This window comes from Knoellia sinensis KCTC 19936 (assembly GCF_000768705.1).
GTDB lineage: Bacteria > Actinomycetota > Actinomycetes > Actinomycetales > Dermatophilaceae > Knoellia > Knoellia sinensis.
On record NZ_AVPJ01000008.1, the window covers coordinates 115103 to 157140 of the forward strand.

The 42038-nt window shown below is 68.1% G+C and carries 46 protein-coding genes and 1 tRNA gene (1 of these 47 cut by a window edge); 21 read left to right on the forward strand and 26 right to left on the reverse strand.

The genetic code is table 11. The annotated features are described in order from the left end of the window. The 6 genes from N802_RS11910 to tdh all read right to left on the reverse strand — a co-directional run. Positions 1-1269: the 5' portion of an ATP-binding cassette domain-containing protein gene (locus N802_RS11910; RefSeq protein ID WP_052109870.1), read on the reverse strand. The gene continues 192 nt to the left of window position 1, outside the view; only the first 1269 of its 1461 coding nucleotides appear in the window; it begins with the start codon at positions 1267-1269; the stop codon falls past the left edge of the window. A gap of 169 nt (positions 1270-1438) precedes the next feature. Then, entirely contained in the window at positions 1439-3583 is a 2145-nt protein-coding gene (locus N802_RS11915) for a beta-glucosidase family protein (protein WP_035916469.1), read from the reverse strand. After that, complete coding sequence (locus tag N802_RS19505; protein WP_052109871.1) at positions 3580-3783, reverse strand: hypothetical protein; 204 nt, start codon at positions 3781-3783, stop codon at positions 3580-3582. The genes N802_RS11915 and N802_RS19505 overlap by 4 nt, the downstream gene beginning before the upstream one ends. A gap of 42 nt (positions 3784-3825) precedes the next feature. Continuing rightward, positions 3826-4986: a glycoside-pentoside-hexuronide (GPH):cation symporter gene (locus tag N802_RS11920; RefSeq protein ID WP_052109872.1), complete on the reverse strand. Its 1161-nt coding sequence runs from the start codon at positions 4984-4986 to the stop codon at positions 3826-3828. Beyond that, complete coding sequence (locus N802_RS11925) at positions 4983-5645, reverse strand: cytidylate kinase-like family protein (protein WP_035916470.1); 663 nt, start codon at positions 5643-5645, stop codon at positions 4983-4985. Before N802_RS11925 ends, N802_RS11920 begins: the two co-directional genes overlap by 4 nt. Positions 5646-5793: 148 nt before the next feature. Next, on the reverse strand, positions 5794-6834 hold the full coding sequence (gene tdh, locus N802_RS11930) for an L-threonine 3-dehydrogenase (protein ID WP_035916471.1): 1041 nt from the start codon (positions 6832-6834) through the stop codon (positions 5794-5796). A gap of 114 nt (positions 6835-6948) precedes the next feature. Here tdh and N802_RS11935 point away from each other — a divergent pair, with 114 nt between their 5' ends. After that, positions 6949-7461 (forward strand): SRPBCC domain-containing protein, encoded by a 513-nt coding sequence (locus N802_RS11935; RefSeq protein ID WP_211254398.1) that lies wholly within the window; start codon positions 6949-6951, stop codon positions 7459-7461. Further along, positions 7458-7994, forward strand: coding sequence for a TetR/AcrR family transcriptional regulator (locus tag N802_RS11940; RefSeq protein ID WP_052109873.1), 537 nt, complete (start codon positions 7458-7460; stop codon positions 7992-7994). Before N802_RS11935 ends, N802_RS11940 begins: the two co-directional genes overlap by 4 nt. 96 nt (positions 7995-8090) lie before the next feature. Here the strand turns inward: N802_RS11940 and N802_RS11945 are convergent, their stop codons facing one another. The 7 genes from N802_RS11945 to N802_RS11975 all read right to left on the reverse strand — a co-directional run bounded on the left by N802_RS11945 (position 8091) and on the right by N802_RS11975 (position 12315). Next, positions 8091-8396: a thioredoxin domain-containing protein gene (locus N802_RS11945; protein WP_035916473.1), complete on the reverse strand. Its 306-nt coding sequence runs from the start codon at positions 8394-8396 to the stop codon at positions 8091-8093. Beyond that, the gene (locus tag N802_RS11950; RefSeq protein WP_084072169.1) at positions 8396-9043 is read right to left on the reverse strand and encodes a vitamin K epoxide reductase family protein; all 648 of its coding nucleotides are present in this window, start codon (positions 9041-9043) and stop codon (positions 8396-8398) included. Before N802_RS11950 ends, N802_RS11945 begins: the two co-directional genes overlap by 1 nt. After that, positions 9036-9692, reverse strand: a complete 657-nt coding sequence (locus tag N802_RS11955) for a DsbA family protein (protein WP_035916476.1) — start codon at positions 9690-9692, stop codon at positions 9036-9038. Before N802_RS11955 ends, N802_RS11950 begins: the two co-directional genes overlap by 8 nt. Positions 9693-9789: 97 nt before the next feature. After that, positions 9790-10137: a DUF3703 domain-containing protein gene (locus tag N802_RS11960; protein WP_035916477.1), complete on the reverse strand. Its 348-nt coding sequence runs from the start codon at positions 10135-10137 to the stop codon at positions 9790-9792. After that, positions 10134-10916, reverse strand: coding sequence for a cation diffusion facilitator family transporter (locus N802_RS11965; RefSeq protein ID WP_035916595.1), 783 nt, complete (start codon positions 10914-10916; stop codon positions 10134-10136). The genes N802_RS11960 and N802_RS11965 overlap by 4 nt, the downstream gene beginning before the upstream one ends. A gap of 71 nt (positions 10917-10987) precedes the next feature. After that, positions 10988-11893, reverse strand: a complete 906-nt coding sequence (locus N802_RS11970; RefSeq protein WP_035916479.1) for a cation diffusion facilitator family transporter — start codon at positions 11891-11893, stop codon at positions 10988-10990. Beyond that, positions 11890-12315, reverse strand: a complete 426-nt coding sequence (locus tag N802_RS11975; RefSeq protein ID WP_052109874.1) for an ArsR/SmtB family transcription factor — start codon at positions 12313-12315, stop codon at positions 11890-11892. The genes N802_RS11970 and N802_RS11975 overlap by 4 nt, the downstream gene beginning before the upstream one ends. Positions 12316-12564: 249 nt before the next feature. Between N802_RS11975 and N802_RS11980 the strand changes: the two genes are divergently transcribed. Further along, positions 12565-12906, forward strand: coding sequence for a DUF485 domain-containing protein (locus tag N802_RS11980; protein WP_035916481.1), 342 nt, complete (start codon positions 12565-12567; stop codon positions 12904-12906). A gap of 3 nt (positions 12907-12909) precedes the next feature. Then, on the forward strand, positions 12910-14595 hold the full coding sequence (locus N802_RS11985; RefSeq protein ID WP_035916484.1) for a solute symporter family protein: 1686 nt from the start codon (positions 12910-12912) through the stop codon (positions 14593-14595). Positions 14596-14723: 128 nt separating this feature from the next. On the opposite strand, the gene N802_RS11990 is transcribed toward N802_RS11985, so the two are convergent. Both N802_RS11990 and N802_RS11995 read right to left on the reverse strand, forming a co-directional pair. Further along, complete coding sequence (locus N802_RS11990; protein WP_035916487.1) at positions 14724-15317, reverse strand: mobile mystery protein B; 594 nt, start codon at positions 15315-15317, stop codon at positions 14724-14726. Beyond that, a complete protein-coding gene (locus tag N802_RS11995) occupies positions 15304-15780 on the reverse strand; it encodes a mobile mystery protein A (protein WP_084072170.1) in 477 nt (158 codons plus the stop codon). Before N802_RS11995 ends, N802_RS11990 begins: the two co-directional genes overlap by 14 nt. Positions 15781-15948: 168 nt before the next feature. Here N802_RS11995 and N802_RS12000 point away from each other — a divergent pair, with 168 nt between their 5' ends. The 3 genes from N802_RS12000 to N802_RS12010 all read left to right on the forward strand — a co-directional run bounded on the left by N802_RS12000 (position 15949) and on the right by N802_RS12010 (position 17989). Then, positions 15949-16509 carry a hypothetical protein gene (locus tag N802_RS12000; RefSeq protein WP_156971382.1) on the forward strand — a complete coding sequence of 187 codons (561 nt, stop codon included), beginning with the start codon at positions 15949-15951 and terminating at the stop codon, positions 16507-16509. Positions 16510-16723: 214 nt separating this feature from the next. After that, positions 16724-17326 (forward strand): hypothetical protein, encoded by a 603-nt coding sequence (locus N802_RS12005; protein ID WP_035916490.1) that lies wholly within the window; start codon positions 16724-16726, stop codon positions 17324-17326. A 126-nt stretch (positions 17327-17452) separates the two neighbouring features. Beyond that, positions 17453-17989, forward strand: a complete 537-nt coding sequence (locus N802_RS12010; RefSeq protein ID WP_052109876.1) for an AMIN-like domain-containing (lipo)protein — start codon at positions 17453-17455, stop codon at positions 17987-17989. Positions 17990-18087: 98 nt separating this feature from the next. On the opposite strand, the gene N802_RS12015 is transcribed toward N802_RS12010, so the two are convergent. Next, positions 18088-19005 carry a phenylalanine 4-monooxygenase gene (locus N802_RS12015; RefSeq protein ID WP_035916491.1) on the reverse strand — a complete coding sequence of 306 codons (918 nt, stop codon included), beginning with the start codon at positions 19003-19005 and terminating at the stop codon, positions 18088-18090. Between the two features lie 316 nt (positions 19006-19321). Between N802_RS12015 and N802_RS12020 the strand changes: the two genes are divergently transcribed. After that, positions 19322-19924 carry a DUF6318 family protein gene (locus N802_RS12020; protein ID WP_035916492.1) on the forward strand — a complete coding sequence of 201 codons (603 nt, stop codon included), beginning with the start codon at positions 19322-19324 and terminating at the stop codon, positions 19922-19924. Continuing rightward, the gene (locus N802_RS12025) at positions 19894-20775 is read left to right on the forward strand and encodes a hypothetical protein (protein WP_156971383.1); all 882 of its coding nucleotides are present in this window, start codon (positions 19894-19896) and stop codon (positions 20773-20775) included. The genes N802_RS12020 and N802_RS12025 overlap by 31 nt, the downstream gene beginning before the upstream one ends. 22 nt (positions 20776-20797) lie before the next feature. On the opposite strand, the gene N802_RS20235 is transcribed toward N802_RS12025, so the two are convergent. Beyond that, positions 20798-21655, reverse strand: coding sequence for a hypothetical protein (locus N802_RS20235; protein ID WP_035916496.1), 858 nt, complete (start codon positions 21653-21655; stop codon positions 20798-20800). Positions 21656-21844: 189 nt separating this feature from the next. Between N802_RS20235 and acs the strand changes: the two genes are divergently transcribed. The 5 genes from acs to N802_RS12055 all read left to right on the forward strand — a co-directional run bounded on the left by acs (position 21845) and on the right by N802_RS12055 (position 27994). Further along, on the forward strand, positions 21845-23830 hold the full coding sequence (acs, locus tag N802_RS12035; protein WP_035916498.1) for an acetate--CoA ligase: 1986 nt from the start codon (positions 21845-21847) through the stop codon (positions 23828-23830). A gap of 4 nt (positions 23831-23834) precedes the next feature. Continuing rightward, positions 23835-24437 (forward strand): GNAT family N-acetyltransferase, encoded by a 603-nt coding sequence (locus N802_RS12040; protein ID WP_052109877.1) that lies wholly within the window; start codon positions 23835-23837, stop codon positions 24435-24437. A 123-nt stretch (positions 24438-24560) separates the two neighbouring features. Then, positions 24561-25943, forward strand: coding sequence for an NAD(P)/FAD-dependent oxidoreductase (locus N802_RS12045; RefSeq protein ID WP_035916501.1), 1383 nt, complete (start codon positions 24561-24563; stop codon positions 25941-25943). A gap of 108 nt (positions 25944-26051) precedes the next feature. Next, positions 26052-27404, forward strand: coding sequence for a Na+/H+ antiporter NhaA (nhaA, locus tag N802_RS12050; RefSeq protein ID WP_035916503.1), 1353 nt, complete (start codon positions 26052-26054; stop codon positions 27402-27404). A gap of 203 nt (positions 27405-27607) precedes the next feature. Next, complete coding sequence (locus N802_RS12055) at positions 27608-27994, forward strand: phage holin family protein (RefSeq protein WP_035916504.1); 387 nt, start codon at positions 27608-27610, stop codon at positions 27992-27994. A 130-nt stretch (positions 27995-28124) separates the two neighbouring features. Here the strand turns inward: N802_RS12055 and N802_RS12060 are convergent, their stop codons facing one another. Beyond that, positions 28125-28796, reverse strand: a complete 672-nt coding sequence (locus N802_RS12060; protein ID WP_035916603.1) for an NUDIX hydrolase — start codon at positions 28794-28796, stop codon at positions 28125-28127. Further along, positions 28796-29599, reverse strand: a complete 804-nt coding sequence (gene nth, locus N802_RS12065; protein ID WP_035916506.1) for an endonuclease III — start codon at positions 29597-29599, stop codon at positions 28796-28798. Before nth ends, N802_RS12060 begins: the two co-directional genes overlap by 1 nt. An 85-nt stretch (positions 29600-29684) precedes the next feature. On the opposite strand from nth, the gene N802_RS12070 reads away from it, so the two are divergent. After that, on the forward strand, positions 29685-30362 hold the full coding sequence (locus tag N802_RS12070) for a Crp/Fnr family transcriptional regulator (RefSeq protein ID WP_035916605.1): 678 nt from the start codon (positions 29685-29687) through the stop codon (positions 30360-30362). A 3-nt stretch (positions 30363-30365) separates the two neighbouring features. On the opposite strand, the gene N802_RS12075 is transcribed toward N802_RS12070, so the two are convergent. Continuing rightward, positions 30366-31160 (reverse strand): MBL fold metallo-hydrolase, encoded by a 795-nt coding sequence (locus N802_RS12075; protein ID WP_035916509.1) that lies wholly within the window; start codon positions 31158-31160, stop codon positions 30366-30368. Positions 31161-31340: 180 nt separating this feature from the next. Between N802_RS12075 and N802_RS12080 the strand changes: the two genes are divergently transcribed. Further along, positions 31341-32246 (forward strand): hypothetical protein, encoded by a 906-nt coding sequence (locus N802_RS12080; protein WP_052109878.1) that lies wholly within the window; start codon positions 31341-31343, stop codon positions 32244-32246. A gap of 87 nt (positions 32247-32333) precedes the next feature. On the opposite strand, the gene N802_RS12085 is transcribed toward N802_RS12080, so the two are convergent. The 3 genes from N802_RS12085 to sp36 all read right to left on the reverse strand — a co-directional run bounded on the left by N802_RS12085 (position 32334) and on the right by sp36 (position 33783). After that, positions 32334-33032 (reverse strand): NUDIX hydrolase, encoded by a 699-nt coding sequence (locus N802_RS12085; RefSeq protein ID WP_052109879.1) that lies wholly within the window; start codon positions 33030-33032, stop codon positions 32334-32336. Between the two features lie 115 nt (positions 33033-33147). Next, positions 33148-33621, reverse strand: coding sequence for a RidA family protein (locus N802_RS12090; RefSeq protein ID WP_035916510.1), 474 nt, complete (start codon positions 33619-33621; stop codon positions 33148-33150). 3 nt (positions 33622-33624) lie between these two features. Beyond that, positions 33625-33783, reverse strand: a complete 159-nt coding sequence (sp36, locus tag N802_RS20240; protein ID WP_156971384.1) for a Sp36 family protein — start codon at positions 33781-33783, stop codon at positions 33625-33627. 60 nt (positions 33784-33843) lie between these two features. On the opposite strand from sp36, the gene bagA reads away from it, so the two are divergent. Together bagA and bagB are read left to right on the forward strand one after the other, a co-directional pair. Then, positions 33844-34917 (forward strand): ATPase BagA, encoded by a 1074-nt coding sequence (gene bagA / locus N802_RS12095; RefSeq protein WP_035916512.1) that lies wholly within the window; start codon positions 33844-33846, stop codon positions 34915-34917. Then, positions 34917-36083 (forward strand): ArsA family ATPase, encoded by a 1167-nt coding sequence (gene bagB / locus N802_RS12100; protein WP_052109880.1) that lies wholly within the window; start codon positions 34917-34919, stop codon positions 36081-36083. Before bagA ends, bagB begins: the two co-directional genes overlap by 1 nt. A 177-nt stretch (positions 36084-36260) precedes the next feature. Here the strand turns inward: bagB and N802_RS12105 are convergent, their stop codons facing one another. Further along, on the reverse strand, positions 36261-36584 hold the full coding sequence (locus N802_RS12105) for a WhiB family transcriptional regulator (RefSeq protein ID WP_052109881.1): 324 nt from the start codon (positions 36582-36584) through the stop codon (positions 36261-36263). Positions 36585-36795: 211 nt separating this feature from the next. Between N802_RS12105 and N802_RS12110 the strand changes: the two genes are divergently transcribed. Beyond that, positions 36796-39249: a penicillin-binding protein gene (locus N802_RS12110; protein ID WP_052109882.1), complete on the forward strand. Its 2454-nt coding sequence runs from the start codon at positions 36796-36798 to the stop codon at positions 39247-39249. A 111-nt stretch (positions 39250-39360) separates the two neighbouring features. Here the strand turns inward: N802_RS12110 and N802_RS12115 are convergent, their stop codons facing one another. Continuing rightward, a complete protein-coding gene (locus N802_RS12115) occupies positions 39361-39822 on the reverse strand; it encodes a GatB/YqeY domain-containing protein (RefSeq protein ID WP_035916514.1) in 462 nt (153 codons plus the stop codon). 43 nt (positions 39823-39865) lie between these two features. Between N802_RS12115 and N802_RS12120 the strand changes: the two genes are divergently transcribed. Both N802_RS12120 and N802_RS12125 read left to right on the forward strand, forming a co-directional pair. Next, the gene (locus N802_RS12120) at positions 39866-40804 is read left to right on the forward strand and encodes a metallophosphoesterase (protein WP_035916614.1); all 939 of its coding nucleotides are present in this window, start codon (positions 39866-39868) and stop codon (positions 40802-40804) included. 90 nt (positions 40805-40894) lie between these two features. Further along, positions 40895-40971 (forward strand) — tRNA-Pro (locus N802_RS12125). Between the two features lie 36 nt (positions 40972-41007). Here N802_RS12125 and N802_RS12130 read toward each other — a convergent pair. Beyond that, a partial coding sequence (locus N802_RS12130) for an integrase core domain-containing protein (RefSeq protein ID WP_035916616.1) occupies positions 41008-42038 on the reverse strand: 1031 nt, incomplete at its 5' end.

Genomic DNA, 42038 nt, shown 5'->3' on the forward strand with positions numbered 1-42038 from the left:
GAGGTCGCGGATCAGGCTGTGCACGCGGTCCTTGACGCCGACGTCGACGCCGCGGGTCGGGTGGTTCAGGACAATGACGTCGGCACCGCTGGCGAGGGTCTCGGCGACGGAGACCTTCTGGCGATCACCGCCGGAGAGGCTCTTCATCGGGCCCTGGATGTCCGACGTGGACAGCTCGAGGTGGTGCGCAACGGCAACCGCATGCCGCAGGCGCGCCAGCTCGGTCTCACCCTTGGCGCCACTGGCGAGCAGGTCGGAGATCTTCTCGTCGTCCTGCAACGCGTTGGACGGGAGGTAGCGGATGCGGTCCCCCGCGTCGTGCAGGCTGCCGAGCTGCTCACCGTTGAGGTGCACCGAGCCGCTGGCGGACGGGCGGACGCCGGCAACGGCCTCGATGAGCTCATGGGCACCGGACTCACGAAGTCCGACGACGCCGAGCACCTCGCCCACGCGCAGGTCGACCGCAACGTCCTTCAGGCGCTTGCCGACGCTCAGCCCCTGGACGGCCAGTCGCACGTCGCCGAGAGGACCCTTGTCCCGGGCGGCTGCCGCACCGATGGGGCGCTGGAGCATCGCGTGCGCCAAGCCGTCAACCGTCGCCTCGCGCGCATCCACGACGGACACGATCTGGCCCTGGCGCATCACGGCGACGCGGTCGGAGATCGCGACGACCTCCTCGAGTCGGTGCGCGACATAGAGGACCGCGCAGCCGTGGTCGCGCAGGCGGCGCGCGGCGGCGTGGAGCTGGACGATGTCGATCTCGTGGAGCATCGAGCTCGCCTCGTCGAAGACGACGAGCTGCGCCTCCTCGGCGAGCACGCGCAGGACCTCGACGATGGCCTGCTCGGCCGGGTCGAGGGTGTCGGTGATGGCGTCGAGGTCGACCTCGAACTGGGTGCGAGCCATGACAGCCTTCGCAGGCTCCAGCAGCTCGGCGTGGGGGCGGCCGGCCATGAACGTGTGGCGATACATCGCCTCGGCGACGGTCTGACCGGCGGGCGACTCGAAGTCCTGCTCGATCACGCTGACGCCGGCCGCGCGCGCAGCGTCGACGGACTCGGGACGATAGAACTCGCCGGCAAGGTCGATCCGGCCGAGTTCAGGGCGCAGGATGCCGCTGAGCACCTGGATGAGCGTGGACTTGCCGGACCCGTTCTGCCCGATGAGTCCGACGATCTCTCCACGATGGATGGTCAGGTCCACGCCCTTGAGGACGTGCCGAACGCCGCGGTACTGGTGCACACCAGCCGCCTGGACGAGAACCTCCACTGTCCCTACCTTCACTCATGCCCTGCATTGGCCCGGGCCAGTGTGCCATTCCTCCCCGACATCGACGTCCAGAAAGGAGGCCTCGGAGCCGGTCTCCACCAAAACGAGACTGACCGGACGCCTGACGTGTGACGCGTCGCACACGCCGTCGTGCGGACACGCCGATGCGTCAGCTGCTGGACGCGAGTGTCGCCGTGTGCGGGGTGTCGTCCGCGGACGTACCCACGTGGATCGCGTACTCGCCCGCGACGGTCGCAAACCCGCCGGACGCGTAGTCCCACACCGAGAACGGGTGGTTCGTCGCCTCCGGATCGATCGTGATCGTCGCCGTCGCCGACTCGCCTGGCTCGACGAACACCTTCTGGAACCCCACGAGCCGCTTCGGCGGCTGCCCCTCGGACGGCACACCCACATAGACCTGCACGACCTCCGCGCCGGCCACCGAACCCGTGTTGGTCACCGTCGCCGACACGACCACCGGCGCATTCACCCCGTCCGCCGCCTCCACGACCACGTCATCGACGGAGAACGTCGTGTACGACAACCCGAACCCGAACCCGAACAGCGGCTCGATCCCCTGCCCCTGGAACCAGCGATAGCCCATCTCCAAACCCTCGGAGTAGCGGATCACCGGATAGCCAGCTCCCTCATCGGTGCCGGGATAGCGTTCCGGCTGGCCGGCATACAAAGTGTCGTTCTCCGACCGCGGATAGGTCGTGGGCACCTTGCCGGAGGGATTGACGACGCCGAAGAGGAGGTCGGCGACGACGTGCCCGTCCTCGCTCCCCTGGTTCCAGACCTCGAGGACGGCGGGGGCCGCGTCGATCCACGGCATGAGGACGGGGTTGCCGTCCTTGAGCACGACGACGGTGTTGGGGTTGTTGCCGAGCAGTTCGGCGAGCATGCGGTTCTGGTCGCGCAGCATGTTGGCGTCCTTCTGGTCCGCGCCCTCGGTCGCGATGAGGCCAGCCATGAGCACGACGGCGTCGGCAGCCTTCGCGGCCTCCCTCGCCTCGTCGAGGTTGGAGAGGTCGTCCGCGACAGTCACCTTGGTGACGTCGGCGGACGATCCGAGACCGTCCAACACATCTCGTATGCCGTCCATCGGCTTCACGGTGTAGAGCGGGTCGACCTTGGACGAACCTCCACCACCCAGGCACGCCTCGTCGACGAAGTCCGACTGGCCGATGACGACGATCGAGCCGGTGTTCGGGTCCAACGGCAGGAGGTTGCCGTCGTTCTTGAGGAGCACCGCGAGCTGCGCCCCGATGTCGCGGGAGATGGCCCCGTGGCCCTTCGCATCGATCTCGCCCGGGTCGTAGGGGCGCTCGAACTGGCCGAACCGGAACATCTGCGTGTAGCGGCGGACGAGAGCCCGGTCGACGGTCTGGATCTCGAGGCTCGTGTCCTGAAGAGCGGCCTTGACGTTGTCCTCGTTGAGCCACTTCGCATCCGGCATCTCGTGGTCCATGCCCGCGTTGAGCGACCCGGCGGCGGAACGGCAGGACCAGAAGTCGGACTGCACGTAGCCCTCGAAGCCCCACTCGTCGCGCAGGATGTCGTGGAGCGTGTAGCGGTACTCGGTCGCGTAGACGCCGCGAATTCGGTTGTAGGAGCTCATGAACGCGGCGATGTCGGCGTCCTTGACGAGCATCTCGAACGGCAGCAGATAGAGCTCGCGCATGACGTGCTCGTCGATCTCGACGTTGGCACGGAAGCGTTCGTACTCCTGGTCGTTGAGGACGTAGTGCTTGCCCATGGCGATGATGTCGTGTGCCTGGATCGCCTTGGTGACCTCGACGCCCATGACGCCGGAGAGGTAGGGGTCCTCGGAGAAGTACTCGAAGTTGCGGCCGGCGATCGTGGTCCGGTGGAGGCACACGCCGGGGCCTTCGAGGACGTGCTGTCCAAGGGTGGCGGTCTCGGAGCCGATGATGTCGCCGTACTGCCGCGCGAGGTCCGCGTCGAAGCCGGCCGCGAGCGCGATCGTCATCGGGAGCGAGGTCGCCGGCGGGCTAGGGGTGCCGTCACCCATGCCGACACCGACGGGGCCGTTGGTGATGCGGAAGCGGGGGATGCCGAGCTCGTCGATGGCGGCGACGTGCCGCTCGACCCGGAACTGGTCGGCGAGGTCGTCCAGGCCCTCGCCCGCCTCGGCGACCTGCGCGGAGGCGGCATAGATGTCGATGGTCTCCATCGCGCCGTGGAGTTGGGCGATCTTCTGCTCGAGAGTCATGCCCGCAACCAGCTTCTGGGCGCGCTCCCGTGGGCTGAGCGACTCGTCCTGCCACGGCTGCTGGGTTTCCACGGTCATGCCTCCTGCGTTGGGGATGGGTCCTGTGCTCGGTCTGGATCCTGCGATTCGGGGCCGTCGCCGCCGTCGTTGCCGGCTCGGCGCTCGGCGTTCTCGGCAACGATGCGGCGGAACACCTGCTCGGTGAGTGGGTAGGTGACCATGACGAGGGCGGCACCGATCAGGGCGATCGCGGGGATTCCCCCGGCTGCCGTCCGCACGGCTGCTATCGCGCTGTCTGACTGCGTACTCGCGCCGGAGACCTAGCCACCAACGCCAATCGTGTATGCCGCGGCCGCACCTCCGATGCCCTGTCCCGCCTTGCGCGTGAACGACAGGACGGAGTAGCTCGCGCCCTCGGCGCGCACCCCGCTGTTCCACTCGCCGTAGTCGACGGTGTCCGCCTGGAGCGCGAAGATCAGCGTGTTGAGCATCCCGAGCGGGATGCCGAGGAGCCCGTAGGCGGCGATGCCCAGGACGGGGGTCTCGGAGGGAGCGAGGGCCACACCCACGGCAGCGACGGCTCCGACGACGGCGGCGATGAGGTAGGTCTTCTTCTTCCCGATCGACGCGACCGCCTTGGGGACCAGGACTGCCGCGAGGAGCATGCCGGCGGTCTGGACGATGGTGAGCCAGATGTAGTAACCGGAACTGCCAAGGACGTCGCGGGCGTAGTAGACGGCCACGGTCTGCAGGGTGAACATGCCGGTGAGGAAGATGATGGTCGCCGCACACAGGGTGAGGAGGGGGCGGTTGCGACGCAGCATCTCCGCCGTGTCCTTGGCGGTCACGGTGGCAGCGCGGCGCTGCACGGTCTCGCGCGAGGTGGAGAAGCACCACAGATAGAGCGCGACACCGACGACGGCGAAGATCATCGTCGTGATCGTGAGGGACCGTTGCAGGTCTTCCGATCCGTCGATCTGCGGTGAGACGACGAGGGCGATGACGAGGATCGTCAGGCTCGCGGCTACTGACCGCGACATCGACAGCTTGGCGCGCTCGTCCGAGTCCTGGGTCATCACCGCGGCGAGCGACCCGTAGGGGATGTTGACGAAGCTGTAGACGAGCTGGAACAGGGCATAGCTGGCGTAGGCCCAGACCAGCGTCGCCGTCGCGCCCATCCCGCCCGGGATGCTGAAGAGCGCGACGAAGAGCACCATGAGCGGCACCGAGCCGAAGAGCAGGTAGGGCCGGAACCGTCCCCACTTCGTCGACGTCTTGTCGATGCGCGAGCCGGCGAACAGGTCGGTGACTCCGCCCCAGACCCGGACGACGAGGAACAGGGTGCCGGCAGCGGCCGCGCTGATCCCGGCGACGTCGGTGTAGTAGATGAGCAGGAAGGCCGAGGCCATCGAGAAGGTGAGGTTGTTCGCTGCGTCGCCGCCGGCATACCCGAGGTATTGCCCTCGAGTCAGTTCACTCATCGGTCGCCTCCCGCGTGGTCCTTCAAGCGCGCGCGGGCTGCCTCGACGATGAGCTCGACGCAGAGGTCCAGGTCGAGGGCTGTCGAATCGATCACGAGGTGATAGAACGATGGGTCCTCGCCATCGACCCCATAGACCTTGCTGACGTAGTCGCGCCGGGCCCGGTCTTCGAGCTTCTGCTGCTTCTCGGCCGAGACCGGGTCGATGCCCAGGATGTCCGCCCCCTGTCGTGCCCGCGCGTCGGCGGGTCCGCGGAGGTGGACGTGCAGCGCCCAGGGCACGTCCTGCAGGAGGACCATGCCGCCTCGACCGAGGACGACGCCGCCTGTCTTGCGGGTGCCCGCCACGACCGCCTCGATGTGGCCCCGGACGTCACGCTCCGAAAGATCGAGCCGCTCGAAGGAGCCACCGCCCTCGCCGGTGACCGTGGAAAGACGACTCAGACGGCCCCAGAACGTGGGCTGCCGACTGGCCTCGTCGTCGAGTTCGGCAACGGCCTTCTCCGACAGGCCCGTTCGCGACGCGACGGCCTGGGCGATGCTGCGATCGAAGAAGGGGACGCCCAGCCGCTCAGCGACCGCGGGCCCGACGACGCTGCCACCGGAGCCGAACAGGGCTGCAACGGTGACGATCGGTCGCTGCTGGGGGGCCGCTCCCATGCCTCCGGTCTATCAGGAATCTGGCGGCCCCGCCATCGCTCCGTGCCCCCACGCTCCGCGTCCCCAACTCACCGAATTCCTCGGTTCGGGACGGAGGGCCTGCGTCCCCAACCGAGGAATTCGGTGAGTTCGGGACAGGCAGGTGCGGTCAGCTCCAGTCGAGGACGACCTTGCCGCACTCGCCCGAACGCGCGACCTCGAACGCCTTGGCCCAGTCCTCCGCCGGGAAGCGGTGCGTGATGACCGACTGCACCGCCTTGCGCAGTTCGGGGCTGGTGGCGAGCATCGATCCCATGAGGTACCAGGTCTCGAACATCTCGCGCCCATAGATCCCGCGGATCGTGATCATGTGCGTGATGACGCGGCCCCAGTCGATGGGGTACGGGTCCTTCGGCAGTCCGAGCATCGCGACGCGAGCGCCGTGGTTGAGGTTGGCGAGCATGTCCTCGACGGCCTTCGGGGCGCCGGACATCTCGAGCCCGATGTCGAAGCCCTCGAGCATCCCGAGTTCCTTCTGGGCCCAGGCCAAGTCCTGACCCTGGGTCACGTTGACGCACAGATCGGCACCGGCACCCCGCGCCAGGTCGAGGCGCGAGTCGCTCATGTCCGTGACAGCGATCCGCCGGGCACCCGCGTGACGAGCGATCGCCACGGCCATGACGCCGATCGGTCCGGCGCCCGTGACCACGACGTCCTCACCGACGACAGGCCACTGCAGCGTCGTGTGGGTCGCGTTGCCGAGCGGGTCGAAGATCGCGCCCAGGTCGGGATCGAGATCGGCCGGCTGGACCCACGCGTTCATCGCGGGGATGACGACGTAGTCGGCGAAGGCACCGTCCCGATTGACGCCCACGCCAACCGTCTTGATGCAGAGGTGACGACGCCCGGCCCGACAGTTGCGGCAGTTCCCGCAGATGAGGTGACCCTCGCCGGAGACGCGGTCGCCGACGGTGATGTGGTCGACGAGGGAGCCGATCTCGACGACCTCGCCATAGAACTCATGCCCGATCGTCTGCGGGACGTTGACGACCGACGCGGCCCAGTCGTCCCACTGCTCGAGGTGGAGGTCCGTGCCGCAGAGCCCTGCTCGCAGCACGCGGATCTTGACGTCGGAGTCGCCACACTCGGGCTCCGGAACGTCGATGAGTTCAAGGCCGGGACCAGCGGTGGTCTTCACAAGTGCGCGCACGGCCCCATCATGCCGCGCCCAGACGCCGCGCCCACTCCACCCCTCTTGACGGGCTAACGTTGTTAGCCTTACGGTGGGCTAACAACGTTAGCCACCAAGGACAGGAGACCCGATATGAAGACCATGCTCATCACTCTCGCCGCCACCATCGCCCTCCTCGCCATCGCGGCGATCGCCCTCCACCGCGAGCAGCGCCTCGAGCGCACTGTCGACATCGCCGCCCCACCCGAGAAGGTGTGGGAGGCACTCACGGACTTCACGGCATACGGGGAATGGAATCCGTTCATCCGCGAATTGAGCGGCACCCCGGAAGCCGGCCAGAAGCTCACTGCCAGAATCCACCCGGCGGGCGGCAAGGCCATGACGTTCACGCCGACCGTCCTCGCCGCCGAACCCGGCCGTGAGCTCCGATGGTTGGGGCGCGTCTTCGTCCCGCGCCTGCTGGACGGCGAGCACTCGTTCGTCATCGAGCCGACCGCGACAGGCAGCCGACTCACTCACGCGGAGGAGTTCCGGGGCGTCCTCGTCCCACTCGTCGGCAGTGCCCTCGACGTGGGCGATGACTTCGACGCGATGAACGCGGCGCTCAAGGAGCGGGTCGAGGCCAGCGTTAGCATCGCTCGATGACCCGAGCCGAGGAGTGTCCGGAGGAGTTCGACCCCACGCGCCTCCTCACCCCTCGCGCCCGGGAGGTCCTCGAAGCGGCTCGCACGCTCCTCGAGCGCGACGGCTGGGCCGCCCTCACGATGCGCGCCCTCGCCGACGAGCTCGGCATCGCGGCGCCCTCGCTCTACAAGCACTTCGCGAGCAAGGACGCGCTCAAGTCGCAGCTCGTGGCCGTGGGGCTCAAGGATTTCGGCGAGGCACTGCGGCCGGTGACCAGTGTGGCCGCGCTCGTGCGCCGCTATCGCGAAGTCGCCGGCGCCAACCCTGAGCTGTATCGCCTCGCCACCCACGGCCCCTTGGACCGGGACGCCTTGCCACCGGGGCTGGAGGACTGGTCGGGCAGCCCGTTTTTCGAGGCGACCGGCGAGCCCTATCGCGCCCAGGCTCTCTGGGCCGCTGTCCACGGCATGGTGATCCTCGAGCTCGACGGCCGGTTCCCCACCGGCAGCGCGCCCAAGGCGACCTGGGACGAGCTCGCCAACCACTTCAGCTGAACCACGGCCGGTGGACATGCAGTAGTCCCCTCCCAGCCGGTGCCCCATGCTCGCCCACACCTGATCGGCGCGGCACTGCATGTCCGCCGGGCCGACTCAGTTCCGCAGCACGTCGACCAGCTGATCGACCGTCGGAGCCCCGCTCAGACCACTCGGCGTGGCGTAGACCCGGCACGCCACCGCTGGCGAGGTACCCGGGCGGGCAAAGGGGTCGACACCATCGACGAGGACGGTGGGCGACCCCGTGAAGCCGAGCTGCTCGGCGTCCGCGATCGTCTCCACTTTCTCCTCGACAAGGGAGATGTCGGCGCCGGCCGCGTGAGCCGCTTCGTGCAGGCGGGACCGCACGATTGGCACGTTGGGGCAGTCGTCGATGTACTGAATCGTGACGGAGCGCGCCATCAGATCACCGTGACCCAGTAGTCCCAGAACCGCACGGCGATGAGACCGGCGATGACCGCAAGCCAGAGCACGACGAGGGTCGGGGCATAGGCCGTGAGACCCCGCAGACGTGCAGGGACCGGGAGCTGGCCGGTGCTGACCAGGCGGGCAGTTGTCGCCACGAATGCGGTGATGGCCGCGACCCAGACGACCATGCAATAGGGGCACAGGGCGCCGATGCGATAGAGGCTCTGGAAGACCAGCCAGTGCACGAAGACCACGCCGAACGTCGTGCCGGCCTGAATGCCCCACCAGAACCACCTCGGCAGCGAGACCCGGGTCAGCAGGACGACACCGATGGTCAGCAGAACGGCGAATCCGGCCACCCCGAGGATGGGGTTCGGGAAGCCGAAGGCTGCGGCCTGGTCGGTGTTCATGACCGAACCGCACGAGAGCACCGGGTTGATGCTGCAGGTGGGGACGTACTCGGGGTCCTGGATGAGGGCGATCTTCTCCACGAGCAGGACGAACGCCGCGATCAACCCGACGGCGCCCGCCACGGTCAACGTCCACGCCGTACCTCGGCCGGACGTCAGGAGCGAGGTTGCCGGAGAGGTGTCGGCGGTGGCCTCGACCTTCCCTGCAGCCTCAGTCCGGGTCTCAGCCATTGAGTTCGGCGTCGATCTTGTCGTGGAAGTCCTGAACGGACGTGGGCTCGATCTGTGTGCCGTTGAGGAAGAAGGTGGGCGTGCCGTTCACACCGAGGTCGAGACCATCCTTGCGGTCGCGCTCGACTCGCTCAGTCGTTGCGGGGTCCGCGACGGCCTTGTCGTAGGCAGCCATGTCGAGACCCAGCTCCTGCGCGAAACCGCGGAACACCGATGCCTTCGACTCCTGCTGCTCACCCCAGGACTCCTGCGTCTCGTACATCTTGTTGTACATGTCCTCGAACTTTCCCTGCTGGGCGGCGGCCTCGACGGCGACGGCAGCATTGACCGAGTTCTTGTGGCCGCTGAGGGGGAAGTAGCGGACGACGAAGTCGACCTTGCCGTCGTACTTCTTGCGCAGGTCCTCCACGATCGGGTGGGCCATCTTGCAGGACTCGCACTCGAAGTCGAGGAACTCTACGAAGGTGACCTTGCCCGTCCCTGCCGCGCCCAGACGGTGGCTGTCCTCGCGCACGAGCGCCTGGCTGGACGCACCGGCTGCCGAGCCGGAGGACTCGGGACTCTGCGCACGCTGGCTCAGGATGCCCGCCACGAAGGCGAGCAGCAGGACGACGACGACCGCTGCGGAGGCGATGGCATTGCGTTTCACGGGTTGTACTCCAGTGGGAAAGTGAGATGTGGAAGGGCGTCCAGAGAGGCGAACGGGTCGAGGTGCGGCCAAGTTCCGGACAGGTCTGGGTTCTGGGTCACGTGTCGGCCAGCAGCGCTGCGAGGTCTGACGGCACCGGCATGCGACTCATGAGCGGCACGGTGGCGCGACCCGTGTTGCCCTCGGGATAGCGGCCCAGGGCCGACCCCGGCCCCGCGACGACGAGTCGAAGGACTTGTCCAGCCGCTTCTCGGCGGTCCCGCTCGCGCAGCGCCACGCGCAGCATCACTGCGTGGGCGCGGGTATGGGGCCATGCCCAAGGCTGCGACAGGATGTGCGCCCGCTCGAGGGCGTACCACCGCGCCTCACTCGTTGCGGCTGCCCGGGCTTGGCTCAACTCCGCTTCGAAGGCTTCTCGGACCGTTGACGGCATGGCACGGCTCATCCCCGCTCCTCGTCCCGGACGGGCGGCCTCTGAAGCGTCAGCGCCACGGGCTCGCTCGCTCGCACGTCGGAGCCGGTCGCGCTGGGTGCGCTGGGGGCGCTGGGGGCGCTGGGGGCGCAGCAACCGTCAGAGCACGAAGCGGCTTCGTCGGCGACGGTGCCCGCTTCACCCGGCTGCCCCTCATGGGCGAAGGACAGCGCGGCTGGGGTGCAGCAGTCGTCACCCTGCCAGTTCTCCCAGCCCTCGCGGGCTGCGACGCCAGCGATGACGAGCGCGGCCAGCGGATCGGCCCACGACCACCCGAGCCAGGCGTTGAGGACGAGGCCGACGAGCAACACGGCTGACAGGTAGGTGCACAACAGCGTCTGCGTCCCGTCACCTTCGACGGACCTGGAGCCCAACTCGCGCCCGGTGCGCCGCTGCCACATGCTCAGGAACGGCATGACCGCCAAGGAGGCGAGGGCCAGTCCGATGCCCACGGGGCTTCCGTCCGGCTGGGCGCCCGTGAGGAGGGCGTGACCGGCCTCCACGGTGAGATAGGCGGCCAGGGCAAAGAAGGAGATCGCGATGAGGCGTTGCGCCGTGCGCTCCCGGCTCTCCGGCAGTCGGTGGCGGAACTGCCACAGGATGATCAGACCTGAGGACACCTCGACGATCGAGTCGAGTCCAAACCCCACGAGGGCGGACGAACCCGCGATGTTGCCAGCGGTGATCGCGACGACGGCCTCGACGGTGTTGTAGGCCACGGAGGCTGCGGCCAGAAGCTGCGCCCGCCGCATCAGCGTGGCCCGGCGCTCGGGACTGACGAGCGTGGCCCATGTGGTCGGCCTGGTCGGCGCGGTTTCAGCGGTCACCAGGTGACCTCCTTGCATCCGGTGTGGGTATTGGGTTCGACCTGGAGGGTGGCGTGCTCGACGCCGAAGCGCGATCGCATGACATCTCGGGCCGCGTCGAGGACGGCATGCGCGTCCGCCGACTCCTCGGTCATGAGGTGCGCGGTGGCGACATTCATCCCCGAGGTCAGCGTCCACACGTGCAGGTCGTGGACATCACTGACGCCCGGGACCGAAGCCAGTGCCCCCTCGACCTCATCGGGGACGACACCGCTGGGTGCGTGCTGACCCAACACGGCGAGCACCTCACGACCCAGGAAGACGGCCCGTACAGCGACAAAGAGTGCGATGGCCAGCGCAATTCCGGTGTCCCACAACGCGTTCCCGGTCTGAGCGACCATGACACCGGCGACGATGACGCCCACCGACCCGAGCGTGTCTGCGGCGACTTCGAGATAGGCGCCCTTGACGTTGAGGCTCTCCCCCGCGCCGCCACGCAGCAGGAACAGTGCGATGAGGTTGACGACCAAGCCGACGCCTCCGACGACAAGCATGGTCCCCGACGCGACCTCCGCGCCCTCGCCCATCCGCCCGATCGCCTCCACGACGATGTAGATCGAGACCCCGATCATGAGCAACACGGCCAGCCCGGACGCGAACACCTCCGCCCGATACGAACCGAACGTGCGACGCCCGGTCGTGTCCGGACGTGACGCGATGCTCGTGGCGACCAGCGCCGCCCCGAGTGCCACGACGTCGGCGGCCATGTGCCCCGCGTCAGAGAGCAGCGCCAGCGACCCGGACATCAGTCCGGCGACCAGTTCGACAACGAAGTAGACGGCGACCAGTCCGAATGCGACCTGCAGCCTCCAACGATGGGCTCCCCCGGCGTGGCCGCCACCGTGACTGTGACCGCCGCTCATCGGAGCACCTGCCTCGACGCGGTCCCCGCGACCGAGGCACCGTTGAGCTCGTGGGAGATGTGCTCGCGGGTGAGGTCGAGCAGCATGCGCACGTGCGCATCGGCGAGTCGATAGAAGACCAACCGCCCTTCGCGGCGTCCCGTCACCACTCCCGAGGCGCGGAGCATCCGCAGCGACTGTGACACCGTCGCCTCCAGCGTCCCCGTCGCGGCGGCGAGGTCGCACACGCACAGCTCGCCGGCCTCGAGCAGCGCGAACAGGAGGCGCGAGCGCGTCGGGTCCCCCAACAGCTTGAACATGCTCGCGGCCCGAGTCAGTTCGTCGGCCGGCAGCGTCGCGTCGATCACCATCTGCACCTTGTCCGGGTGGACGCAGTGGACCGAGCAGCCGTCCAGGCCAATGACCGTGTCATCTGATCGCATGCTCAGATGTTAACGGCATGCTTCTCCAGCCCACAACAACCCCCATTCCGTATGCCGTCCGCCCACCCGTTCGTCGCGCCTCACCCGCCGCTCACCGCACCGACCAACGGTGACCCGCGCCACACAACGAAGCCCGCCACCCGCCCGGCGAGAGGCGGTCGCGGAGGGGAGCGGACGGCATACCCAAGGATCGACAGTGGTCCCCGAACCCGGCTGCATTGACCGGGACCGACCACTGGAGGTGCACCCGTGAGCAACGACGCTCGCACCCGAGGCGACGAGGATCCCTACGTCGCCATGCAAGCCACCGACGAGTTCCAGGAACTGCGCCGCAAGTTCCGGGGCTTCGTCTTCCCCATGACGGCGTTCTTCCTCGTCTGGTACTTCGTCTATGTGCTCCTGTCGATCTTCGCGCCCGGGTTCATGGGCACCAAGGTCTTCGGCAACATCACCATCGGCCTGCTCTTCGGGCTCGGCCAGTTCGTGACGACGTTCGCGATCACGTTCATCTATGCCCGCTGGGCCAACCGCGAGCTCGACCCGCTCGCGGACAAGCTCGGATCGCGGCTCGACGGCGTCAAGGAGCACTGACCCATGGCCTTCCTTCCCTCCCTCGCGAGCGTTGTCCCCAGCGCTGTCCCGGGCGCCCTCCCCGCTGAGACCACCAGCGTCGGCTCCCCCGCCCTCAACATCTCGATCTTCGTCGGCTTCGTCCTCGTGACGCTCGTCGTCATCATCAAGGTCGCCTCGGGCAAGAAGAGTGCCGGCGAGTTCTACACCGCGAGCGGTGGCTTCTCAGGCCGCCAGAACGGTGTCGCCATCGCCGGTGACTACCTCTCTGCCGCAAGCTTCCTCGGCATCGCCGGCGCCATCGCCCTGCAGGGCTATGACGGCTTCCTCTATTCGATCGGCTTCCTCGTCGCGTGGCTCGTCGCGCTCCTGCTCGTCGCCGAGCTCATGCGCAACACCGGCCGACTGACCATGGCCGATGTGCTGAGCTATCGCCTCAAGCAGCGCCCGGTGCGCATCGCGACCGCCGTGTCGGTGCTCGCGGTGTCGTTCTTCTACCTGCTCGCGCAGATGGCCGGTGCCGGTGGCCTCGTGTCGCTGCTGCTGGGCGTCTCGGGCGATGCCGCCCAGAACATCGTCATCGCCGTCGTCGGCATCGTGATGATCACGTACGTCCTCATCGGCGGCATGCGCGGCACCACCTGGGTGCAGATCATCAAGGCCGTCCTGCTCATCGCGGCGACCGCGATCATGACCGTCTGGGTCCTCGGCAAGTACGGGTTCAACCTCTCGGGCCTCTTCCAGGGCGCCATCGACAAGAACCCCGCCGTCGGTGAGAAGCTCCTTGAGCCCGGTGTGAAGTACGGCGTCAACATGACGACCAAGATCGACTTCATCTCGCTGTCGCTCGCGCTGGTGTTGGGAACTGCCGGTCTGCCGCACGTGCTCCAGCGCTTCTACACCGTCCCGACGTCGAAGCAGGCGCGCAAGTCGGTCGAGTGGGCCATCTGGCTCATCGGTGGCTTCTACCTGTTGACGCTCGTCGTCGGCTACGGCGCCGGTGCGCTCGTCGGCGCCGAGGAGATCAACGCCGCACCCGGCAAGGCGAACTCGGCCGCGCCGTTGCTCGCCTTCGAGCTCGGCGGCAGCACGTTCCTCGGCATCATCTCGGGCATCGCCTTCGCCACGATCCTCGCGGTGGTCGCCGGCCTGACGATCACGGCGTCGGCGACGTTCGCACACGACATCTACAAGGAGGTCATCAAGAAGGGCGAGTCGACGTCCGACCAGGAGGTCAAGGTCGCCCGCATCGCTGCCCTCGTGATCGGTGCCGTCGCGATCCTCGGTGGCATGTTCGCCAAGAGCCAGAACATCGCCTTCCTCGTGGCGCTCGCGTTCGCGGTGGCGGCGTCGGCGAACCTGCCGACGATCCTCTACTCGCTGTTCTGGAAGCGCTTCAACACCCGCGGCGCACTCTGGTCGATCTATGGCGGTCTCATCTCGACGATCGGCCTGATCATCTTCAGCCCTGTGGTGTCCGGCAAGGCGCCCTTGGTCGAGGGCGGTCCGTCGCCGTCGATGATCACCAACCCGGACATCGACTTCTCGTGGTTCCCGCTCGACAACCCGGGCCTCGTCACAATCCCGCTGGCATTCTTCCTCGGCTGGCTCGGCACGGTGACGAGTTCCGAGTACAACGCGCAGAAGTACGCCGAGATGGAGGTGCGTTCGCTCACCGGTCACGGTGTGGCGAAGGCCCTGGATCACTGATCCCTGGCGTTCTCTCGCCTCGTGTGCCCCAGCGTTCCCTTCCCGGGAGCGTTGGGGCACACGACGTTTCGCGTATGCCGTCCGCCCACCTTCAGTTGCGGCGCGCAGGCCCTGCCGCAGTCCGAGGCCTAGCTGCGCGCGAACTCCACCAACGCGGCGTACTCGCCGCGATCGGCTTGGCGAAGCGCCGCGATGTACGCCTTGCGCACCTCACTGACTGCGGCGAGATCCCGACTGCCCCATGTGAACGGTGGCGCGCCCACGACCCGCAGGAGCAGGTCGGTGAGCAACCTGGCGTGGCGGCCGTTCCCGTTCGCGAAGGGGTGGATCGCGACGAGCTGGTGATGAAACCGCACGGCCGCCGCGTCGATGGTCAGGACGGAGTCCGCGGCGAACCAGAATCTTGCGTCGTCGACAAGATCCCGGACGGCCACCGGAACCGCGGCTGCGTCCACGCCGATGTTGAGCGTGCGTGACCGGTAGGTGCCTGCCCATGTCCACACATCCCCAAGCATGTCTCGGTGCAAATCACGCACAGCTTTGTCATCCAGCAGGGAGTCCAAGCTGTTGCGGCGGCCGTACCACTTGGTCGCCGCAACGAGAATGTTCTCAGCCTCGGCCTCGTTGAGGTCCCCCATCGTGACGATCCATGACTGCTTGAGCTTGTCTCGCTCTTCGCGGGGCAACGGTGTCGCACCCTCAGCCTGGTCATCCCAATCCATGGCGCCAGAGGCCGGGTTGCGTCCGATAGAAGTCGGTCAGAGTCGCGAGCTGCTTCGCAAGCTCGCTGTCCGCGACGGCCTGATCTTCGAGTGCCATGGTGTGCGCCACCTGCTCGACGCGTTCGCGTGCGCGACGTCGGGCTTGGTCAGTGACCATCTCTTCCAGCGGACGACGGGGGACGAGTGCGTACACAACGTCGCACTCGAGGGCGTCTGCGGCGCGAATCAACGTGTCGAGGCGGGCGACGCTGTCACGCTCGGACCTCTCCAAGCGCGTGACGCTGGGCTGCGACACCCCCATTCGCTCTGCCAGCTCCTCGGCAGTCATGCCAAGCGCTTCTCGGATCGCGCGAATCCACCCGCCATGGGGTCGCGCCCCTTGTGCAGGAAGTTGGCGCCACGCCTCGAAGCGGCCCTCGAGGGACGCTCGCGCACGTGTCTGGGTTCGGCGACGATCAACCACCCTTCACCTCCACTGGGGATACGTCTAAACGTATGCCTTGGTGCTCTGTTCATGCATTAGACTACATGACATCCGGCGAGATCCATACGTTCGTACGCATGCCTTTGCGGAGGAACCCGTGCGCTCCGGCGGGGCCATACTGAGATCAACGTGTGAGGGAGGTCAGCAATGCGTCGACTGGTCTCTGCGGGCACTTGCCTGTGGTTCGCCATGACCCTCGGGGCGTGCGCGTCAGGGGCGAACGGCAGCAGTTCGGAGTCCGCGCCTCTGCAGAGCCAGGCAAGCGTCGCTGGGGGAAACCCACAGAACCCCACGGCGAGTCGCTCCGGGCCTCTCCCCGACGACGGCATGGCCTCCTGTGTCGAGGGCTACTCACCCGCGGCTCTCAGCGGGCGGGCGTTCGCCTTCGATGGAGTCGTGGTGGAGATCGGCCCCTCGGTCTCCGATCGAGGCGACTTGGATCTGAACTATCCGGGCGTGACATTCAAGGTCCAGGAATGGTTCTCCGGAGGCCGGGCGGACACCGTCACAGTGGACTTGCCCGTTGCCAACACAGTCGCCTACGGCGAGATCCCGGAGGACGCCTACGGGGTCGGCACACGACTGCTCGTCAGCGGTGAACCGAGATGGGATGGGTCCCCGCTGGACGCACCCATTGCGTGGGCCTGCGGTTTCACTCGCTACTACGACCCAGAAACGGCGGCGGCGTGGCGGGCTGCGCTCCGCTGACCCGGAACCTCGGGCGCCCTGTGCACGTCCTAGGTAGGTGATCTTGGCCCGCCATGCCCGAAGCGCCTTCGCTGTCGCCTTGATGCTGGCCGTCGTCGCGTGCGGCGCAGGAGGCCACGATGCCTCCCCTGGGGCTGCTTCGGCCTCGGGCGCGTCGGCTGGTCAGGCTCTGGTTGGTTGCGGGGGCGAGTCGCCGGGATGGTCGCCCTCGGCAATGGAGCGCGGGATCGAGAGCAGGTTCAGTGAAGACGAACTGAGTGCATCGCTCGAGTCCCTCGTGAAGAGGGCCGGCGTCGACGCACCCACCGCACTCAGAGGCGTCGCCATCGAGACGGCACCATGGATCGTGCTGACGGAGTCCGAGCACGCCGTGACGATCGGAACCGGCACTTGGGGCGCCCAAGGCCCCGGCAAGGACGGCCAAGTCGTCAATCTGGAGAAGGAAGGAGCACGCTGGGCGGCGGTCTCCTGGGGCGACTGTCCGAAACTTCGCCCCTTCGTCACCCACGGAGATGCGTGGGTTGAGCTGAGTGCCCCGGATGACCTCGACCGGTCATCGACCCAGATCGCACTGGGCGTTCACGAAGTCTCATGCAGCAGTGGCAGGGACCCCCGGCCCTTCTTGCGAGACCCGAGGATCATCGAGGATGACCACAGCGTGACCATCTCGTGGACCGTCGAGGAACCCACCGGCGCCAACAACTGTCAAGGAACGATGCCGGTCCCACAGCTGGTCCGTTTGCAGGAGCCCTTGGGTGATCGGGTTCTCCTCGACGGTTCCTATTGGCCAGCGCGCCCCATCGATGGGCCTCGCTGAGTCCGACACCGCCGGCTGCAGAGTGGTGTCTCCGTCACGGCGTGGCACCCAGTCTCCTTGGATGTCAACCGAAGTGGCCGGCATACGCGTCTTCCCGGTATCGCAACACTCACCGAGGAGGACACCATGAACCGCAGGACCATTCGCCGCAGCGCCGCCGCCCTTGCCTTGGGTCTCGTCGCTTCCACCGCACCCGCCGCCGTCGGCGCGTCGAGTGCCTCCGCCGCTCCGTACTGCGGCATCACCTGGGGATCGCTCACCAAGTCGTCGACCACCATGAAGGCCACGACCGTCAGGGGTCTGCGGGCAGGACGTCACGCCTGCTTCGACCGGCTCGTGATCGACCAGCGTGGCCCGGCCACCGGCTACCACGTCCGCTACGTCCCGCAGGTCACGCAGGATGGCTCGGGCAACGTCGTCCCGGTCGCCGGCGGGGCCAAGCTCCAGGTCATCACCCGGGCTGCCCGCTACACGACGCCACCGGCCATGCCGAACGTCAGCGGCTTCAGGACATTCCGCCAGGTGAAGTGGGCCGGCTCGTTCGAGGGTCAGTCGACCGTCGGGCTCGGGGTGCGGGCGCGTCTGCCGTTCCGGGTCTTCACGATCAACGACAGGGCTACCGGCACGAGCCGCCTCGTCATCGACGTCGCCCACCGCTGGTGACCTGACTCGATCAGTCGAGCAACAACCCGTCGAGAGTAGGCAAAGTCCCGCCTCAGCAGGGGCCAGGCGGGACTTTGCCTACTCTCGACTGCTGTGTGTCAGGCGGTGGGGGCCTCGACGAGTCCGCGCTCGACGGCTTCCGCCCTGAGCTTGGCCGCGAGGTCGTCGTCGACCTCGTCGAAGAACGTGCCCACGACGTCCTCGAGCTCGTCGACGCTCTCGGCGCAGAACAGGATCGGCTGGTAGTGCGTGATGTCGTAGTTCAGCGTGCCCATGTCCGCGAGGTCGAGCGCGCGGTGCTCCATGTGCCCGAACTCGTCCATCTCGCCCGTGCTCGACAGGATGCCGGCGCCGTAGGCCTTGACCTCGCCGTGCTCGCGCATCACGCCGAACTCCATCGAGAACCAGAACACGTCGGCGATGAACTTCATCGCCTCGTCGGTCTCGACTCGCAGGGACGCCTTGCCCGCAGCCTCGGTGATTCGCGCGAATCGCGGTGAGGCGAGCTGGTTTCCGTGCCCGATGACCTCGTGGATGATGTCCGGCTCGGGGGTGTAGAGGGGCTCGCTGCCGTGGCGGAGGTATTGCGTCGAGTTGAACGTCTTCGCGCCCAGGTCGCCGTAGAAGTCGCGCAGCGGGACGAGCCCCGGCGCAGCGATGTAGGTCCAGCCGGTGATCGGCTCGAGTCGCTCCGTGACTTCGTGCAGTTGCGGCACGTGCTCGGTCGGGAGGCCCAGCGCATGCTTCGCCACGACGTACTCACTGTGCGCGTACTTCTCGTGCTTCGGCGCGAGCTCGTGGCTCACGGTCCGCCAGATCTCGTGCTCGGCATCGGTGTAGTCGATGACCGGGATCGGCTCGCCGCGTGTCCACGCGAGAGCTGCTCCGGCGATCTCGCCCCGGCGGGCGAGGTAGTGGGCGTCGTTGCGCCCGGGGTGGTTGTCGCTCAGGTGAACCTCGACGGATCCGTCGTCGTGTTGGGTCACCGGCGAGTACAACTGGCCTTCTTCGAACATGGCCCACTTCCTTGTAGGTCGTCGTTGACCTCAGTGCAGCACGATGCTGGGCACAACGGAACCGTTGCACGACACGCTGGGCACAGAGTGCACGTTCGGACCAGTCGCTGGGTCGCGATGCAGTGCACTTTGCCCACTTCGCAGGCGATCACGTGTGGCGCGTCCTTGCGTCCGCAAATCGGGTCGCCATCACGACCAGATCTCCGGACGCCCGTATGCCGTCCGCTCACCCCTGTGGACAACTCCGGTGGCGGTTTCCGCCGGTATACCTAGACTGGCTCGAGTCCTTGACGACACGACCGGGGTGGGAACACACGTGCACAAGACCTGGGGCCGCGCTGCGGTCGCCCTATCCATTGCTGCGCTCGCGCTGAGCGGCTGCGGCGACACCACCGAGCCGACGGGTTCGCCGACGCCGAAGGGGTCGAGTTCTGCGGCGTCGCCGTCGGGGTCGGGCTCTCCGAGTGCGTCGGCGAGTTCGAGCGCTTCACCGACGACGAACGCGAGCGTCCCAGCGGAGGCACGCCAGCGCACCGAAGACGGCGCCATCGCCTTCCTGCACTTCTACTTCGAGCTCTACAACAAGGCGCTCCTCGATCCACCAAATGCACCGAACCTGTTTGCCTACGCGGACAAGGACTGCATCGCCTGCAAGAAGACGCAGGATCTGTTCACGGAGTACGCCGAGGGCGGCTGGTCCGTCAGGGAGTCTGGCGTCAGGATCGAGAATGCAGCCCTTGCGACCGAGGCCACAGCTCCAAAGGTCATCGTCAACTTCACCTTCACAGAAGCCACTCAGCCGCTTTATCAGAACGGCAAGAAGACGACCCATGCGGTCCCCGCGGCGAACACGAAGAAGGGCGCCGCGTTGAAGTGGGTGAACAACGCATGGCAGATGTACGGCGTCGAGAACATGTGATCGTCGCGCTCCTGCTCGCTCTAACAGTGGCGCTCGCGGGTCCGGCGGCCGCAGAGCCGACCCCACCTCCAGGCTCCACCGACGGGAGTTCCACCGGCGACGGCGCGAAGATCACGATCACGCTGGAGGAGATCAAGGAGGCGGCTCGCGAGGCGGCGGCCTCGGTCGGGAAACCTGGCCCGCGCTGGCAATACAGGACGCGCATCAACTGCACGTCCGGCGACGCCGACACTGGCTGCGGCGCAGCCGCGGCTGCCTGCACCAACGGCCAGTTCCAGGCGGTCGTCCTGCGCCGCATGGTCGACCCCGACGGGACACCCGTCCGGGGCGCCCAGGGTCAGTGGACCGCCTGGGGCGTCACCTGTTTCCCGGACCGGCTGCCCGGCAACACCCTCCCGTCAATCGCCCAGATCCGGCAGGCCTTCCGCGAGGTCGAGTTCACCAAGGGTGGACTCAGCATCCAGCCCGTCGGCAATGTCACCCTGGTCAACCTCCCGACGTACTTCGAGGCCACGTGGCCCGAAGCCGGAATCGGACCCGACGAGATCGACGCCTCGGCCCTGCTCGGCTACCGGCTCGAGATCCAGCCGACGCTGCAGTCGCTCACCTACGTGTATGGCGACGGCAACAAGAGTGAGCCCACCACCTCGCTCGGAGGCCCGCACCCGGCCGGCGACATCAGGTGGACCTACAAGCAGCCGGGCCAGATGGCGACCCGCGTCGATACGACGTACGGGGGCAGGTTCCGGCTCGAGGGAGGCCCATGGATGACGATCCCCGACACCGTCACCGTCCAGGGCACACCGGCCACCCTCACCGTTCGCGAAGCCAAGGCCCGCCTCTACGAGTGACCAACCTCCGAGTTTGTGCCAGTCAGGTGGTCTTGGTGCGACGCCGGTTCAGCAGAGTTCGAGCGACAACGAGGGCGAGCGCCAGCACGACCGCGAGCCAGAGCCAGTTGGCATAGGTCGTCGCCGACGCCTGGGCGACCTCGACGCCCTGCTCCCGGATGAGGTCGACCACCCCCCGACCCACGACCTTCGCCCCCTCGGCCGGGTCCGAGCCGGCAAGTCCGGGTCGCAGCTGCGACCAACCGTGATGCAGGCCAACGGAGACCAGCACAGCGAGCAGCCACGTGATCACGACTCGCACGACCGCCCACACCGTCGGCGCCACCCGGTCCTTGCTCGCGACCCAGAACGGCAACGCGACCGCGACGGCCAACAGCGGCCCACGCGACCACGTCGCCGGCGACAGCCCGGCCACTACTGCGAGGAAGGTCGCCACCTCGACCGGTCCCCCGTGAGCCCGAGCGCCGACCCACAACCCGAGCAGCATGCCCAGCCCCGCCAATCCAGCCAGCACAGGACGCTCGCCAGCCAGCAGGTCGGCCGACCCATCAGCGAGCACCCAGGCGGTCACGGTGAGCCCGAACGCGATCCCGAACCGCGGCCACGGCGCCTTCACCAGCGCCGACACGACGGCCGCGGCTGCCAGACACCCCAGGAACACGACGCTTCCCTGCGCAACCACGCCCGAAGCGGAAGGGGCGGTGAGAGGCAGACGCATCCACCCGGCATACCCACCGAATCCGGCGGGCCACCAGAGCAGCGCCGCGAGGATCGCCGCCAAGAACGGCCGCCCGCGTCTCGCAAGCGTCCGCCAGCTGCGATCACTCGTGGCCGACGGGGCAGCGGAAGCCGCCTCGGTCTGTGTCTGCGCAGTGCCCATGGGCGGGAGGTTACTGCGAGTCACCCGGCGAGTGGCCGCGAGAGTGCCGCTCGTCGCACCGCCCACCGCATTCGGCCCGCCTCCCGGCGACGAGGAACGGACCCGGTGTTGTCGTGCGACGCCAGACACGGTTGGCTGGACGGGATCGTGTTGCGCATCACTGAGTCCCCAATGACGAGGAGCCCCGAAGTGACCGACGAGAACCTCTCCAGCCACCTGGCCGAACTCGACCTCTCACCCAACGCCGAGCTCGCAGCAGCGGCCAACGGGACCGAGGCGCTCTTCGCAGAGGCCGACGCAGACTTCGAGGCCTTCTGGGCCAAGCAGGCCCGCGAGCGCCTCACCTGGAGCAAGGACTTCGACCAGACCCTCGACTGGTCCGGCGCACCGTTCGCGAAGTGGTTCGTCGGGGGCGAGCTCAACGTCGCCTACAACTGCGTCGATCGTCACGTCGAGGCCGGCAACGGCGACCGCGTTGCGATCCACTTCGAGGGCGAGGGAGGCGACACCCGGACGATCACGTATGCCGACCTGCTGGCCGACGTGTCCCGCGCGGCGAACGCTCTGATCGAGCTGGGCGTGAAGACGGGTGACCGGGTCGCGATCTATCTCCCGATGATTCCCGAGGCCATCGCGACGATGCTCGCGTGCGCCCGCCTCGGCGCCCCGCACTCGGTGATCTTCGGCGGCTTCTCCGCCGAGGCACTGCGCACCCGCATCAATGACGCCGAGGCGCGCGTCGTCGTCACGGCGGACGGTCAGTGGCGTCGCGGCAAGGCCGCCCCGCTCAAGCCCGCCGTCGACGAGGCCCTCGCGGGCGGCGACACCCCCGTCGAGAAGGTCCTCGTCGTCAAGCGCACCGAGTCCGAGGTCGAGTGGACCGACGGCCGCGATGTCTGGTGGCACGACCTCGTCGACAAGCAGAGCCCCGAGCACACGGCCGAGCCCATGGACAGCGAACACCCGCTCTTCATCCTCTACACGTCCGGGACCACGGGGAAGCCGAAGGGCATCTTCCACACGACGGCCGGATATCTGACGCAGACGGCATACACGAATTCCGTTGTGCACGACGTGCATCCGGAGACGGACGTCTACTGGTGCACCGCCGACATCGGCTGGGTGACCGGCCACTCCTACATCGTCTACGGGCCGCTCGCCAACGGCGCGACGCAGGTCCTCTACGAAGGCACGCCGGACACTCCGCACCAGGGCCGCTGGTGGGAGATCATCGAGAAGTACAAGGTGTCGGTCCTCTACACCGCCCCCACTGCGATCCGGACGTTCATGAAGTGGGGCGACGACATCCCCGCGAAGTTCGACCTGTCGTCGATCCGCGTCCTCGGCTCTGTCGGTGAGCCGATCAACCCCGAGGCGTGGCTCTGGTACCGCAAGAACATCGGCGGCGAGAAGGCGCCCATCGTCGACACGTGGTGGCAGACCGAGACGGGCGCGATCATGATCAGCCCCCTCCCCGGCGTCACGACGCTGGAGCCCGGCTCGGCACAGCGTCCGATCCCCGGCATCAGCGCCGAGATCCTCGACGACGAGGGCCAGCCGTTCACGGAGCCCGAGAAGGTGGGCTACCTCGTGCTCACCAAGCCGTGGCCGTCGATGCTGCGCGGCATCTGGGGCGACCCGGAGCGCTACAAGGAGACCTACTGGAGCCGCTTCGGCGACAAGTACTACTTCGCCGGCGACGGCGCCAAGTACGACGCCAAGGGCAACATCTGGCTTCTCGGCCGCGTCGACGACGTCATGAACGTCTCGGGCCACCGCCTCTCGACGGCCGAGATCGAGTCGGCTCTCGTGTCGCACCCCGCCGTTGCGGAGGCTGCCGTCGTCGGCGCGGCCGACGACACGACGGGCCAGGCCGTCGTCGCGTTCACGATCCTCCGCCAGGAGTACGTCGATCGAGCCGACGAACACGGTGAAGGCGCGGACCTCGTCCAGGAGTTGCGCAACCACGTGGCCAAGGAGATCGGCCCGATCGCCAAGCCGCGCTCGATCATGATCGTCCCCGAGCTCCCCAAGACCCGCTCCGGCAAGATCATGCGCCGCCTCCTCAAGGACGTCGCCGAGAACCGCGAGGTCGGTGATGTCACGACGCTCGCCGACTCGTCGGTCATGAACCTCATCCAGCAGGGCCTGTCGTCCGGAGGCTCCTCCGACTAGTCGCGTGGATCCCCTGCGTCCGTGTGTCGCCGGTGATCGGGCAGCGTTGTACGACGTCTGCCTGCTCACCGGCGATTCCGGTTCCGACGCCAGCCCTCTGTATGCCGTGCCGCACCTTCTCGGGGACGTGTACGTCGGTCCCTACGTCACCTTCGAACCCGGGCTCGCGACGGTGTTCGACGACGGGGCTGGGGCGCAGGGCTATGTGCTCGGGGCGCTGGACACCAGGGCGTTCGAGGCGCGGTGCGAGAAGTCGTGGTGGCCCTCGCTCCGGGCGGCACACCCTCTGGGGTCGGTGGCCGAGGGGACGGCGGACGCGCGACTCGTGGCACTGATCCACGACCCGCCTGCGGCGCCGGATCACGTTGTGCGAGAACATCCGTCGCACCTGCATGTGGACCTGCTGCCTCGCTGGCAGGGCGGCGGGTGGGGCCGTCGCCTGATGGAGCGACTGTTCGCCCAACTCGCGGCGGCGGGCTCTCCCGGTGTCCATCTCGGGGTGGGTCGTGGGAATGATCGGGCGATCGCCTTCTACGAACGGCTGGGCTTCACCGTCCTCGACGACACCTCAGCCGACGCGCTGTTCCTCGGCTGCCGCCTCTTCTGACGCCAGCCAGCTCGTCGGGGGCAGGTGCCTGGGTCAACGGGAGGGTTCGTTCCGGTTCCGCCGACGGATGGACGGCCGATTGCCCGAATCTCATACTGAACGTGAGGCAGGAGGTGGTCCACCATGACTGTCGCTGTTCGCGCGGGAGAGCACGCGCTGGTCCTTGGGGCGAGCATGTCGGGGCTGCTCGCCGCCCGGGTTCTCGCGGATGCCTACGACCGGGTCACGGTCGTCGAGCGCGATGTGCTGCCCGTCGGAGCCGAGCACCGCCGGGGTGTCCCTCAGGACCGTCACCCGCACCTGCTCCTGCCAGGTGGCGCCCGGGTCATGGACGACCTGTTGCCGGGGTTGCTCGATGACCTGGCGGCCGCCGGATCGGCGGTCCTGACCGAGGACTACTCGAAATTCCACTTCGATCTGAACGGCAGGGTGGTGGCAAAGACCGGGCCCCCGAAGCAGCCCTTGACGTTCCACCTGCAGACCCGCCCCTTCCTCGAGGCACGAGTTCGTCAACGCGTTCGCGAGCTCCCGAACGTGACCATGCGGGACGGCCATGTGGTCCTGGATCTGGCCGCCACCAACGGTGGGCGGGTCACGGGAGCCCAAGTGGCCCCGCGCGCAGGCGGCGACGGCGAGGTGATCGCGGCCGATCTGGTCGTCGACGCCACGGGCCGCGCGGGCCGAACCCCTGCATTCCTGACCCGCCACGGCTTCGACAAGCCGTCGGAGGACAGGATCGCGGCGCGCGTCACCTATCAAGCCCAGCTCCTGCACTGGCCGATCGACACGATTCCCGAGGTCCTGTTCGGGGTGGACGCGACCGTGGAGCGCCCCATCGCCATCAACATCATCCCGCAGGAGAACGACACCGCCATGTTCTGGCTCTACGGCATGGTGGGTCGTGAGCCGCCGACCACCTTGGACGCCATGATCGAGTGGGTCGCGGACCTGTGCCCACCCCATGTGATGGCGGCGTTGCGCAACGCCACACCCATCGGGCCGACCTCCCAGCATCGAATTCCCGTCGCAGTGTGGCGTCGCTTCGACCACATGAAGACGTTCCCAGAGGGCTTGGTGGTGATCGGCGATGCCATCTGCGTGTTCAACCCCACCTACGGGCAAGGGATGACCGTGGCTGCCCTTCAAGCGCGTTCGCTCCAGGCCTGTCTGACCCACGGCGACACGGATCTCGCGCGACGCTTCTTCCGAGCGTCCGCGAAGCCGATCTCGCTGGCCTGGTCGTTCGCAGCGGCGGGCGACCTTGCCTACCCGGAGGCCGAGGGCAAGCGGACCGTCCAGTTCAGAATCGGCAACCGGCTCAACAATCTCGTCATCGCCGCGGCCACGACGGACGTCGAGGTGTATGCGAAGGTCATGAAGGTGAGCTCCTTCGTGGAGCCACCGTCCGCGTTCCTCGCCCCGACCTATCTGGCGCGCCTGCTCCGCGGAAACCTGCGGGCACGGAAGATCGCCGCCAACCAGCGATCTCGCAAGGCCTGGGCCTGAGCGCTCCGGTCGGCGGCAGCGCCCGCCGAGCCACCGCCGGTAGGGTTGCCTGCAGGTGCGCCGGGAAGTCTGGTCGGCAACGACTGCGCCGACCCCACGAAGGACCACATGATCACTCCCGCCGCACGCGATCGCCTCTTCCGCCGCCCCACGTGGGCCGAGGCGCAGGTCGTCACGAAGGCGCTCCGCACCGAGACCGTTGGCGGCGCGATTCTCCTCATTGCCGCCGTCGCGGCACTCGTGTGGGCGAACTCGCCGTGGCAAGACTCGTATGCCGCGTTGCGCGACTTCTCGTTGGGCTACGAGCCGTGGCACCTCGACCTGTCCTTGGGGACGTGGGCGGCCGACGGGTTGCTGGCGATCTTCTTCTTCGTCGCCGGGCTCGAACTCAAACGCGAGTTCCTCGTCGGGGACCTGCGCTCGCCGGCCAAGGCTCTGGTGCCCGTCATCGCCGCCGCAGCCGGTGTTGCAGTGCCCGCGCTGCTCTTCGTCGCCACTGTCCTGATCGCGGGGGCGGACTCGGACGCGCTGCGCGGGTGGGCCGTGCCGACCGCCACCGACATTGCTTTCGCGCTCGCGGTGCTGGCGGTCATCGGGTCGCACCTGCCGTCGGGCCTTCGGTCTTTCCTGCTGACCCTGGCGGTCGTCGATGACCTCATCGCCATCACGATCATTGCGATCTTCTACACGGAGGGGCTGTCGCTGGCGCCTTTGCTGCTGGCGCTGCTGCCCCTGGCGCTCTTCGCGTTCTTGGTCCAGCGGCGGGTCGTCCTGTGGTGGGTGCTCGTGCCGTTGGCATTCGCGACGTGGGCGTTGGTGCACGCATCGGGAGTGCACGCGACCGTTGCCGGGGTGCTGCTCGGGCTCGTCGTGCCGGTCCGACCGCGTGCGGTCGTGCCTTCGGCGGCGACGCTCTCCGGCAAGGTCGACGTCGCGCAGCGGCTGGAGCACCGACTGAGGCCGCTGTCGGCCGGGTTCGCGGTGCCCGTCTTCGCGTTCTTCGCCGCTGGTGTCTCGATCGGTGGCGGCGGCTTCGGTGCTGCGCTGCGTGATCCGGTCGCCATCGGGATTGTCGTCGGCCTGGTCGTCGGCAAGCTGATCGGCGTGCTGGGCAGCACCTTCCTCCTGTCGAGGTACACCCGCGCCGAACTCGACAGCGACCTCTCGTGGAGCGACATCATCGGGTTGTCGTTGCTCACCGGGGTGGGGTTCACAGTGTCCCTGCTCGTGGGTGAGTTGGCGTTCGGCGCCGGCTCGCCGCGCGACGAGCACGCGAAGATCGCGGTGATCGCCGGGTCACTCATCGCGGCAGTGCTCGCGTCGGTGGTCCTGCGCCGGCGCAACGCGGTGAATCGCCGGATCGCGCACGAAGACACGATCGACGCCGACGCCGACGGCATCCCCGACACCTTCCAGACCCATGACGCCAGGCTCACCGAGGACGACAAGCCCACCCATTGAACGGCCCTGACGGTCCTCCGTCCCGAACTCACCGAATTCCTCGGTTCGGGACGTGCAACGTTCAATGTCCCGAACCGAGGAATTCGGTGAGTTCGGGACAACTGGCAGGCGCGCCGACGGACAGGGGCGAGCACCCGGCATACCAATGGGTAAGGTCGGTAACCAGTCGCCCGAACCCCTCACGACCTGCGAAGGTGAGCAGCATGACAAGCGGAACCGGACCCGAGCGGACCATCGGCCAACTCGTCGCCGACGCCACCCATGACGTGCAGGGGATCATCCGCAGCGAGATCGCTCTCGCCAAGGCCGAGGTCTCCGGCGGCGCCAAGGTCATGGGCAAGGGGGCCGGACTCCTCGGTGGTGCTGCGTTCCTCGGACTGCTCGGCCTGATCTTCCTGTTCCACACCCTCGCTCGCGTCATCGCGGAGTGGCTGCCGGTGTGGGCGGGCTACGGCATCGTGACGCTGGTCCTCTTCATCATCGCCGCCATCCTCGGGGTCCTCGGCAAGAATGCGCTCGCCAAGGCGAAGCCCGCGCCGAAGCGCGCCATCTCCGAGGCGCAGCAGACGATCGCCACCCTCAAGTCCTGACCCACCCAGCGTCCGCAGTTGTGGTCGCCTGGGCGACCAATCTTGCGGACGTTGCGGGTATGCCGTCCGCTCGCGTCCGCAACTCTGGTCGCCAAGGCGACCAATCCTGCGGACGCACGAGCCTCACGCGTCAGGCGCGGTTGCGCATCCATTCCGAGAGGACATGCTCCGGGATCGGGCGCTCCAGGGTGTCGTCCCACGGCTGGGTCAGCCCGGCCAGGTCGAACACCGCGTTGAGCAGCAGCGCCGTGAAACCCCAGACGAACAGGCCGCCGGCCTCGAACCCCGGCCCCCGATAACCTGACGGGTGCGTCACCGTGAAGCGACGTCCGGGATCGAGCAACTCGTCGACCCTCACCCGCTCGACCCGCTCGACCTCGCGCGGGTCGACCACCCGGACCTCGCCCGGCTCCGGCCACCAGCCCAGCACGGGGGTCACCGCGTTGGCACTCGGGGTGAGATACAGCGGCGGCATCGCGCCCACGACCTCCACGCTGGCCGGCACCACACCGACTTCCTCCTCGGCCTCGCGCAGGGCCGCGTCGATCGGTCCCGCATCGGTGGGATCAACCCGCCCACCGGGGAACGACACCTGCCCGGGGTGGGCCCTCAGGTGGCGCGAGCGTGCTGTCAGGACAACGTCTTCCCCGCCGTCGCCCGTCGGGCCAAAGAGCATGAGCACCGCCGACAACTTCGTCGCACCCTCGGGCGGTGCGAACGTCGAAAACGCCTCGGGCTCCTCGGCCTCGACGGTCGCGACGACGCGGTCGAGCCATTCGGGGCGAGAGTTCGACGCAGCCATCACGCCGACGTCTCCGAGGACGACCTCGGCTCGCGCACCTCGCCTGGCAGCGGACCGGGCGGCGGGTCGGGCCACTCAGCCCCGGGCGCCAGTTCGTACTTGAGGAGCTTCGCCGCCTTCACCGGGTCCGTCTCACCTTCGCCGTAGGACGGACACCACCGAGCCACCGGGCACGCACCGCACGCAGGCTTGCGTGCGTGACACGTCCGGCGCCCGTGGAAGATCAGGACGTGACTGAGCATGACCCAGTCCTTGCGCGGGAACATCGCTCCGATCTCGTGCTCGACCTTGACCGGGTCGGTCTCCTCCGTCCAGCCGAACCGCCGAGCCAGACGCCCGAAGTGGGTGTCGACCGTGATCCCCGGAACTCCGAAGGCGTTGCCCAGCACGACGTTGGCGGTCTTGCGACCGACCCCGGGCAACGTCACGAGGTCCTTGAGCCGCCCCGGCACCTCGCCGCCATAGCGCTCGACCAAGGCCTGGCTCAACGTGATCACGGAGTTGGTCTTGGCACGGAAGAAGCCGGTCGGTTTGAGCACCTCTTCCATCTCGGTGCGGTCGGCCGACGCGAGCGCCTCGGCCGTGGGCCAGCGGGCGAACAGCGTCGGCGTCACCTTGTTGACCATGACGTCCGTCGTCTGCGCCGAGAGCACCGTCGCGAGGAGCAGTTGCAAGGGCGTCTCGAAGTCCAACTCGGCGTGCGCATAGGGATAGCGGTCGACGAGCGCCCGATAGATCTTGCGGGCCCGGCGGGTCCGAGCGACAGGCGACTCGACGGCATACGCAGCGGTGGAAGCAGGCACGACCGCCAGCCTACGGCGGAGCCCCGACGATGCCACCCTGCGTCAGACCCGACGCCATCGCCGCAGGTCGTGGCACACTGTGGCCGTGGATCACGACATCGTGCGCAAAGCCCCGCTCTTCGCGGCCCTCGATGACGAGACGGCCGACAGCCTCATCGCGTCCATGACGGCGCAGCACATGGAGCGAGGTGACGTGCTGTTCAACGAGGGCGACCCCGGCGACCGGCTCTACGTCATCGGCGAGGGCAAGATCAAACTCGGCCGCTCCTCCGCCGACGGTCGCGAGAACCTCCTCGCCATCCTCGGCCCGGGCGAGATGTTCGGCGAGTTGAGCCTCTTCGACCCCGGTCCGCGCACGGCCACGGCCACCGCTGTGGCCGAGACCCAGATCGTCGGCCTCACGCACGACCAGCTCAAGTCGTTCCTCGCGGAGCGCCCCGGTGTGGCCGCCACGTTGCTGGCTGCCCTGGCCCGCCGACTCCGCCGCACCAACGAGTCGCTCGCCGACCTCGTCTTCACCGACGTGCCCGGTCGTGTCGCCAAGGCGCTCATCGACCTGTCGGACCGCTTCGGTCGCCCCGTCGAGGGTGGCGTCATGGTGAGCCACGACCTCACGCAGGAGGAGCTCGCCCAGCTCGTCGGCGCCTCCCGCGAGACCGTCAACAAGGCGCTCGCCGACTTCGCGACGCGTGGCTGGCTCAAGCTTGAGGCCCGCGCCGTCCTCGTTCAGGACATGGAGCGTCTCCAGCGCCGCGCGCGCTGACCGTCACCTCACGCCGAGGTAGTCCAACTGCGCGCGGATGCTCATCCGCGCCGCTGGCCAGACCTCCTGCGGGACATCGGCATAGACCCGCGTCAGCACGCCCTCGACCGGGTCGGCCTCCTGCACCGCTCCGTCGGTGAGGGCCTGACGCACCTGGTCGAGGCGCTCCTGTCGGTGGGTGCGATAGAACGCGACCATTGCCTTTGCGTCCGGCACCACTGGACCGTGGCCGGGGAGGATGCTGGTCACCTCGCCGTTGCCCGTCAGGTTCGCGATGCGATCCAACGACGCGAGGTATGCCGCGAGCTCACCATCCGGGTGCGCCACCACTGTGGTGCCCCTCCCCAGGACGGTGTCACCGGTGAGGAGTGCGTGGTCGGCCTCGAGGGCGAAGGACATGGAGTCGCTCGTGTGCCCCGGGGTGGCGACGACGCGGATCTCGAGGCCGCCAGCGCGGATGACATCGCCGTCGGTGAGGTCGTCATGACCGCGGCCGACGGCGCGGATGGCGCTCTGGGTGAGCTCGGCGAACCGGGGCGCGGCCTCGGCGTGGTCATGGTGGCCGTGGGTGAGGATGGTCTGAGTGACGCGTGCTCCGGCATCGGCCACGTGTTGGACGACGCGCTGGAGGTGGGCCTCGTCCAGGGGGCCGGGGTCGATGACGACCGCCTCGGTGCTGCCGGGCTCCATGAGGACCCAGGTGTTGGTGCCGTCCAACGTCATGGGCCCCGGGTTGGGCGCGAGCACGCAATGCGCCCGGGTCGTGATCTGCCCACCGGCCCACACCTGCTCACTCATCCCCCCAGCCTGCCACCCGCTGGCCGGCCCTGTGCATTGCAGGCGGCAAACGTCGGACCACACGTTGACGTCAGGCTCACGATCCGGGTCAGGGCCCCTTCAGCCGACCCTTTGCCGCCTGGCGTGCTCACCTGTGGATAAGGCTCCGGCCAGTCAGCCAGTTTCGGTCAGTCTTGCCCGGTGACGGTGACGGTGACGGTGACGGTCGAGCGGTGCGGCGGCTTTGCCACATGGCGCGAGCTGCGCCGCCAGCACTCTCGGCGAGCGATCGAGCGCGCGCTCGCCAACTCAGAGGTGCTCCGAACGCGGCGGAATCTGTACACAACACCTCGCTCCTCCCAGCAGCTGCTCGCGGCCAAAGCATCCGCGGGGGCGCTGTCGCACCTGAGCGCAGCCCTGCACCACGGGTGGAAGGTCAAGACTGTCCCCGACACGGCCTGGGTGACGGTGCCACGCAAGTGGGGCGCGCGCCCCGTACCCAGGGACATTCACCTGCACCGCAGCGACATCCCGTCGGGACAGGTCGAGGACTGCGTCACGACACCGCTCCGAACGCTTCTGGACTGTGCGCGGGCGTTGCCGTTTGACGAAGCCCTCACCGTGGCCGACTCGGCACTTCGCTCGGGCACGGTCACCCGGGGCGAGCTGCTCGCGGCCGCCACGGCAGCGCGAGGCCCGGGTTCGGTCCGCGTCCGCCGGGTCGCAGAGCATGCGAGCGCCAAGGCCCACAACCCGTTGGAGTCCGTCCTACGAGCTCTCACCATCGAGGTCGGCCTGACCCTGACGCCCCAGCTCGAGGTGTCGGACTCCGGGCTCTATGCCAAGGTCGACCTGGGCAGCGAGGAGTTGCGCCTCATCATTGAGGCCGAGGGTTACGAAACTCATGGGACCCGCAAGGGGCTCCGTCGGGACTGCTGCCGGCACACGGAGTTCGCGGTCTTCGGCTGGACGTCGCTGCGCTATGCCTATGAGGACGTCATGTTCGAGCAGGGCTGGGTGCGCTGGTCGCTCCTGGCATGGGTCGCGCTCCAGTCCGACTTGCCTCAGCCGAAGCGCCCGCGACACGTCCTGCCTCGCGCAGCCTGAGCACGGCAGGCGGCAAACGCCCGCCGGGAGCAGGCACCACGCTCAGCCGGCAGGGGCAGCCAATCCATTGCCGCCTGCCGTGCTCGGTCAGGGGATGTCGCAGCGGGTGACCAGGCGGTCGCCGAGCTCGACGAGTTCGGGCTCCACCGCCGTGAGCACTGGCCGGTCGGCGAGGAAGTTGGCCACGGACCCAAAGGCGGCCAGTTGCTCCAGCATGACCACGGTCGGCGGCAGCATCACGGCCTTCCCCTCCTCGTATGCCGTGAGGAGACTTCCCGGGAGCACCCAGGCATCGTGGTCGGTCTCGCCCGAGTCCCCCGCCGCGGTCTGCCCGGCAGGAAGCGCGGCGGCGAAGATCCACGTGTCGTAGCGACGCTTCTCGAACGGCGGGGTGATCCAGTGGGCGCGCGGCACCAGGTCGCCCACTGACAACCGCAGACCACACTCCTCCTCGACCTCGCGCACGGCCGCCGACAACAACGGCTTCGCCTCCGCGCCGGGCAGGTCCATGCGTTCGGCCAAGGACTCGACAGCTCCGGGATCGAAGTCAACGTCGGCATCCGCCGCGTCGACTCCGCCGCCGGGGAAGACGTACATCGACGGCGCGAACGCCATGGTCGAGACACGACGCTGGACGAAGACCATCGGCCCGTCCGCCGAGTCCCGGACGACCATCACCGTCGCGGCGGCTCGAGGCACCAGATGCTCACCGGGCGACGCCAGCCACGCGCGGGCATTCTCGACCCACGCATCGGAGCGGGGGGAGGGGAACTCGCGCAACGGCATACGGAATGTCCTGTTCCTAACCCGGGAATTCGGTGAGTTCGGGACGGCCCCCAACCCGGGAATTCGGTGAGTTCGGGACGGTCCCCAACCCGGGAATTCGGTGAGTTCGGGACGGTCAGTCGGCGACGTGGACGATGATCTCGACCTCGACGGGTGCGTCCAGCGGAAGGACCGACACGCCGACGGCGGAGCGGGCGTGCACGCCGCGGTCACCGAACGCGTGACCCAGCAGTTCACTGGCGCCGTTGATGACACCGGGCTGACCGGTGAACGCCGGGTCCGAGGCGACGAAGCCCACGACCTTGACCACGCGCTCGACCTTGTCGAGGTCACCGACGATGGACTTCACGGCAGCGATGGCGTTGAGGGCGCAGATCTGCGCGAGCTCCTTGGCCCGCTCAGGAGACACGAACCCGTCGCCCTCGCCGACCTTCCCCGTGTCGGCCAAGGACCCGGAGACCATCGGCAGCTGACCCGACGTGAAGACACGCGACCCGTCCTGGACGGCCGGCACATAGACCGCCACGGGCGGTGCGACATCCGGCACCGACAGCCCCAACTCGGCCAGACGATCCTCGACTGCGCTCATGAGTCAGGCTCCCTTGGGGCGCTTGAAGTAGGCCACGAGGTTGTCACCCTGCGGACCCTGCACCACCTGCACGAGTTCCCAGCCGTCCTCGCCCCAGTTGTCGAGGATCTGCTTGGTTGCGTGGATCATGATCGGCGCCGTTGCGTACTCCCACTTCTGCATGGTCCACACCCTAGAGGGTGTCCGAACCCTGTCGGTACCGCCCGGTCGTAGGCTGACCCCGTGCCCGCGCCCGCCGTCCCCGCCGAGTTCGCTGCGGCTCGCCTGCACGTCGTGACCGGCAAGGGTGGAGTCGGCAAGACCACCGTGGCCTCGGCGCTTGCCCTGGCCCTCGCGCAGACCGGCAAGCGCGTCCTCCTCGCCGAGGTCGAGGGGCGACAGGGGCTGTCCCAGACCTTCGACGTCCCGCCGCTCGGCACGCAGGAGGTGCGCCTCGTCACGCACCCGGGCGGCGGCGAGCTCTGGGGCCTCTCGGTCGACGCCAAGGCGGCACTGCTCGAGTACCTCCAGCTGTTCTACAAGCTCGGCCGCGCCGGGAGCGCCCTCGAGAAGGTCGGCGCCATCGACTTCGCCACGACCATCGCGCCGGGCGTGCGCGACGTCCTGCTCATCGGCAAGATCTACGAGGCAGCGGGCCGACCCAAGGGCGGACGGGGAAGTGGTGGCAAGGGCGGCGGGCTGCACTACGACGCCGTCGTCCTCGACGCGCCGCCGACCGGGCGGGCCGTGCGCTTCCTCAACGTCAACGCCGGCGTCGCCGACGTCGCCAAGATGGGCCCGATCAAGTCGCAGGCCGACTCCATCACCCGGATGCTGCGCGATCCGCGCACCCTCGTGCACATGGTGACGCTCCTCGAGGAGATGCCGGTCCAGGAGAGCCTCGACGGGCTGCGCGACCTCGCGGACGTCGGGCTCCACCTCGGCGCCATCATCGTGAACCAGGTGCGCGAACCTCTCCTCACACCGGAGCAGCTCACCCAACTCACGGGGTCGGCCAAGACCACCAAGAAGGACAAGGCGCTCGAGGACCTCGTGCGCGACGAACTGACCTCGGCTGGGCTGCGGCCCACGAACCCCATGGTCAAGGGACTGATCCGCGAGGGCCGCGACCACGCGCTCCGCCTCGACCTCCAGGCCGAGATGGCCCGTGAGATCGCGGACGCAGGGCCCCCGGTCGTGGAGCTCCCGGCCCTGAACGGCGGCATGGACGACGGTGGCATCGCCGTCCTCGCCGACGAGCTGGCCGAAGGGCTCCTCGGACATGACATGGATCAGACCCGGCAGGGCGGTCACTGATGGCCACCCGCAAGCCGTCCGCGCCCGAGCATCCCCAGCTCGACATCGACGCCCTCCTCGCCAACGACGAGGTCGGCATCATCGTGTGCTGCGGCTCCGGAGGCGTCGGCAAGACCACGACTGCGGCCGCGCTCGGCATCCGAGCCGCCGAGGCGGGCCGCAAGGTCGTCGTCCTCACGATCGACCCGGCACGTCGACTCGCCCAGTCACTCGGGCTCACCGAGCTCGACAACACACCCCGTCCCGTCGCCGACGTGGACCTGGCCGCTGGCGGGCGGCTCGACGCGATGATGCTCGACATGAAGCGGACCTTCGACGAGGTCGTCGAGGCCCACGCCACGCCGGAGAAGGCCGCCCAGATCCTCGCCAACCCCTTCTACCAAGCCGTGTCGAGCTCCTTCGCAGGGACGCAGGAATACATGGCGATGGAGAAGCTCGGCCAACTCCGCACCCAGGCCGAACGCGACGGCACCTGGGACCTCATCGTCGTCGACACGCCCCCGTCGCGCTCCGCCCTCGACTTCCTCGATGCCCCGAAGCGGCTCGGTTCGTTCCTCGACGGGCGCTTCGTCCGCCTGCTCATGGCTCCCGCGAAGGCGGGTGGGCGGGCCTATCTCAAGGTGTTCAGCGTCGGCGTCGACCTCGCGCAGCGCACGCTGAGTCGGGTTCTCGGCGGTCAGATGCTCCAGGACGTGCAGACCTTCGTGGCTGCCCTCGACACGATGTTCGGCGGCTTCCGTGAGCGTGCCGACGTCACGTATGCCCTGCTCAAGGAGGACACGACGGCTTTCGTCGTCGTCGCCTCCCCCGACCGGGATGCGTTGCGCGAGGCGGCTTTCTTCGTGGCCCGGTTGGGCGATGAGGGTATGCCGCTCGCGGGCGTTGTCGTGAACCGTCTCCAGACGCTCGGGGCGGCTGCGTTGTCGGGGTCACGGGCCGAGGACGGTGCGGAGCAGCTCGCCGAGGACGATCGGGAGGACACCCTCACGGCCGCCCTGCTGTCCCTGCACGTCGACCTCGCGTCGACCGTCGCGCGGCAGCACGCCGTCGTCACGCGCTTCGCGGCCTCGCACCCAGAGGTCGAGATCACCACGGTGGCCGCGTCGGCGACCGACGTCCACGACCTCGACGACCTCCGCGAGATCGGTCAGGCCCTCGCCGTGTGAGGGGACGGGGTGCCGCGCCTGCTGCGTGCCCAACCGTCCAATTGGGTGAGTTCGGTACGGGGGCGCCGCGCCTGCTGCGTGCCCAACCGTCCAATTGGGTGAGTTCGGGACGGGACCAACACGCGAAAGCCGGGCCGCACCTCGGAAGGTGACGACCCGGCATACGCGAAAAGTAGGTCAGTTCTGCTGTGCCCGACCCATCGACTTGCTGAGCACCTCGCGCCACGACCGAACGTCGGGGTGACGGCGAAGCAGGGCACGGCGCTCGCGCTCCGTCATGCCACCCCAGACGCCGAACTCGGTGCGGTTGTCGAGAGCATCGGACAGGCAGTCGAGCGCGACGGGGCACGCGCGGCAGACGACCTTGGCGGCCCGCTGCTCCTTGCCCTGCACGAAGAGTGCGTCAGGGTCAGTGCCCACGCAGGTGCCGCGGGTCGACCAGTCGGATGGTGCGTGGGTCGTGATGTGGTTCGTGCTACTGGCAGGCGCTGTGATCGTCATTACTGTTTCCCTCGGACTGGGCCATTCCCTCCCGAATGGCGCTACACGAAAACTAGGCAGTAGGTGAAAGCCGCACCATGACGAATACGGGGACTAGTTATATGGCTCAAAGTAACTAGTCACTGGGCTAGGCAATTTCCGCCTGACGTGCAGAAACGCGGTGACGCGCGGCTGACCGGGGGGTCATAGGTTTCCCAGTTACCCTGATGGTATGGATGGCCGCGCCCAAAATCTCCCTGCCGTGCTTCGCCTGTTGACGGGTCTCGTCGTCCTCGGGGCGCTCATGGGACTCCTCATGGCGGGACTCGCGATCCCCGCGATCGGAGCCGGAGGCAGCGCCACCAAGAGCGGCGTCCAGGCCTTCAACGACCTCCCCAGTGAGTTCTCGGTCTCGCCACTGGCGCAGCAGTCGAGGATCGTCGACGCGTCGGGCAAGAAGCTCATCGCGAACCCCTACGACGAGAACCGCATCATCGTCCCCCTCACGCGCATCTCCGGCTGGATGCAGAAGGCGCAGATCGCCATCGAGGACGCCCGCTTCTATGAGCACGGCGGTCTGGACGTCCGCGGCTTCACCCGCGCCATGGTGTCGAACGCCCAGGGCGAGGGCGTCCAGGGCGCATCGACCCTCACCCAGCAGTACGTCAAGATCACGCTCCAGGAGAACGCCCTCCGCCGTGACGACAAGGAAGCCGCCAAGGCTGCTGTCGCCAAGACCTACACGCGAAAGCTCCAGGAGTTGAAGTACGCCCTCGACGTCGAGCGCAACTTCACCAAGGACCAGATCCTCGCCGGCTACCTGAACCTCGTCTACTACGGCGACCAGGCCTACGGCGTCGAGGCTGCGGCCCAGAACTACTTCGGCATCTCGTCGTCCAAGCTCAACCTCGGCCAGTCCGCGCTGCTCGCGGGCATCGTGCAGCAGCCGACGCGCTACAACCCCGTGCTCAACCCGAAGGACTCGCAGGCGCGACGCAACCTCGTCCTCGACCGCATGGCGACCCTGGGCATGGCCTCGACCAAGGACGTCAACGCCGCCAAGAAGGTGCCGGTGGCCGACATGCTCGGCAACCGCAAGCCCCCGAAGGGCACCTGCCACCGCTCGGTCGAGCCGTTCTTCTGCGCCTACATGATGGAGTACCTCCAGAAGTCGCCGCAGATGGCCGTCCTCGGCAAGACCCCCGCCGAGCGTCTCAAGAACATCAACCAGGGCGGCCTGACGATCAAGACCACCCTCGACATGGAGCTGCAGGCAGCGACGTTCAAGGAGCTGACCAAGGCCGTCCCGGTCGGCAACAAGCAGAACCTGGGGGCGGCATCGACGGTCATCGAGCCCGGCACCGGCAAGGTCCTCGCGATGGCGCAGGCCACGGACTTCTCCGCGAGCCAGCTCAACCTCAACGCCGACCAGCGCTACGGCGGCAGCCAGTACGGCTACCAGTTCGGGTCGACGGCCAAGACCTACGCCCTCGTGGCCGCGCTCGAGGCTGGAATGCCTCTCGACGGCACCATCGATGCACCCTCGGCCTCGCCGGACGACCCGCACTCGTTCACGCGCTCGGAGATGAAGGGACGGTGCAACTCCGACAAGGACTGGTCGGTCGAGAACGACTACCGCAGTGGCGGTGAGATGTCGCTGGCACAGGCCACGGCCGAGTCCATCAACACGGCGTTCGGTCAGCTCGTCATCGACACGGGGTGCAACAAGGTCTACGACACCATGAACCGCATGGGCGTCCACCAGGGCGACGGCGGGAAGATCGACAACACGGTCGCCTCGATCACCCTGGGCGCCGGCGTGATGACGCCGATGACGGCAGCGGCGTCCTACGCGACGCTGGCCGCGCGGGGCAAGTACTGCGAGCCCACCCCGATCGCCTCGATCACGACGTCGAACGGCAAGGCCATCAAGATCCCGCCGACCGCGTGCAAGCAGGTCGTCCGGGCCGACATCGCCGACGGTGTCAACCAGCTCCTCATGGGCCCCCTCTCCGACCGTCGTGGCACGGCACGAGGCCTTTGGGACGTCAGCGCCCGACCCGCTGCTGGCAAGACCGGGACGACCAACAACCACAACCAGTCGTGGTTCATCGGCTACACCCCGCAGCGCTCCGCCGCGGTGTGGATCGGCAACGTCAAGGTCGCGAGGGCCAACGGTCAGTTGCTCACCCTCAACGGCAAGTGCTTCGGTGAGTACGGCTGCAAGCGCAGCGTGTTCGGTGGCACCGTCGCCGCCCCCGTCTGGTCCAAGATCATGCGGCACGCGACGAATGACCTGCCGGTGGTGAGGTTCACCCGGCCCTCGGACAAGGTGCTCAACGGCAACTACATCCGGCTCCCCTCGGTGGTCGGCGACAGCGTCGAGACGGCGACGAGCAAGCTCCAGGCCGCGGGCTTCAAGGTCCGGGTCGGGAGCCGCGTCGACAGCTCCATCCGGGAGGGTCGCGTCGCACGCACGAGCCCCGGCACACGCGGCATGAAGGGCGGGACCGTGACGCTGTTCATCTCGCGTGGCTACCAGCCGCCGGTGTTCCAGCCGGGGACGTCGAACCCTGAGCCGGACCGCGACGCTCCCCAACCCGACCGCCGCGGCAACAGCGGACGGGGCAATGGGAACGGCAACAGTGGGAACGGCAACGGTGGGGGCGACGAAGAGGACGACTGACTCGTCGCCAGCGCCGGAGTGAACCAGCGCCGATCATGACGAAGGGCCGGGCATCTCACCTGAGATGTCCGGCCCTTCGTCAGGGGTGCAGCGGTTCGGCGCTGCTCGGCGTCAGCCCGCCAGGACCTGCTTGACGATCGCAGCGACACGCCCACCGTCGGCGCGGCCCGCGATCTCACCCTGGGCGACCTTCATGACCTGTCCCATCTGGGCCATGCTGCTCGCACCCGTCGACTCGACCGCGCTGCGCACGATCCGCTCGAGCTCGGCGTCGTCGAGCTGCTTGGGCAGGTAGGTCTCGAGCACGACCAGCTCGGCGTCCTCGATCGCGGCGAGTTCGGTGCGACCGGCTTCGACGTATGCCGTCGAGGCCTCCTTGCGCTTCTTCGCCTCCTTGGCGATGACCTTGAGTACCTCGTCGTCACTGAGTTCCTTGGCCTCGTCACCGGCCACCTCGGCGTTGGTGATGGCGGTGAGCGCCATCCGGAGCGTGCCGGAGCGGACCTTGTCCTTGCTGCGGATCGCGTCGTGGAGGTCGCCCTGGAGCGTGCCCTTGAGAGTCGTGTCGGTCATGGCCCCAAGTCTCGCACCCGGAGTCAACCGGGATACTGGCGTGATGACCGCGACCAGCAAGGCCCTGACCGCCGTGGGCGCGCTCGCCGCCGCAGGGGTGGCCGGCGTGGCGTATGCCGGCCTCATCGAGCGCAACTGGTTCGCCCTGCGCTCGGCGACGGTGCCGGTGTTGCCGCCCGGGTCGGAGTCCGTGCGGATCCTGCAGGTCAGCGACCTCCACCTCACACCGGGGCAGCGCCGCAAGATCGAGTGGGTGCGCGAGCTCGCTTCTCTCTCACCGGATTTCGTCGTCAACTCCGGCGACAACCTCGCCCACGTCGAGGCCGTCGGACCGTTGCTGCGGGCGATGGAGCCGCTCATGGAGTTCCCCGGGGCCTTCGTGTTGGGCTCCAACGACCGCTTCGGTCCCGTGCCCAAGAACCCGGCGCTCTACCTCACCCGCAACTACGCCCGGGCGCCCAAGCTCGAGCGCGTGGACCTGCCGGTGGACGCGTTGGTGGCCGGACTCCGTGCGGGCGGTTGGCATGACCTCGACAACGCGCGCACCACGGTCGACGTGGGCCCGCACCGAATCGAGCTCGTCGGAGTCGACGACCCGCACATCGCACGAGACCGGTATGCCGTGGTGTCCCGTCCCGCTGCCACCGACGTCGCGCTCACCCTCGGTCTCGTCCACGCGCCCTACCAGCGGGTGCTCGACGCAATGACGGCCGATGGCGCGGGGCTCATCCTTGCCGGCCACACGCACGGTGGGCAGCTCGCCGTGCCGCTCTATGGGGCTCTCGTGACCAACTGCGACCTCGACCGGGGGCGCGCCAAGGGGCTCTCGCGGTGGTGGCCGGGCGCGGGAGGCGACGTGCCCACGCAACCGGAGCGGGCGGCATACCTGCACGTTTCTGCGGGCCTGGGGACCTCGCCGTACGCGCCCGTGCGCTTCGCCTGTCGCCCCGAGGCGACCCTGTTGACGCTCACGGCGCGCTGACGGTCGCCGGACCGGAGGAACCGATTTCGGGAGGCGGGTCGGCGTCGGCTATCCTCTGGTGTCGCTGCCTGTGAGGGCAGGGACATGCCACGGGGTGTGGCGCAGCTTGGTAGCGCGCTTCGTTCGGGACGAAGAGGTCGCAGGTTCAAATCCTGTCACCCCGACCATGTGATGTCTCAAGACATCGGCAACACCCCGAACCCTCAGGGTTCGGGGTGTTGTGGTTTCTGGGGTTGGTATTTGCGGGTGGGGTCGAGGGTGAGTTGGCGGAGGACTTCGCCGGTGGTGGCGTCGATGATGGTGATGTCCAGGCCGTTGACCAGCGCTTTTACGGTGGTGCCGTCGTGGGTGCGGCCGATGCCGATGGAGTACAGCTGGCCGCCGTGGCGAAGGGTGATCTTGCCGTTGTTGATCTTGTCGGTGCGGACGCGGGCGTGGCGGTTGCCTGTGGGTTCGGGCTGGGGGTTCGCCTTGGGCAGGGAGGTGTAGGCGGCTGCTGGGGTGCGCCGTTTGAGGGATCGGTGTGGGCGTTCGTGGTTGTACTCGTGGCGGAACTGGTCGATCAGGGCCTGGAGCTGGTCGATGGTGGCGGGCTGGGCGGGTTGCTGGCTGAGCCACTTCTTCAGGGTTTGCTGGAAGCGTTCGACCTTGCCCTGGGTTTGGGGGTGGTTCCCGCGCCCGTTCTTCTGCCGGATGCCGAGGGTGGCGAGTTCGTGCTCGAACGCGTTGCGTCCACCGCGGCGGCCCTGTCCGGCGTGGCGGACGGTGTACACCATCCCGTTGTCGGTCAGGGTGCTTGCGGGACAGGCGTGTTCGGTGGTGGTGGCCCGGAACGTGGCCAGCACGATCTGTCCGGTGATGCGGGTGTGGGCGCTGATGTGGAGGGCGTAGCGGGAGTGGTCATCGAGCCAGGTGATGACCTCGACGTCGGTGCCGGAGGTCAGTGGGTAGTGGGTGAAGTCCGATTGCCAGCACTCGTTGGGTTGGGCGGCTTCGAACCGTTGGTAGGCGCTCATGGGTTTCTTCTTCGGCTCCGGCGTGACTCGACCGTGCGCGGTCAGGATCCGCGCGATCGTGGCCCGCGACGGCACCGATGCCACGGCCTGGGCGCGCTCGAGGTGCCAGTGGATCGTTTCCGGGCCGGCGTCATGGCCCGCACCGGCCAGTCGGTCCCGTTCGGCCAGGACCGCGCCCACGACCTCGTCGCTCACCCGTGCCGGTGAGGCCTTGGGTC

Coding starts and splice junctions, on each gene's coding strand:
- N802_RS11975 (WP_052109874.1), bottom strand. CDS start 12,315: ATGCGATCAGATGACACGGTCATTGGCCTGGACGGCTGCTCGGTCCAC.
- N802_RS12110 (WP_052109882.1), top strand. CDS start 36,796: ATGGATGGCCGCGCCCAAAATCTCCCTGCCGTGCTTCGCCTGTTGACG.
- N802_RS12055 (WP_035916504.1), top strand. CDS start 27,608: ATGACAAGCGGAACCGGACCCGAGCGGACCATCGGCCAACTCGTCGCC.
- N802_RS11965 (WP_035916595.1), bottom strand. CDS start 10,916: ATGCGGCGGGCGCAGCTTCTGGCCGCAGCCTCCGTGGCCTACAACACC.
- N802_RS12085 (WP_052109879.1), bottom strand. CDS start 33,032: ATGCCGTTGCGCGAGTTCCCCTCCCCCCGCTCCGATGCGTGGGTCGAG.
- N802_RS11960 (WP_035916477.1), bottom strand. CDS start 10,137: ATGAGCCGTGCCATGCCGTCAACGGTCCGAGAAGCCTTCGAAGCGGAG.
- N802_RS11915 (WP_035916469.1), bottom strand. CDS start 3,583: ATGACCGTGGAAACCCAGCAGCCGTGGCAGGACGAGTCGCTCAGCCCA.
- N802_RS11950 (WP_084072169.1), bottom strand. CDS start 9,043: ATGGCTGAGACCCGGACTGAGGCTGCAGGGAAGGTCGAGGCCACCGCC.
- sp36 (WP_156971384.1), bottom strand. CDS start 33,783: ATGCAGAAGTGGGAGTACGCAACGGCGCCGATCATGATCCACGCAACC.
- N802_RS12105 (WP_052109881.1), bottom strand. CDS start 36,584: ATGACGATCACAGCGCCTGCCAGTAGCACGAACCACATCACGACCCAC.
- N802_RS11985 (WP_035916484.1), top strand. CDS start 12,910: ATGGCCTTCCTTCCCTCCCTCGCGAGCGTTGTCCCCAGCGCTGTCCCG.
- N802_RS12045 (WP_035916501.1), top strand. CDS start 24,561: ATGACTGTCGCTGTTCGCGCGGGAGAGCACGCGCTGGTCCTTGGGGCG.
- N802_RS11990 (WP_035916487.1), bottom strand. CDS start 15,317: ATGGATTGGGATGACCAGGCTGAGGGTGCGACACCGTTGCCCCGCGAA.
- N802_RS11970 (WP_035916479.1), bottom strand. CDS start 11,893: ATGAGCGGCGGTCACAGTCACGGTGGCGGCCACGCCGGGGGAGCCCAT.
- N802_RS11925 (WP_035916470.1), bottom strand. CDS start 5,645: ATGGGAGCGGCCCCCCAGCAGCGACCGATCGTCACCGTTGCAGCCCTG.
- N802_RS12025 (WP_156971383.1), top strand. CDS start 19,894: ATGGCAGATGTACGGCGTCGAGAACATGTGATCGTCGCGCTCCTGCTC.
- N802_RS11945 (WP_035916473.1), bottom strand. CDS start 8,396: ATGGCGCGCTCCGTCACGATTCAGTACATCGACGACTGCCCCAACGTG.
- N802_RS12115 (WP_035916514.1), bottom strand. CDS start 39,822: ATGACCGACACGACTCTCAAGGGCACGCTCCAGGGCGACCTCCACGAC.
- N802_RS11940 (WP_052109873.1), top strand. CDS start 7,458: ATGACCCGAGCCGAGGAGTGTCCGGAGGAGTTCGACCCCACGCGCCTC.
- N802_RS12060 (WP_035916603.1), bottom strand. CDS start 28,796: ATGGCTGCGTCGAACTCTCGCCCCGAATGGCTCGACCGCGTCGTCGCG.
- N802_RS12075 (WP_035916509.1), bottom strand. CDS start 31,160: ATGAGTGAGCAGGTGTGGGCCGGTGGGCAGATCACGACCCGGGCGCAT.
- N802_RS12090 (WP_035916510.1), bottom strand. CDS start 33,621: ATGAGCGCAGTCGAGGATCGTCTGGCCGAGTTGGGGCTGTCGGTGCCG.
- nhaA (WP_035916503.1), top strand. CDS start 26,052: ATGATCACTCCCGCCGCACGCGATCGCCTCTTCCGCCGCCCCACGTGG.
- N802_RS12005 (WP_035916490.1), top strand. CDS start 16,724: ATGGAGCGCGGGATCGAGAGCAGGTTCAGTGAAGACGAACTGAGTGCA.
- N802_RS12120 (WP_035916614.1), top strand. CDS start 39,866: ATGACCGCGACCAGCAAGGCCCTGACCGCCGTGGGCGCGCTCGCCGCC.
- N802_RS12015 (WP_035916491.1), bottom strand. CDS start 19,005: ATGTTCGAAGAAGGCCAGTTGTACTCGCCGGTGACCCAACACGACGAC.
- N802_RS20235 (WP_035916496.1), bottom strand. CDS start 21,655: ATGGGCACTGCGCAGACACAGACCGAGGCGGCTTCCGCTGCCCCGTCG.
- N802_RS12010 (WP_052109876.1), top strand. CDS start 17,453: ATGAACCGCAGGACCATTCGCCGCAGCGCCGCCGCCCTTGCCTTGGGT.
- N802_RS11920 (WP_052109872.1), bottom strand. CDS start 4,986: ATGAGTGAACTGACTCGAGGGCAATACCTCGGGTATGCCGGCGGCGAC.
- N802_RS12000 (WP_156971382.1), top strand. CDS start 15,949: ATGCGTCGACTGGTCTCTGCGGGCACTTGCCTGTGGTTCGCCATGACC.
- N802_RS11935 (WP_211254398.1), top strand. CDS start 6,949: ATGAAGACCATGCTCATCACTCTCGCCGCCACCATCGCCCTCCTCGCC.
- bagB (WP_052109880.1), top strand. CDS start 34,917: ATGGCCACCCGCAAGCCGTCCGCGCCCGAGCATCCCCAGCTCGACATC.